The following is a 57,671-nucleotide window of genomic DNA, read 5'->3' on the forward strand; positions in this document are numbered from 1 at the left end:
GGTGCGCGGCCTTGGCCTCATGTCGTCGGGCTACAGCTCGAAGAGCGGTCACGACCTGCCCTCGCACCGGCGGCTGGCGTCGTTGCTCGACGAGCGGGGACTGCCGGTGGGCCCGTCGTACTTCTCCATCGGCGGCAGGGTCAGCGCCGAACAGATCCGCCACCGCGGCATGAAGGAGGACGCGGTGCACATGAAGGGTCCCACCGAGCTGATCCGCGACGACCTGCGCTCGTTCCTGCCGGACTACATGATGCCGAACAAGGTGGTCGTGCTCGACCGCCTGCCGCACACGGCGAACGGCAAGATCGACACGCGGTCGCTGGCCGAGTCTGACCTCGCCGAGGTGGATTCGTCCGACCAGGTGGTGGTCGAACCGCGCACCGAGACCGAACGCCGGATCGGGGAGATCTGGGGCCGGCTGATGAAGGTCGAGGTCGTCTCGGTGCAGGCCGACTTCTTCGCCTCCGGCGGCAACTCGCTGCTGGCGGTGGGCCTGGTGAACCGGATCAACAAGGACTTCGGCCTGTCCCTGCCGTTGCAGGTGCTGTTCGACGCGCCGACGGTCGAGGCCCTGGCCAAGGTGGTGGAAGGCGACACCGCGGACGCGGCGTCCCGGCTCATCCGGCTGAACGCCGCGGGCACGCTCGAACCCGTGTACTGCTGGCCGGGTCTGGGCGGCTATCCGATGAACCTGCGTCAGCTCGCCGCGCGCGCCGGCCGCCCGTTCTACGGCGTGCAGGCGCACGGCGTGAACGCCGGCGAGACCGCGTATCCGTCGATCGGCGAGATGGCGGCACGTGACCTGGAACTGATCCGCCGCAAGCAACCGCGGGGCCCGTACACGCTGTGGGGCTACTCCTTCGGCGCGCGCGTCGCGTTCGAGGCGACCCACCAGCTGGAGCGCGACGGGGAGCGGGTGGAACAGCTCTTCCTGATCGCGCCGGGCAACCCGAGGGCCGGCGGCACCGACCGCACGCCGAGCTGGCGCAGCCGCGGTTACGTCACGATCCTGTTCTCGGTCTTCGCCGGCTTGGTTTCCGGTGACCTGCTGGAGGAATGCCTGCGCGCGACGCGGGACGAGGCCACGTTCACGGCGTTCGTGAGCGCCCGGCTCGACCTCGACCCCGAGCTGGTCCGCCGAATCGCCCGCGTGGTGCACCGGACGTACCGCTTCGACCACACCGACCGAGAGCTCGCGACCCGTGCCATCGCGGCCCCCGTGACGGTGTTCCGCGCGGCGGGCGACCAGCCGTCGTTCATCGAACGACCCGCCGTGCGCGCCCAGGTGTCCTTTGTGGACGTACCGGCGGATCACTACGGAATGCTCCGCCTCCCGCTCGTGGATTCCCTCGTCGATCACATCCGTTCCACCCAAGGAGGACCCTCATGCCGCACGTGACCATCAAGCACTTTCCCGCCACGCTCTCGCCGGACCAGGCCGCGGCGCTGTCGGACGCGTTGACCGCGGCCGTCACCGGCGCGTTCGGCTGCCCGGACACCGTCGTGTCGATCGCGCTGCAGCCGGTGCCGGCCGAGGCCTGGGACGAGCAGGTGTACCAGCCCGAGATCGCCGGGCACGAGTCGCTGCTGAAGCAGCCGCAGTACTGACGTTCACACTGACGGCGCCGTGCCGGTTCCCGCGGCCAAGAGGGTTCTCGCAGGTCAGATACTGCGGGGACCCTCTTCGTGATCTTGGGACCCAAGAACTTCTTGACAGTTCAACCAGGTCGGCTCATGCTTTCAATGTCAGGATTCCTGATATTCAAGGTCGTGACGCTGACCGCTCGACGAGGAGCTGAACATGCGTGGTGGCTAGGGCCTGTATCGAAGTCTGGGTTCGATGAGAGTCGCGCCTGAGGTGGTTCCTGGTGGTGCGGACGACCGGTCCGCATACCGGTGTTGTATGTGGGCCGGTCGGCCGTGCCTCCAGGGGCCGCCTCAGGCCCGGCTATCGCGGATCCGGACTTCGATACAGGTCCTAGTGATCGGCGAGAGCCGCACGGCACCGGTTGAGCATGTCGTGCAACGAGGTTCGCTCCTCCTTGCTGAGCCTGCTCACCATCTGCTCCTCGATCGCGGCGAACGCGGCGGCGTGCTCCTCCAGGAACGTCCTTCCCTTGTCCGTCAGGCTGATCAGCAACCGCCTGCCGTGCGCGGGATCCTGGGTGCGCACGATCAGCTCGCGTCGTTCCAGCGCGCCGACCATGTCGGTCATCGTCTGCGCCGTCACGAACGAGTTGCGCGCCAGTTCCGCGGAAGTCAGGCCGTCACGACGGGCCAGCACCGTCAGCGCGGTGTACTGCAGGGCCGTCACCCCGGTGGGACGCAGCACCTCGTCCATGAGCGCACGCACCGCCAGTTCCACCTGCTTGATCTCGTACATCAGCGACGGTCGCACAACGCCTCACCTTCTCCGCCCAGCTCGACGATCATCCGAAGCCTTGCACAGAAAGGCAAACACATCATGACGACAGTCGACGACCGGCCGGCCGCAACGGTGCGCCGTCCCGAGGTCGCGCCCGGCAGGTTGTTCATCGGGGGGCAGTGGCGGGAGTCCACCGAGGACGGCCGGATCGCCGTGGCCGACCCGGCGACCGGTTCCGTCGTGACCACCGTCGCCTGGGGCACGACCGCGGACGTGGACGCCGCAGTCGACGCGGCGAGGGCGGCACTCGATGGCTGGGCGGCGACACCGGGGCGGCAGCGCGGGCGGATCCTGAACCGGGTCGCGGAGGTCGTGCGGGCCAGGGCGGACGAGCTCGTCGCGGTGGAGAGCCTCGACGTCGGCAAGCCGATCTCGTTGTGCCGCGCGGTCGACGTGGAGACGACCGCCGAGCAGTACGAGTACTACGCGGCACTGGCGCAGACCCTCGACGGAGCGACGCGGCAGATCCCGATTCCGTCGCACGCCTACACCCGCCGCGAGCCGATCGGGGTGGTCGCGGCGATCACGCCGTTCAACTTCCCGCTGATCCTGTCGAGCTCGAAGATCGCGCCCGCGCTCGCGGCCGGCAACACGGTCGTGCACAAGCCCGCGGAGGACACGCCGCTGAGCGCGTTGCTGATGGCCGAGATCCTCGCCGAGGCGGGCGTGCCCGCCGGCGTCGTCAACGTGGTGACCGGCTACGGCGCCGAGATCGGTGAGCACCTGATCCGCCACCCCGGCGTGGACAAGGTCGCGTTCACCGGGTCGACCACCGTCGGCAGACAGGCCGCGAGCATCGCGGGCTCCCAGCTCAAGCCCGTGACCATGGAGCTGGGCGGCAACGCGGCGAACATCATCTTCGAGGACGCCGACCTCGAGAAGGCGATCGGCGCGGCGATCAAGGGTTTCGTCTTCAACACGGGTCAGTTCTGCATGGGCGGCCCCCGGTTGCTCGTCGCGTCGCCGTTGTACGACGCGGTCCTGGGCGCACTCGCCGAGGCCGTGCCGCACGTCCCGCTCGGCGACCCGTTCGACCCGGCGACCGTGATCGGCCCGATGGCGGCCGAACGCCATCTGTCCAAAGTGGAACGCTATGTCGCGCAGGCGAAGGCCGACGGCGGCCGGATCGTCACGGGCGGCCACCGGGTCGACAGGAAAGGCTGCTACTTCGAACCGACGGTGATCGCGGACCTGCCGGACAACTCGTCCGTGGTGCGGGAGGAGATCTTCGGCCCGGTGCTGACGGTGCAGCGGTTCGACACCGAGGACGAGGCCGTCGCGATGGCCAACAGCACGCCCTACGGCCTCGCCGCCGGTCTGCAGACCGAGAACCTCGCCCGCGCCCACCGGGTGGCGGCCCGGCTCCAGGCCGGCATCGTCTGGATCAACGACTGGGCGATGCTCGACCCCGCGATCCCGTTCGGCGGTGTGAAGGACTCGGGCTACGGCCGCGAGTACGGCCCCGAGGCGCTCGCCGGCTACACCAGGACCAAGTCCGTCGTCGTTTCCCTGGCCTGAGTTCCCCGGCCTGAGTTCCCCAGCCTGAAGTCCCCAGCCTGAAGTCCACCGGAGGAAGAGCCATGCCCACCACCACGACGGCCGCCGTCGTCGAGTCCGCCGGCGCCGCGTTCGCGCTCTCCGAGGTCGTGCTGGACGACCTGCGGCCCGACGAGGTGCGCGTCCGGGTCACCGCCGCCGGGGTCTGCCACACCGACCTCGGGGTGGCGGCCGGTCACCTGCCCTTCCCCCTGCCCGGTGTGCTCGGCCACGAGGGCGCCGGGATCGTCGAGGAGGTCGGTTCCGGGGTCACCTCGGTCGCGGTCGGTGACCAGGTGCTGCTGAGCTACACCTCGTGCGGCCGGTGCGCGAACTGCCGCGCCGGCCACCCCGCCTACTGCGACACCTGGCTGCCGTCGAACCTGATCGGCGGCGAACGAGCCGACGGGACGTCGCCGATCTCCCGCGACGGCGTCCCGCTCGGCGGTCACTTCTTCGGCCAGTCGAGCTTCGCCCACCACGCCGTCGTCGACGAACGCAGCCTGGTCAAGGTCCCCGCCGACGCGCCGCTCGACCTGCTCGCCCCGCTCGGCTGCGGGATCATGACCGGTGCCGGCGCGGTCTGGAACGTGCTGGCCCCGCGGCCCGGCGCCACGCTGCTCGTCACCGGCGCGGGCGCGGTCGGGCTCTCGGCCGTCATGGCGGCCAGGCTCACCCCGGCGACCCGGATCATCGCGGCCGACCGCGTTCCCCGGCGGCTGGCGCTCGCCGCCGAGCTCGGCGCCACCGACACGATCGACACCACCCGCCAGGACCTCGGCGAGGCGGTCGCCGCGCTCACCTCCGGCCGTGGTGCCGACGGTGTCGTGGAGACCACCGGGAACGCCGGGGTGCTCGGCACCGCGGTGTCCTCACTCGCCGCCCGCGGCACCGCGGTGATCGTCGGCGCGCCCGCGTTCGGCACGCAGGTGCCCGTCGACGTGAACTTCATGCTGCCCGGCCGCCAGGTCGTCGGGCTCACCATGGGCGACGCCGAGACGCAGTCGCTCATCCCGGCGCTCGTCGGGCTCATCACCGCGGGCAGGCTGCCGATCGACCGGCTGGTCACCCACTACAAGTTCGAGGAGATCGGGCAGGCGGTGGACGACGTGCTGGCCGGCGTCACGATCAAACCCGTGCTGCGGCTGACGTGACGCCGGCCGCCTCGGCCTCGATCACCACTCCGGCCGCGACGACCACCCAGCCCACGCCTACGACCACCGGCCAGACCACGGACTCGACCACCGCGATCAGCACGTTGACGACGCCGGACGACAGCAGCGCCGCCACGGCGATCACGAGCACCGCTTGCGCCCGGTGTCCGGTCAGGTCCCGTTCGGCCTTCACGGTCGCTTCCCCCATTCCGCTCGACGTGGAGATGTATCGCCCGGCGTTCCGTCCTGGTTACGGAAGGAGGTAGGTGTGCAACCTTCCCGTCCGCGGTCGCGTGACCGAAGGTCATGTCCGTCCACAGTGGCACCCAGGTGATCCACTTAGGACACCGCGGACGGGTTCTGCTACCGGGGAACTGCACTGGGTGAACAGGGCCAACGACCCCTCGCGGCGTCCGGCGGGCGGTCGTAGCATCCGCTCGACGATGAGCAACCCTTGGGGGTCCCCGAAAGAAGAACCCGATGCGCAAACTGATCATCGTCCTGGTGACGGTCGCCACCGCGCTGTTCCTGGCGACGGCGACCGCGGGGGCGGACGCCCCGAAGTTCCACTCGGCCACCGGCAGCGTCACCAGCACCGGCGGGTTGACCGTCTCGTTCGACGAGAGAGGTCTCGGCAACGAGAACATCGACTACACGCTGACCGCCGACGCCACAGCGGTGTTCGCGTGCATCAACGGCGGCGGCAACCACCCGCAGGCCGCCAACAAGGAGACGATCAACTCCGAGGTGTCGGCCACCGGCTCGTTCGAGGCCAAGAACGGCCGCGTGCGGGCGAGTCTGACCACGGGAACGCCCTCCGCCGGCGGCTTCGCCTGCCCGCGCGGTCAGCGGCTCGTCCTGGCGAGCGTGACCTACACCGACATTCTGCTCACGGACACGACCAACGGCGTGAGCACCTCCGTCCCCGGCACGTCACGGACGTTCTTCGCCGTGTGAGCCGGGCGGATGTGATCGCTAACAGATAGGAGCCGAGTCGAACAATCGACAGATTTGTCGATCTGCGAACACCCTTGCTAAAAATGAATATTCCGCTTCCCCTTGTCTAGCGCCTCACTGTTAGCGCTAACATTGCGCACTGCTCGACCGGGTCCGTTCACGATCCCCGTCGGAGGGTGCAATGACGCTACGCCTCAGGCAACGCACGATCGCAATACTGGCCCTCCTGACCCTGGTGATCACGGCGACCGTCGCGGTCGACGAGCCGAAGACCGCCGCCGCGTGGGACAACGGAACGGCGGACACCCCGCCGATGGGGTGGAACAGCTACGACGCGTTCAACTGGAGCGTCACGGAGTCGGACGTCAAGGCGAACGCCGACTACATGAGGACCAACCTCAAACCGCACGGCTGGCAGTACGTCGTGATCGACTGGGCGTGGTACTACCCGGGCAGGCACAACAGCAGCCCGAACCAGGACGCGAACCTCAACCCCCGGCTGCGCATGGACGCCAACGGACGGCTGCTGCCCGACACCACGCGTTTCCCGTCCGCGGCGGGGAACAACGGCTTCAAGCCGCTGGCCGACTACGTCCACGCCCAGGGCCTGAAGTTCGGCGTGCATCTGATGCGCGGCATCCCGCGCCAGGCCGTGGCCGACAACGTGCCGATCCTCGGCACGAGCTGCCGTGCCAACCAGATCAACAACAACACCACCGCGGCCTGGCTCAACCTCATGTGGGGCCTGAACATGAGCAACGCATGCGCGCAGGCGTACCTCGACTCGATGTTCCAGCTCCTGGCGGGATGGGGCGTGGACTACGTCAAGGTCGACGACATCGCCGCGCCCACCTACCGGCAGGCGGAGGTCGAGGGCTACCGGCTGGCCATCCAGCGCAGCGGACGGCCGATGGTGCTCAGCCTCTCCCCCGGCCCCACCCCGCTGGCCGCCGGTCCGCACGTGCAGGCGAACGCCCACATGTGGCGCATCGTCAACGATTTGTGGGACGACTGGCCCGGCGTCAACAACCTGTTCGACCCGTTGCGGGACTGGACGCGGTACCGGGCGAAGGGCGCCTACCCCGACCCCGACATGATCCCGATCGGAAGGCTGTCCAAGTTCGGCCCCAACGGCCCGTCCCGCTACTCCAACCTCAGCCCGGACGAGCAACGCACCCTCATGACGTTGTGGACGATCAACCGTTCCCCGTTGATGTGGGGCGGCAATCTCGTCGAGAACCGCGCCTCCGACCTGGCGCTGATGACCAACGCCGCAGTGATGTCGGTCGATCAGAACAGCACGAACAACCGTCAGCTCGTCGGCGGCTCGCGCCAGGTGTGGGCGGCCGACATCCCCGGCAGCAACGACAGGTACGTCGCGTTGTTCAACCGCGACAACACATCCGGCACCGTGTCGGCCACCCTCTCCGCGCTCGGCATGGGTTCGGCCACCGTCACGGACCTGTGGTCCGGAGCGGGCCTCGGCACAGTCAGCACGACGTTCACCCGGTCGCTGCCCGCCCACGGCGCCGGTCTGTACCGGCTCTCACCGAGGACGACCGCCACCGTGCACACGTTGACCGCCGGGCACAGCGGCAAACTGCTGGACGTCTTCAACCTCTCCACCGACGACGGCGCGGACATCGTCCAATGGACGGCGAACGGCCAGAACAACCAACGGTGGGAGTTCCGCGACACCGGTGACGGCCACGCCCAGGTCGTGAACGTCAACAGCGGCAAGTGCCTGGACGTCTACGGCGGTGCCGGCGCCATCGGTGACGGCGTCCGGATCACCCAGTGGACCTGCCACAGCGACACCAACCAGCAGTGGCGTCTCCAGGACGCCGGCGGTGGCCGGCTTCAGGTCATCGCCAGGCACAGCAACAAGTGCCTCACCATCAAGGACGCGGCGACCGCGGACGGCGCAACCGCCGTGCAGATGACCTGTGGCAGCGGCACTGAACAACAGTGGCAACGCCAGCCGGCCTGACTTCACTCGATTCATTCGACGACATTCGATTGCCCGAACGACTTGCATTGACCACCAATGGAGATTGGTCTACTTTCCCCTGAGCCTCGCTCACCTATGTGACCGCAGCCCGGGGGAAGCAATGAAGCACAGGTGTCGGAGCATCGTGGTGGCGGCCGCGGTGCTCCTGGCCACGGCGTGCACCGCTGACGACGTGACCACTCCGGACGGTTCCACCCCACCGTCCTCAGCAGCGCCTGTCGCACCGCCGACCCTCTCCGATGCTTTCGTGACCGTGCGGGACGTGCTGGACGGGCGCACCGTGCTGCTGTCCGACGGGGCTCAGGTCCGCGTCGAAGGGCTCGCCGCTCCGGAAGAGTGCTGGGCCGGCGCCGCCACGACCTTCGCCAAGAAGTTCTTGCAGGACAAGGCCGTTCGCATCGACCCGGTCGACCGCGTGGTCGCCGACGCCTCTGCACTGCGACTCAAGGACGGCACCGACTACGCGGTGATGGCCGTGCGCCAGGGGATCATGCGCACCGACTCGCCGGACGATCGCGCGCTGATCGACGCCGAGGCCGAGGCGGCGAAGAGCGAACTCGGCCTGTGGGGTGCGCCCTGCCGGGGTCAGGCGAAGGACTCCCCGCACGGTTGCGACATCCGCTATCGGCTCACCCACCAGACGGCGAACGGTTTCCGGGCGGAGGTGACGATCAGCAACACCGGACTCTCCCCGATCACCGCCTGGACTCTGCGGTGGACGTTCGCCGACGGCCAGGTCGTGGCGGAGGCGCGGAATGCCGTGGTCAGCCAATCAGGTTCGCGGGTGAGCGCCACGAACGTCCCGGAGTCCGCCACGATTCCCGTCGGACGCTCGCAGCTCGTCGTGGTGACCGGTATGCAGCTGTCGGACAATCCCGCGCCGCGTTCCTTCACCTTGAACGACCAGCCTTGCACTGTCAGGTGACGTGCCGTCCTCGATGCTTTGATGGAGATCATGGATCTCTCTCAGCAGTTCCACTGGCGCGGTCGCACGGTCGCCTGGGACGTCCGCGGTCGAGGCCCTGCCGTGGTGTTGTGTCATGGCACGCCGTGGTCGTCGCGCCTGTGGGAACCGTATGCGGACGCCCTGAGCAACGAGTTCACCGTCTACCTGTGGGACATGCCCGGCTACGGCGCTTCCTCGAAACATCCTGACCACGCGGTCGACCTCGCCGTCCAAGGTGAGCTGTTCGCCGACCTGCTCACGTACTGGAAACTGGCCGAGCCGCACGTGGTGGCCCACGACTACGGCGGAGCGGTGTCCTTGCGCGCGCATCTGTTGCACGGCGCCATTTACAGGTCACTCGCGCTGGTGGACGTGGTCGCGCTGCGGCCGTGGGGCTCGGACTTCTTCCGGCTGGTCGCCGCCCACGCCGACACGTTCACGGCGCAGCCGCCGGCGGTGCACCGCGGTGCGCTGGAGGCCTACATCCGCGGCGCCAGCCACCGCGGCCTGACCGACGAGCAGCTGGCGACGCTGACCGGACCGTGGCTGACCGCCGAGGGCCAGGCCGCGTTCTACCGCCAGATCGCGCAGGCCGACGAACGGTTCACCGACGAGTTCCACGACCGGCTTCCGGCGGTCACCGTGCCGACCCACGTCATCTGGGGCGACCAGGACACGTGGATCCCGCCGGACCGGGGCCACCGGCTCGCGGACCTGATCCCGGGCGCCAGTCTGGAGATCATCGAGAACGCCGGGCACCTGGTGCAGTACGACGCACCGGTGCAGCTGGCGATCGCGCTGCACCGATGGCTCAGCACCCGTACGCCCGAATAGGCAAGCGCTATGCGTCCGAATGAGTGACTTGGCGTTACGTCGATCGGCGCTGGACGACTACCTGCGTACAGATGTCGTACGGCTCCGAGGGAACGATCATGAAGGTCTACACAGCCCGCGCCGACGCCAGTCGGGCGCTCGAAATCGCCGCGACCACGTCGCCGTTCGTCATCACCGTCCAGTTCGGAGATGGCCTGACGGCTACTCAGCAAGCTGCTTTCGCTCAAGCGGCCGATCGCTGGGCCAAAGTCATCGTCGGCGACCTGCCGGACGTGATCGTGGACGGCGAAATCATCGACGACGTGCTGATTCTCGCCGAGGGCGCGGATCTGGGCGGGGTGGGCGACGTCCTCGCGGAGGCGGGGTTCACGCACATCCGCGTCGGCGGCTTGCCGTGCAAGGGAATCATGCGGTTCGACACCGCCGATCTCGAGCAGATGGAGGCGGAGGGCACGCTCCACGACGTGATCACCCACGAGATGGGGCACGTGCTCGGCATCGGCTCGCTGTGGGAGGAAGTGGGCCTGGTTCAGGGCATCGGCACCAACGACCCCCAGTTCACCGGGCGGCTGGCGATGATCGAGTACGGCCATCTCCTCGGCGGTCTGGCCGAAACCGTGCCCGTGGAGAACGTCGGTGGCGACGGTTCAGTGGGCAGCCATTGGCGGGAGTCCAAGTTCCGCACCGAACTGATGTCCAGCACCATCGGGGGCAAGGGCAACCCGATCAGCAGGCTCACCGCGGGCAGCCTCATCGACCTCGGCTACGAGGTCGATCTGGACGCCGCCGAGCCCTACGTGCTGCCCACTCCGGTCGGACCCGCCGCCGTCGGCGCTCCAGGCCCGTACAAGTGCCTGGAGCGACCGAAGAAGGTGCACCGGGTCGTGCCCGTCGAACCAGCGGCCTGATCAGGAACTGCTCACCGTGGTTCGCGGTGCGTTCCGGCGGCCGCGCACCACGCCGACCGCCACCACGACCGCCGCGACGAGCAGGCTCAGCAACAACTGGGAACGGGCGTCGGCGTCGAACAGCATGCCCACGAGCAGAGCCACCATGCCGACGATCGTCGCCCACGTCAGGTACGGGTAGCCCCACATGCGCAGCGTGAGCTGGTCGGGGGTCTGCTGTTCCAGCTGCCGCCGCATCCGCAGCTGGGACACCGCGATCGCCAGCCACACGAAGATCGCCACCGCGCCGGAGGAGTTGACCAGGAAGAGGAACACCGTGTCCGGCGAGAGGTAGTTCAACGCCACGGTGGCGAACCCGACGACGGTCGAGGCCAGCACCGCGGCCGTCGGCACTCCTCGCCGGGAGACCTTGCCGAGCACCGCGGGCGCCTCACCGCGCCGGGAGAGCGAGAACACCATGCGGGAGGCGGTGAACAGCCCCGAGTTCAGGCAGGACAACACCGAGGTGAGCACCACGGCGTCCATGACCACCGCGGCCGCGGGCAGGCCGAGCGTGTCCAGCACCGCGACGTACGGGCTCTTCGCGACGTTGGCGTCGTCCCACGGCAGCAACGTGACCACGACGGCGATCGAGCCGATGTAGAAGACGAGAATGCGCCACACCACCGACTTCACCGCGGCACGCACCGCCTGCACGGGGTTGGCCGACTCCCCCGCCGCGACGGTGGCGATCTCCGCGCCGAAGAAGGAGAAGACCACGACGAGCATCGCGGCGAAGACCGGACCGGTGCCCTGCGGGAAGAACCCGCCGTGGCCGGTGAGGTTGTCGAGCCCCGGCGAGGAGAAGCCCGGCAGCAGGCCGCCGATCGCCAGCACGCCCAGCACGAGGAACACGGTGATCGCCGCGACCTTGATGCCGGCGAACCAGAACTCGAACTCGCCGAAGGACTTGACCGAGTACAGGTTCGTCAGCGTCAGCACGACCGTGAGCACGAGAGCCCACGTCCACTGCGGCACGGCCGGAACCCAGCGGTGCACGATGGCGGCGCCCGCGGTGGCCTCGATGCCGACCACGACGACCCAGAACCACCAGTACAGCCACCCGATCGCGAAGCCTGCCCACGGTCCGATCGCACGTTCGGCGTAGGCGGAGAAGCTGCCGGTGTCGGGGTTGGCCGCGGACATCTCCCCCAGCATCCGCATCACCAGCACGACCAGCAGGCCGGCGGCGGCGTAGGAGAGGAGCACGCCGGGTCCCGCCTTGCCGATCGCGGCACCGCTGCCGACGAACAGCCCGGCGCCGATGACGCCGGCGATGGCGATCATGCTGAGGTGCCGCTTGCGCAACGACGGTTGCAGGTCCTGCGACATCGGCCGTCCTTCCCTCGAGGAGAACTCCCGGACTGGGTTCGATCAGTCTGGGAGTGGCACCGCCGCGAGGAACAGTCGACAATTCGTCGAAGTCACGCCGCTGAATTGTCCAAATCCGACAGTTACCTCGACTCCAGACCACGGAGGCCGGGCAGCGGATCGCCCGGCCCGAAGTCGATCTCAAGCCCCAGACACGCCGCGATCACCTGAGCGGCTTCCGTTTTGCCGTAATCATGTGCTTCCACGAGTACCAGACCGAGCCAGCGCCAGAAGGGCTCGCCCAGCGGGGCCGGCACGACGCCCGCGTCGTCGAGCCCGGTCACCACGCACGTTCCCCGGATGACCTTCGCCCAGTCCGTGCTCGCCAGCTGCCGCGCCGCCCTGGCCCGCGAAACGACGTCGAGCTCGTACTTCCCGGCGGCCACGTCCTGCAGCAACAACATCAGCATGAGGCTCGCCCCGCGGTTCACCTCACCGTCGGGCACGCTGTCGCCGACCCAGAACTCCAGGCCGGGCAGGGCGCACCTGCGCGCCACGACAGGATCGCCGAGGAGGCCGGGCAGGACCGCACCGGCCTGGCCCGCGCTGATCTCGACCATCGACAGGCCGCCCTCGGTGGGCAGCACGAGCACCCGCATCGACGAGGTGCTCGTGCTGCCGAACCGGCCGGCGACTCCGCTTGTCATCAGCATCTTCCGCTCCGATCGGGCAGTCAGTCCGGATTGGACAGATCACTCACCACTGGTCGGTCCGCGCCGGCAGGCCGAGCAGGATCCGTCCGGTGAGCTCGAACGTCACGGGGCTCACGAGGAAGTGCGCGGTGGCGGTGTTCGCGTCCCGGAAACGGCGCTGCAACGGCGAAGTCTCGTAGATCGCGGTGCCGCCGCCGAGCTCGTACATCGACGAGGCGACCTCCGCCGCGACCCGTGCCGCGTGCGTCGAAGCCAGCCGCAGCGCCGCCTCGGCACGGGCGAACTTCTCCTGGGTGGCCGACCGCTCGGCCAGCACGCGCGACGATCCGGCGGACTTCTTGGTCGTCGCGAGGACGCTCAGGTCGCGGACCGCCCCGCGCGCGTTGCCCAGCGCCGCCGCGGCGACCGCGGCCGCGAAGAACCCGTTCAACGGAAACCGGTACAGCGGTTCGGCATCCGCCGCCGGTCCGTCCACAATGGAGAACAGCCGGTCGGCGGGCACGAAGACCTGCTCGGCCACGACGTCGTGGCTGCCCGTGCCGCGCAGTCCGCTGGTGTGCCAGGTGTCGACGACGGTCAGTTCGGAGGTGGGCAGTGCCGCGATGCGCAGCACCGGCGGTTCGGAGCCGGAGCCGGAGTCGACCACGACTCCGCCGAAGAACCACTCGGAGTGCTTGACACCGCTGCAGAACGTCCACCGGCCGGAGACCACGAAGCCGTCGTCGGCAGGACGCGCGCGACCCGTGGGCGCCCACACTCTCGCGGCGGACGAACGCGGGTCGCCGAACACCTCTTCCGCGCCGTCCTTCGGCAGGTAGTGCGCGAGCAGGCTGCTGGTCGCGGCGATACCGACGCACCACCCCGCCGAGGCGTCACCGAAGGCAACGGTTTCCGCGGCTTCGAGGGCCGTCCGGGGCGCGGCCTCACTGCCACCCAGCGCACGGGGAACACCGGGGTTCAGCAGGTCCGCGGCCTTGAGGTGCCGGACCACCTCGGGTGCGAGCGACCGCTCCGCCTCGGTGACGTCGGCCCACGCCGCCGCCAGTTCGGCGGCCAGTTCGGCCTGGCGCCGCAGTTCCTCGTCGTTCAAGTCGTGTTCCCCCATCAGCGCATCAGTTCCTGGCCCGCGGACACCAGCCGCTCGCTCCACGGCGCGGGACGCAGCGTGCCCGGATCGAGGCGGATGACGGTGCGCGTGCCGTGGGCGTGGGTGAGGTCTCCGTCGGCGGCGCAGAAGCGGAACCCGTACGTCAGGCTGGTCGTGCCGATCTGCTCGATCCACAGCTCGACCGCGTACCGGCCGTGCCGGGTGACCGGTGCCTCGTAGGTCATCCGCAGCTCCTTGACCACCACGCCCGAGATGTCGGCGGCCAGCCGCGGCTCGCGGTCGACGAGGGCACCCGGTCCGTGCCACAGCTCCATCCAGGCTCGCTCCACCAGCAGCGGGTAGCGCGAGTTGTGCAGCATGCCGAGCGAGTCCAGCTCGTCGAAGTGGACGACGACGGGGATCAGCCGAGCGGTCATCCCGAGTAGCCGTCGGCGATCATCGCCGCCACCAGCGTGTGGCCGCCCCGCCCGCTCGTCGGGTCGCAGCCGGTGATGCCCGCGATCCGCTGCAACCGGTAGTCCAGCGTGCTGCGGTGCACGAACAGGTTGCGCGCGGTCTGGTTGCGCTGAAGATCGGCGTCGACCAGCGCGACCAGCGTCTCCCACAGCACGGGGTGGGCTCGCAGCGGGTCGAGGATCGAGACCAGGCTCCGGGTCACGTGTTCGTGCCGGGTCACCGCGTACTCGACCAGCACGTCGGAGATGTTGTAGACGCCACCGGGACGGCGGCCGGCCACGACGAGGCGCATCACGTCCGCCGCCTCCCGGTAGCCGTCGGCGATGTCGGCCTTCGGCCGCGCCGCGACGGTGAGCCAGCCCTTGCCGTCGAGGTGCCGTGTCAGCTGCCGGGTGATGGCGGGCGTGCGTTCCGGGTCCAGGTCGGGCACGAGGATCACCAGACCGGACTCCTTGCGCGTCATGAACGCGCCGGGGCCCGCCGCCTCGTGCAGCACGGGCTTGGTCCTCGTCACGTCGGACAGGCGGACGACCACGATCAGGTAGCGGGCGGCGAGCGCGTCGTACACGTCCGGCGCGATCGGGTGGCCGTCGACGAGGTCACCCGCGACGTCACCGCGGCGGGCCGACGCGATCCCCTCGTTCCTGCGGCGGTAGCCGTCCAGGAACTCCGTCAGAACGGGCCCGCTCGCCCGCACGAACTCGGCGAACGCCGGATGTCCCTCGGCGGCTTCCTCGAGCACGCCGAGCAGGTCGTCGTAGCGGCCACCGGCCCAGTTCTCGCCCGCCGCGCGGATCTTCGCCCTGAACTCGGCGAGCCGCACGTCGTCCTCGCCGGCCAGCCGCGGCGCCCGGCGGACGCGGCCGGGCGTCGAACTCCAGTTGACGGCGACTTCCGTCATGTCGCCCCCTTGTGAGAATTGCGGAAGATCAGAAACCGAATATTTTTTCGCCCTTTTCAGCGATATTCGGAGGTTATTGAGTCAGCCACGCACGCGTCAACAAAACTCACTTAAGACTGTGGTGCTCAGCGCCGTGGTTCGGGTGGTCGGCGCGTTCGGTCGCGAACGGTACGGTCAGCCGTCGAGCTGCAGCACAACGGCGTACCGGAGGGCGTCGCCGAGTTCGGTCCGGCCGCCCACGCCGAGCTTGCGGTAGGCGTTGGTCAGATGTTTCTCCACCGCCCGGGACGTGACCGAAAGCTTTTCAGCGATTTCTTGATTGGCTCGGCCGGCGGCGGCGAGCATGGCCACCCGTCGTTCCGACGGGGTCAGCGAGGCGAAAACAGGGGAAGTGCCGTCGAGTGCGGCATATGCACGTTTCGCAATGTTGGTGGCGCCGATCTCGACGGCCAGGTCGAGGCAGCGGCGCCACACCGCGGTGTCATCGGCCATCCGCGCCCACTGCTGCAACGCGCGCGCGAGTTCCAGCCGGTGTCCCGACCCCTCCAGCACCTCCACGGCACGCCGGGTCAGAGCGATGCCATGCGTCCCCTCGGTCACGGCGCCGAGCACCCGCCACGCTCGGCCGATGCCCGACGCGGCACCCCACTCCTCCGCGATCAGCCGTTCGGTCTCGGCGAGCCGCAGCGCGTCCTCCCGATCACCGAGCCGGTGTTCGAGCAACGCGAGCGAACTGCGCCACGGCACCATCACCGGGTTGCGCCACCCGGACCGGTCCAACCGCGTTCCGCAGTCCAGCAACAGCTCCACGGCACCAGGCAGGTCCCCGCGCAGCACCGCCGCCGACCCGCGCAACAGGCCGACGATCGCGGCGAGGCAGGCGTTGACCGGTTCGCCGGCCGCGGCGAGCACCCGTTCGGTGAGCACGGGGTCGCGCAGCTGCAACGCCACCGCACCCGACACGAACGCCGCGGCGCTGCCGGTCGTCTGCCAGTCCCAGCCGCCGAGCTCGAACGCGTCCGCCGCGGCCTGCCCGGCCTCCGCCAGCTGCCCGGACAGCAGGTGCACGAGCGACTGCTCGGTGCGGATCATCGCCTGTTCGACCAGATCGCCCCGGTGCCGGGCGACCTCCAGTGCCTGGTCGAGCCACCCTGCCGCGGCGCCGGGCGCGTCGGCGGCCGCGAGCGTGGACACCAGCAACGGCGCCATCCCCGCGGAGTGCGGCGACGTCGCCGCCTCGTTCGCGAGCACCCGGTTCGCCAGCGCGACCACCTCGGCCGACGGCAGCCGCACGCCGAGCATCACGTTGTGCAGCAGCACCGCCACGAGTTCCCGATCGGCGGCGCTGTGCAGCGGCGGTTCGGCGCCCAGTCCCAGCAGCCGCGTGCGACAGCTGTCCAGTTCGATCGCGCTGGACGCGGTGGCGTACCTCAGCCTCGCCTCGACGCGCAGGGTCAGGTCGCGCTCGACCCCGGTCAGGCCCTCGGCCTGACCGCCGGACATCCGCAGCAACGGCACCAGGCCGGGCGGCGCGTCGCCCATCACCACCGGAGCCAGCCTGATCACGGCGGCCGCGCGGTCCAGCGGATCGGCGAACAACGTCATGGCGGACACCATCGTGCGGACCGCGGCGGCCAGGTCGAAAGTCCGTTCCGCGGCCGCGAGGTCGACGAGCGTCCGGGCCCGGTCCTGACCGTCGCGACTGCAGTCCAGCAGGGCCCGGCGCAGGTAGCGCGCGGCGGTGTGCGGTGCACTGCGGCTCATCGCCACGTCGGCGGCGGTGCGCAACACCGTCACGGCCCACGTGCCCTGCTGCGTGGTGATGCTGAGCAACTGGCGCGCGATCTCCTCCGCAGGCCTGCCGCGGTCGTGCAGCAGACGCACCGCGCGTTCCTGGAGCAGGGTGCGTTCGGCGGACGCCATCGTCTCCTCGACCGCCTCGCACACGGCGGGGTGGGCGAACCCGTCACCGCGGAGGAGACCGAGCTTGCGGGCCGGCCTGACCGCCTCGGCGGCGGTGAGCTCGTCGAGCCCGGCCAGTTCGGCCGCGAGCCGCGGTTCGTCCGGCAGCACCACCATCGCCTTGAGCAACGCCTGGACGTGCGCCGGTTGCGCGCGGACGCACGCGGCCACCCGGTCGCGGGCTTGAGAGGTGCGCGAGGAGCGGACCGCTTCGGCGGTCACCGGCCGTCCGCCGACCGCCAGCGCGAGCACCAGCGCGGAGAGCAGCATCGGGTTGCCGCCGGTCGCCTCGTGGCACGCGGAGGTGAACTCGTCGTCCCCGTCCCGTGCGAGCCGTTCGCGGACCACCGCCGCCGTTCCCGTCACCGTCAACGGTTTCGGCCGCAGCGTGCACGTCGCGTTCGAGAGGACGGACGCCGCCGCGGGCCGGTCCGCACCCGCCTCGCCTTCACGGACCGTCATCACCACGACGGTGCGCAGGTCGTGCACGCGCCGCACCAACCGGTCCAGTTCGGACAGTGACCTGTCGTCCGTCCACTGCAGATCGTCGACGAGCACGAGCAGCCGGTCGTCCCGACTGAACGGCAGCGCGAGCGTCCCGTCGCCCCAGTCGAGCAGCTGGCGGACGACCCCGAGGTCGAAGTCCTGTTCCAGCGGCGAAGCGGACGCGCGCAGGACCGTGACGCCCTCCGCCTGTCCCGCGAAGGCTTGCACCAGCGCGGTTTTGCCGATGCCGAGCGGGCCGGCGACGACGATCGCACAGCCTGATCCGTCGGCGGCCTCGCGCAGTGCGCGGGCGACCAGGTCCAGTTCGGCGTCCCGTTCCACCAGAGTCGTCATGTGCCCGGCACCCACCCGAGCGCTCTCGCCCGGTCGACCAGCTCGACCGCACCCGCCCTCGACGAGAGGTGCGCCGCCTCCCGCACGAGCGTTTCCGCCTGCGACGGATCGACGGTCTCGGCGAGATCCAGCAACGCCGTCGCCCGCAGCGTGGTCACCGGGGAGTCCCGCAGCAGTTCGACCGCCTCGGTGAGATGTCGCCGATCTCCCAGCACTTTCGCGCACACCAGCTGCGTTCGGGCGATCGGGGAGGGCGCGCCCCAGCGGCGGACGAGCGCGAGTTCCTCGTGGCACAACTCGGCCGCCCGTTCGGCGTTGCCACGGGCACTCCAGGCGACGGCGGCGAACGTGCGCCACGGCAGCACCGCCGGGTTCGGCGTCTGGCCCGGCCGCCACCGGCGTCCGGCTTCCTCCAGCCGTTCGATCGCCCGGTCGAGATCTCCGGCCCGCAACGCCACCACGCCGCTCGCGTACAGGAAGCCGGTCCAGGTGAAGCCGGGTCCCCACTCGGAGTCGGGCACGCTCGCGTCGAGTTCCCGTGCCTGGTCGAGCAAGCCGAGGCCGAGGCTCACCAGCATCTCGGTCGCGATGACCATCGGCCGGTGCTGCGGATGCCAGTTGGGCCGTTGCGCGGCGGCCAGCGCCAGGTCCGCCGCCGCTTCGCGGTAGTGGCCTCGGCGGAGGTTGACCCTGGCGCGCAACACCAGCGCGTAGGCCGCCACCGCAGGAAGGCCGCAGTCACGAGCCGCGGCGAGCGCCGCGTCCAGACCGGCGATCCCCCCGGCCAGGTCGTCGGTGAACGACAACGCGACGCTCGCGACGATCCGGCAGAGGATCGACACCGCCGGGCTGCCGAGCGCGAACCGGGCCAGCGAACCCGCGAGTCCGACGTCCATCCCGCGCGACACGGCCTCCCAGGCCGCCACGCCCGCGCGCTCCGGGTCGTCCGGCCAGCGCGGCAACGCCTCGACGTCGAGCACGCTCAGCTCGGGCATCTCCCGCTGCACGTCGCCGGTGAACCAGAACAGCGCCGTGATCCCATCCCGTTCCACCCCGGTCGCCCGCATCGCGGCGAACGTCCGGCGCGCCAGCATCCCGTCCCCACGAGCCAGCAACTGGTCCGCCGCCGCGAGCCGCACCTCCGCGCACCCCTCGGGCTGCGGTTCCAGCAGCATCCTCGCCAGTCTCTGATCCCCGGCCTCCGGCGCGCACCGGCTCTCGGCCACCGCGAGCTCCAGCGTCAACTCGACCCGCGTGCGCGCGTCGACGGGTTCGCGCAACGCCCGCTCGCAATGACGCGCCGCGGCCGCCGAGTCACCACCCTCGTCCGCGCGCCGGGCAACGGTGCGCAGCAACGGCACCACCCACGGCTCACCGAGCGGCGGCGCCATCGCCACGATCCTGGCCAGCTCCACCTCGTCGACCGCACACCGATGCCCCAACCGTGCGGCGCGCGCGTACAACTCCTGCCGCGCCTGCGGTGCCATGCCGTCCAACACCCGGTCGACCGGGTGCACCGGCTTCCCGTCAGCGGTGACCAGCCCGGCCCCGACCAGCACGTCCACCGCCCGCGCGGCCGACCAGTCCCCCAACTCGACCAACGAACAAACGAGATCGAGGTCGAACGCGGGCCCGCACACCGCAATCGCCCGCGCCAGCCCCGCCACCTCCACGGGCAACGAACGCACGGCCCGCGCCACCGCGTCGCCGACCACCTCGCCCGCCGCGTCCCCGCGCCGCTCCAACACCTCGCGCACCAGCCGCGGCCTGCCCCCGGTCAGCTCAACGAGCTCCGCCAACGCCCCGGCCTCAAGCCGATCACCGCACACCGCCTCCGCGAGCACCGCGACATCGCCGCGCTCCAACGGCCGCGGCGTCAACACCACCGCGTCATCAAGGACCGGCCGCACACCATCGCTCACCACGACGATCATCAGAGACGTGCCGGCGGCCCGCCTGCCGAGCGCCGCGAGCCACGCGCGCGCCTCGTGGTCGAGCCGGTCGCCGTCGTCGACCGCGACCAGCACCGGCCGGGTGCGGGCGAGGGCGAGCACTGCGGAGGAGGCGGCGGAACCGGTGACCTCGGTCCCGCCCGTCGTCTCAGCCGACACCAGCCGCGCCTGCTCCGGCAACGTCCCGACCGCAGCAGCGGCGGCGGAACCGAAGTGGTCACCACCAGACACAGAACCAGAGGCTTCTCTCGCCACCACCCGCGCTCGTTCCGGCAACCGCCCAGCCGCGACCACGGCGGCAGAGGCAGCCGACCCCAGGCCAGCACCACCAGGCACGGAAGCGGAGACCTCGGCCTCTCCCGTCGCCTCAGCCGCCGCCACCCGCACCTGCGCCAGCAACTCCCCCACCACAACCGCACCCCCGGCGCCAGCCGCGTACAGCACCACCGCCCCAGCCCGCCGAGCAGCCGCCACCGCGTACCGCACCAGCGCGCTGCGTCCGACCCCGGCCAGCCCTGCGATCTCCACCAGCGCCGACGTGCCGGAAGCGAGCGACGCGGCCGCGCGGTCCAGCGCCGCCAGCTCAACGGATCGGCCCAGCAGCGGAGTTCTCACCCGGCCGCCGAGGCGACCTGGACGGCGAGTTCCGCGCGGGTGCGCACGCCCAGTTTGCGGTAGGCGTTGGACAGGTGGCTCTCCACCGCGCGCACGGTCACGAACAGCGCCTCGGCGATCTCCCGGTTCGTCAGGCCCTGGGCGACCAGCTCGGCTACCCGGCGTTGGCCGCCGGTGAGCGTTTGCAGCGGGGTTGCCGACACCGCGCTCATGCGGCCGCCGGCGAGGGTCAGCGCGTCGCGGGCGGCTTCGGCGGCGGCGGTGTCGCCGCAGCGGACGGCCAGGTCCACGGCGGCGCGAAAGTGGGTGCGGGCGGTCTGGTCGTCACCTCGGCGCAGCAGGCCGGTGCCCAGTGCCAGGAGTGCCTGGACCTGCTGCAGGCGCGCGCCCGCGGCCGACAGCTCGGTGACGGCCCGCTCCAGCACGTCGATCTCGCCGGTGGTCAGGCCGGCGGCCAGCAGGGCGTAGCCGCGCGCCCGTGCGGTGTCCCACGTCGGCGACCGGAAGCGGTCGACGAGCGCCTCGGCCGAGCGGCCCAGTTCGACCAGGAGCGTGACGGCGTCGAGCCACCACGGCACGAACACCGGGTTGCGCACGCCCCAGTCGTCGAACTCGCGGCCGCAGTGCAGCAGCTCGGTGAGCGCGGCCTCGCGGTCGCCGCGGTTGCGCAGCCAGCGGGCCCGTGCAACCAGAGCCACGCCGCGTTCCAGCGGGTCCTGGCCGTCGAGGCCGACCAGCAACGGCTCGGCGCGGTCGTCCTCGCCTCGGCACACCAGCGCGTACGCGAGCACCGCGCGGTTGCGGGGGTGGTCCGCGATCAGGATCGCCTTCTCCGCGTCCACGACGGCGTCGACGAGTTCGCCGCAGTCGATCCGCACGAGCGCACGCGTGGCCATCGCCGCGCCGCCGGGGTCGGGTACGCGGTTCAGCACCGCCACCGCTTCCTCCGACGCGCCGCAGTGGTGCAACACCTGCCCCGTGAAGAGGTCCGAGTAGGAACACGCGCCGCTCGGCACCGCGGACCGGGCGAGCTCCAGCGCTCGGTCGGCCCGCTCACCCGCGTGCGCATCGGCTCTGGCCAGCTGACCCACGAGCCGCCGGCCCGGCGCGCTGAGGGAAGCGGGCGGTGAGATGTCCCGCGCCAGCTCCACCGCACGGACCGCGGTGCTCCGGTCGATCAGGCCGAGGGTGAGCAGCGTGGCCTCGACCGGTACGCGGTCGGTCACCTGCGGCAGCAAGCCGGACAGCACCTCGAACCCCTCGCGCGACCGGTTCGCCCGCATCGCGGCGAGGCCGTACCGGAGCAGGGCGGCGTCCAGCAGTTCCTCGTCCTCGACGTGGGGAAGCGCCTCGGCGTACATGTCGCAGGCGGCGTGGCAGTCGGTGTCCGTCAGGACGTTCGCGAGTTCGAGCCGGGTCTCCACGCAGGCGGGCGCGGCCAGCATGGCCCGCCGCAGGTACGTGGCGGCGACGTCGGCCGGCGACTCCTCCGCCGCCCTGCGCAGCGTCACGATCATGCACATGTCGCTCAGCTCGCGAATCGGCACGATCACGTCGGCGATCTCCGGGCACGACCGGCCCTCGTCCCACATCATCTGCGCCCCGCGGTAGCGCAGGTCGTCCAGCTCCTCCGGCGTGCACAGCCCGAGCACGGCGTCACGCAGCGCATGCGTGCGGTACCGGCCGTCCTCGTCGAGGATGCGGGCGTGGCCCAACATCGCCCTCGCCGGCTCCACCACGTGCGGAGGCAGCCCGCACAACGAGGCGACGGACCGCGGTTCGGCGCTCCCGATCACCGCCACCGCCGTGGCGTACCGAAGGAGGTCGGTCTCCTCCGCCAGCCACGCCATCGTCAGCGCCGTGGCCTCCGCCGTCGCCTCGGCGCGCAACAGCGCGGCGGTCGCGGCGTCGGGCAGCCTGCCCTCCTCCCGCAACCGGGGGAACCACCGGCTCACGATCTGGGGATGGCCCGCGCAGACCTCGCCCCAGACGCGCAGGAAGTCCTCGTGCGGTGCCACGCCGAAGCACCGGCGCACGTGTTCCCGCATGTCGGCCTCCGACAACGGGCCCAGCTCCAGTTGAGACGTGTCGAGCACCCCGGTGAGCTCGGCGAACAGCGACTCGATCACCGCCCGCGCGGTGAACGGGTACGCCAGCACCACGCACACCGGCTGCCCGGCCGCGCGGCGCGCGAGCAGGCCCAGCCAGCGCGCCGTGGCGGGGTCGCAGTGCTGCGCGTCGTCGAGCACGACCACCAGCGGCCGGGTGGTGGCGAGGTCTCCCACGAGGCACTGGAGGGCTCGAGGAATCGTCCCTGCGTCCGGTGCGGTGGTGAGCAGGTGATCCGCGCCCGGACCGAACAACCCGCGCATGCCGTCGTAGTCCGCGCCGCCCTCCGCGCAGGCGGTGACGAGCATCGTCGCCTCGTCGCCCAGCGCCTGCCGCAGCAGCGCGAGCAACGACGACTTCCCGATGCCGGGTAGGCTGCCGACCAGGTGCACGAGCCCCGGCCTGCCCGACGCCGCGTCGCGCACGCGCGCCACCAATGCCGCCACTTCGGTCGCTCGTCCGATGAGGTTGTCCGGTGCCGCCTGCGACATTGTGTCCCGCCCCGAAGCGTTCAGCATTTGGTACGACGTACGACTGTTGGTCCGCCGTGACCTGATGGTAACGCAGGGATGAGCCGATCAGAGTAGGGCCGTTCGCCGGTGCCGGGCCGCGCTGGAACTCAGCCGACCCGGAGGCCGCGCAGCTTCTCCGCGACAGCGCCCAACCGGGGATCGCCCGGCGGCACGTCGATCTGGAAGTGCGACTCCTTCACCGGCCGCAGGTCGCCGCCCCACCGGACCACGCCCTCGCACTCGGCCAGCACGTCCCGGATCACCGCGAGCTCGTGGCCGAAGAACCCGCCGCCGATCCCGAGCGGGTAGCACGACGGCCGGATCGCGATCGCGGTCCCGGACAGGTGGTTGCTCTCGTACTCCGCGGCCACGGCGCGGTCGGTGGTGTGCCCGCGCAGATCACCGTCGTGCCAGCGGCCACCGGCCCGGTAGCAGTACCGGCGCACGCAGTGCAGCAGCACCGCGGCCACGTCGCCGGGCAGCACGGACACGGCGAGACCGCTGCCCTGCACCCAGATCGGCGCGACCTCGGGCACGACCGGCCAGCCGTTCTGGGTGTGCGCCGCGGTCCACTCCCGTGCCGCCGGCGCACCCTTCACCGCGGGCGCGCTCTGTGCCGCGGCACCGCGGGTCCCGAGCAGCGCGCCGCCGAAGACGCCCGCTCCCCCGGCCAGTGCCCGTCGCCTGCTCACTTCACGCCCCACGTGCGGGCCTCCCGTCCGTTTCGTCCACAGAGGACACAGCCGCGTCCGTGCCGGGGCGGCAGGTGTTCGCGTCGATCTCGATCTTTCCGTCGCCGTCGCCGGTGGTCAGCGTCCGCACCTGGTTGAACGCCCAGTTCTCCGGCAGCCCGAACCCGAGGTTGCCCGAGTAGCCGATGGACATGCCGGCGACGAACGACCACCGCGCCTTCGTCTGCTTCGTGACCTGGGTGCAGACGTTGCGCGAGCCGTAGACCCCGTGCCGGTACCTGCCGCCGGCGGCGTCCAGACCGGCGACGACACCGCGGAAGTACGGCACGACGTGGGAGTCGACCTCGTCCTGGGTGGCGTCGTAGTCGACCGCGAAGAAGATGACCGTGCCGGGCCGGAACCCGTTGCGCAGCGCGGCTGTGTGGGCGTCCCGCGCGTCCTGCCGGCCCTGCGCCTCGGTGAAGTAGTCGCGGTCACCGCCGTAGTACTGGGAGATCGGGAAGACCTGAAGGCCGTGCTCGAAGATCGTCTTCAGCTCGCCGGGCTTGATCTCCTTGTCGAGCGTCCCGTTCGGACGCTCGTCCAGGTAACGCCCGACCACCCGGTAACCGGCGGCGTGCAACGCCTTGGCCCGCGCGGGCGTGATCGTGGTGGCGGTGTCGCACGCGGCCGCGGGCTGGTCCGGGTCACCGTTCGAGGCGAGCAGCAGCGCCCACGTCGGGTAGTCGCCGCGACCGGTGCGCGGCAGGGCGGCGAAGTCCTGGAACTCCTCGGTGGCGCGGACGAGCGAGCGGTCGAAGAAGTCGGTGAACGTACCGAGGCCGTTGACGATCAGACTCGCGCTGTAGAGCCGCACCCACCGGCTCGTGTCGCCCTCGCCGACCGCGTGCTCCTTCAACCCGGCGCGGGTGCCCGGACCGAAGTTGCCGGTGGCCTGCTCGTCCGACAGCCCCAGCTCGAACTGGACCGCCAGGTACAGCGCGAAGTACACGTCCCGGGACGGCACGCCGTCGCAGGCGATGACGAGGAAGTTCTTCCGCTCGGCGTAGGTTCCGTTGAGCCAGCGCTGCACGGCGCGCACCCGGCGGTCGCCGCCCGGCACCAGCACGTGGGAGTCGGGCGACAGCAACGCCTTGAGCAGCTTGGGTTCCATCGCACCGTTCGGCGCGGGACTCAGCCCGGCGTCGAACCGCAGTGCCGCCGCGGCCGCCTGCGCGCGCGGCCCGAACGTCCCGTCGATCTCACCGGCGGCGTAACCGTGGCAGAGCAGGCCGGCCTGCACGACGCCGACGATGCCGCGGTTCTGCTCACTCGGCCGGACCCCGCCCCGTTCCTCGAGCTTGCCCAGCGTGCCGGGGCCGAAGTTGTCCGAGAGCGCTGTGATGCCGAGTTCGTGCTGCAGCGCGCGGATCAGGGCGTACCAGGTGGACGGACCGGCCTCGCCGTCCTCCGGGCACCTGGTGTAGCCGGGCACGGCGCCGTAAGCAGCGTTTACCCAGCGTTGGGCGAGCACGACCTTGTTGTCCATCACACCTTCACCAGTTGCTCTACAAAGGACATGGTGTCCCGGCTCCAGACCTTCGCACGGCACAAGGAGTAACGCATGCCGACCCCGGGCGCTTCACCGGGTCCGCGTTATCCGAAGAACGAGGAATTTGCTCCGCGTCCTCCAAGAACGTGATCGGGCCGCTCTTCCCCATCGCACACTCGAACCGCCGCCGTCAACGAGCAGGAGTGTCGTCTTGTCCAACACGATCACGCGGGCCGGGGTCGCGGTGGTGCTCGCCGCCGCGCTGAGCGCCTGCGCCGCCGCGGCCCAGTCACCAGCCCCTCAGGTTCCCGACCAGAAAATCGTCGGCGATCTGCTCGTCGCGTGGAAGAACGCGCTGGCCAGCGGTTCGGCCGAGAAGGTGGCTGACCTGTACGCACCGGACGCCGTGCTGCTTCCGTTCAACACCAACGACATCCGCACCGGTCGTCCGGACGTCGTCGACTACTACGAGCGGTTCCTGCTGAACTACCCCGTCGCCAGTGTCGAGCAGCAGCGCGTCGACATCCCCGACACCCACACCGCCACCGACACCGGCGTGCTGTCCTTCGTCCTGCACCAGGAGGGGAAGGAACCCGTCGTCCGCGCCCGCTACACCGTCATGTACGCGAAGGCCGGCGACAAGTGGCTGATCATCAACCACCACCTGTCTCAGCTGGTCACTTCGCAGTAGCGCCCGGCACGGGCGATCACCCCACGACGAGATTTCCGCACTCTGCGGATACCTTTCCTCAGTCTGTCCACTCGGGCAGGCCGACGGCCATGCTGGGGCCATGAGTGGCCGTGGTCTCATGGACGTCTATGCGGAAGTTCTCCTCGAGTCGGTGCGCAAGGCGCTCGCCAGAACGTCCACCGACATGCCGGTCCTCACCGGGCGGGCGGCAACCAGGCTGAGGTGGGGCCAGAGTCCGGACCTCCCCCGCGACCGGTTGTTCGCCGTGGTGGTGGCCGGCGCCATGTGCGGCCGGCCCGCCCAGGCACTGCCCGTGAGCACGCTTTCAACGCTGTGGTGGACCGGCATCGGCAGCGAGCTCAGCGACAGCACCATCCTCGCGCTGGGGCACATCGGCCGGATCCGTGCCCCGAAGGAACGCAAACTGGCGTGGGTGGACGACCTGACCTCGTCCACCGCGTCCGTCGCGGAAACCAGGCACGTGGCCAGCGCCCGCCGCTTCGCCCTGCCCCGCCGGGAGGACGTGCTGTCCGACCACCTCGGTGTCGACGGCGCCGCCTACGCCCGCGACGCGGTGATGGCCGCGCGGATCTGCGCGCCGCGCTCCATCGAGGCATGGCGCAGGTTCGGCGCCTTGTACGGACTTCTCCGCAGGCTCAACCAGGACCAACAGCAGTCCACAGTGGAACAGACCGCGAATCCCCAGCTGCGCGTGCCCGGCCTGCTGATGGCCCACGCCGGTGCCCTGGCCACGAGTGGCGTCCGCGCCGTTCTCGGCGACCTTCTCCGCGCCGCACCGCAGGACGTGCGGACGCGGGCCACTGCGCGCGCCGTGCTGCGTTCTCCCGAGGTGGTCGCCGCGTATCGGACGGACCTGCTCGCGCTGCACCGCCGCGCCTGCAAGCGACTCGACGAGCTGGCCCCCGAACCGGTGTACGGGGAGCTGCTGCGGTCGGCGTTGGACGAGGTGCTCGACGAGAGCTCACCGAAGCCGCGCGAACTGGTCGCGCTCTGACACTGCTCGGCCGGAGCGGTGAACGTCCGGCCGAGCAGCGACAACCGGCTCAGCGCACCGGCGTGATCACCTCTGGCTTCTCCACCGGCCCGGCCGATCGCTTCCGCGCACCGCTTTCGAGCGCAGCGGCGATTTGATCAAGAGTTGGTAGTACTTGCACACGACCCACCAGCAGAAACGATTTTGCTGGGGCCCTGCGGCGGGCGCCGGCTCAGCAAACGCTTGCGTCGGCGCGTTGCCCGCAACCACCCCGCGGTCAGCGCCGCAGGAGCCGCCAGTAGCGCCCCCACGGCACCATCGCGACCCCACCCGCGATCAGCAGGCCGAGCCGCACCTTCACCGTGCCCGGCAGCCGCGGCCAGAGCCGTCTCGCCCGCACCGCGGTGGCGGCCGTGGCGGCCACCGTCGCCGCCGCCGTCCCCTGCAGGGCCAGCCAGGGCAGGGTCCGGCCACCTAACGTCGGTCCCAGCGCGGGCTCTTCCGAAGCGGTGACGCGGTACAGGTACCCGAGCCAGCCCCCGACGGTGACCGAGCCGAGCACGGCGGCCCAGCGGCCGTGCCGCCCCAGACCGCCGGGGAACGCGGCGAGGAACAACACCACGGCGGCGCACTGGACGCCGGTCGACTCCCACCACGCCAGCGGCTCGATCGCCCTGCTGCGCACGGCCTGCCGCGGTGGCGGAGCGTTCACGCCGGACCGCGCGGTCGCCGGCAGGCCGGTGATCCACGACGTCACGAGCTCGACGTAACCAGCCGCGAGGGTCGACGAGCCCCGTGCGCGCACCCCGTGATCCGCCCCCGGGATCACCTGGAGGGTCAGCAGACCGTTGTCCGCCAACGCCTCGCGGAAGATCAGCAGGCTCTCCGCCGGCGGCACGACCCGGTCGTGCTCGCCCCAGATCGCCAGCACCGGCAGGCGCAACGCCCGGAGCACCGGCAGGCCGTCGTAGTCCGCCTCAGGAAACACGCCGGCCGCGCGAAGCTGCCGGATCCCCACGTCCGCCAGCGCGTCCACCATCGAGCCTCGCACCCCGTTGCGGCGCAGGTAGGACTCCAGCGCCCACGCCTGCTGGCGGACCGGTGGCAGCCCGCTGGCCCCTACCAGCACCAGGAACGCGATCTCGTCCGAACGGGACGCGGCAAGTGGCGCCACCCAGCCACCTTCGGAGAACCCCCAGAGCCCGACCCGCGCCGGGTCGGTCTCCGGTTGCGCGGCGAGCAGCCGGACCGCGGCGAGCGCGTCCCCGGCGAGCAGGCCGTAGTCGCGGCGGGTGGCGCTGTACCCCTCGGTGCGCTTGTCGTAGGTCAGCACGACGATGCCCGCACGGGCGAAGGCCTCAGCGTGTGCGGCGAGCGAAGACCGGCGGCCCGGCCCCGAACCGTGCACCAGCACGACACCGGGTCTGCCGGTGCCGCGGGCCGGTAAGTGCAGCGTGCCGTGCAGGGTCGATCCCGCGTTCGCGAAGGACACCTCCCTGGTGAGGATCACCTGGCGCCCTCCGCCACGGGCAGCGTTCCGGCCGGCCGGAACGCGAGCATGACGCGCTCCAGCGACAACACGACCTCTCCCCCGACCGTGGTCTCGCCCGAGACGATCACGGTGCCGGGCACCACCCGCACGATCCGGACGTCGTGGTGCAGCACGTCACCCGGAACCACCCGGCGGCCGAACGTCAGCCCCGACAGCTTTCCCGCGAGCATGACGTGACCGGCGGGCACGTCGACCTCGCCGGTGAGGCAGAGCACCACCCCGGCGGCCTGCATCCACGACTCGACGAGCAACGTCCCGGGATAGCCGTGGTCATCGTCGTCACCGATGTCGTCGTACCAGGGTTCGTTGCAGGTGATTGCCTTGACCACCACCAAAGCGCCATCGTCCGTCCACATGGCACGGTCGACCAGCAGCATCGGATACCTGTGCGGCAGCAACCTCTTGATCTCCGCGACACCGATCACGCCGTGCTCCTCTCCCCGATCCCGAGCCGGACCACCGCGGCCGTCCCCCGGACCGTGTCGACCTGAGCCGCACAACCGCGCCCATCCCACCGCAGCGAGACGGTGATCACGTCGTGCGGGAACACCGGCGCGTGGAACCTGATCGAGTCCACGACGCCGAGCGTGGCCGGACTGTCCGGCACGACCTGGCGGACCGCCAGGTGGACGCATTCGACCAGGCAGACGCCCGGAAAGATGGGCAGGTCCGGGTAGTGCCCGGCGAAGACCGGCTCGAGCGGTGAGATCTCGAACTCCGCCTCCGCCGTCCAGACACCGTCCACTTCGGACGGCGGCCGGGTGAGCCGGGGCCGCACGCGCACCGGGCCCGTCACCCGGCGACCCGTTCGACGTGGACCGACCGGTCCGACAAGGCGTTCGCCACCTTCATCCGCGTGTCCGCCGGATCGATCACCTCGTCCACCGCGTCGGCCTCCACCCCGGACGACGACCAGGCGTACACCGTCGTCACGCCGGCAGAGCAGGCCTTCGCCACGAAGTACGCGCCCTTGTAGCACTCACGGGTGATCAGCACCGTCCGCGGGACGGACGTGGCCGCGAACGCGTCGAGAAGTTCCGCGCCGGTGCGCAAAACGTCTCCCCACCGTTCGTCGATCCCTGGCAGGACAGCGGGTACGTCCACGATGACGAGCAACGGCACGGAGAACGCGTCGCACATCCGCACGAACTGCGAGGCCTTCCGCGCCGCAGCCGCGTCGAGCATGCCCCAGCGGCGGCTCGGGTTGTTCGCCACGACGCCGATCGGGCGGCCACCCAGCCTGCCGAGACCGACCACGATGCTCGGCGCCGTCCCGCTCTTGAACTCCTCGAACACGCCGTCGTCCAGCAGAGCGCACACCAGCGGTTTGACGTCGTAAGGCACTTCCTCACTGGCCGGCAACAACTTCCGCAGGTCCTGGTGAGATCCGGCGCCGTCGCCATCGCCCGGTGACGTCAGCAACCGCAGAACGCGTGCGGTGGCAGCACATGCGTCCCGTTCGTTCGCCACGTCCAGGTGCGCCCCGCGCCCACCGACGGAGATCGCCACGTCGGCGAGTTCCACGCAGGCGGCCATTCCGCCGGCCGACGGTCCGGCGACGGTCAGGATCTGGGGAATCCGGCCGGACACGCTGATCATCGCCGCGTACACGTGCACCAGTCCGCCGGACAGCTCGTCCGTGGTGACGGCCGCGGGGTCGATCCGCCACAGGCCGATCACCGGAAGGTCCTCCCGGTCGGCGAGGTCGATCGCGGCGACGACGTGCCGGGATCGCACCTTCTCGAACGTGGCGTTCTCCCGGTCGAGTTCGACGACGTACAGGACAACGGGAACGCCGCCCAGCACGCCTCGCGCGGTGTACACACCCGCGCGGTCGTCGTCGACGAGCACAACGGCACTGCCGGGATCAAGCCAGCTGGTGGCGTCGCCGCGAGGCGTCCCGCCAAAAGTGAGCTCACCGACGACGTGGCGAGCCACGCCACTGGCGCGAAGTGTTGACCTCATGACCGTCCTCCGTATCGGTCGAGCTCGTCGAAGAAGCCGGGCACCGTGCGCAGTTCGCCCCCGGCGTCGAGCTGCTCGTGGACGTGCCTGGCCAGCGCCAGGTCCAGCACCCCGAGGCCGAACGGGGAGAACACCACGGGCCTGTCGGCCGGCAGGACCGCGTCGCCGGTCAGCAGTTCGGGCAGCGTCGCGTGCACGAAGTCGCGATGGCCCGCCTGCTGCTCGGCCAGGTGCGGTGAGGTGTTCGCCCGCAGGCAGTGATCGACGTCGTCCACCACGTTGATCGACGACAGGATGATCTCGGGGGCGAGATCGCGCAGCGACAGGTGCAGCACCAAAGGGTTGTGCCGCAACCACGACGGGTCGTGCACGTGCGGCGTCGAGGCCACCGTCGCGAACACCACCACGTCGCTCGCGCGGACCAGCTCGCCCAGATCGGTGTGGACGCGGGCCTGGCCACCGGACCGTGCGACGTACGAGGAGAACCCGTCGGCGTGCGCCGGCGCCGTGTCGTACACGCCGATCTCGTCCAGGTCCCAGCCCGCGGCCTGGAGATACGTGTGCACGTACCTGGCGATGAGACCGGTACCGACGAACCCGACTCGGGGCGCGTCCGGTCCCGCGCGCAGCAGCACTCCCGCCGCCACCGCGGCGGAGGCGGCTGTGCGAGCGGCGCTGATGACCGACGTCTCCAGGCACGCGAACGGATAGCCGTTGACCGGGTCGTTCAGCACGATCACGCCGGACGCCCTCGGCAGGCCGGCCGCCACGTTGCCGGGAAAGCTGGAGATCCACTTGATTCCGTCCACAGTGGAGTCACCGCCCAGCGAGGCCGGCAGCGCGATGATGCGGTCGGCGGGCCGGTCCGGGAACCTGAGGAAGTACGACGGCGGGTTGACCGTGTGCCCGGCGCCGTGCAGCCGGTAGGTGTCCGCCACGATGCGCATCACCTGTTGTTCCTGCCCGTGCAGTACCTTGCTCACCTGTTCGCCGGTGATGACGGCGAAGGACGGCGCCGCGGACTCGGTCATGCTGTCTCCTCCGGGATGCGGAAAAGCCCACACCCGACGTGACCATCGGGGTCGGCGGAGGTCACGAGGGCGATGGAGCCGGACGCGCCACCGCGGGCGATCGCCATCGCCAGCTGGAAGGCCGCCGAGGCCCCGTCCGTGTCACCGATCAGGCTCGCGGGTTCGCTCACCCGCCGGTCGGCACCGAAAACGTCCGCGACCGCGAGGAGTTCCGTCCGGGCGGAGCCGCGCGACACCACGACGGACGACACGTCGGCCACCGACGTACCGGCGGCGGTGAGCGCACGGCGGATCCGGGTGGCGAGCACCTCGGCGGCCGCGTCCGGGTTCGGGGCGACGCCGAGCTCCAGCGCGAGCGGTTCCGCCAGCGGCACGCGTCCGTGCTCGGCGGCCGCCTCGGCCGACTCGACGAGGAAGACGCAGCACCCCTCGCCCAGCGGGTCCGTCGCTCCGGCACCGTGCCCGTGCCAGGTGAGCCACGAACGCTGTGGTGTCAGGTCCTCGACCGCGGCGGCCAGCACGACCGGTGCCCGGCCCTGCCGATGCAGCCGCCGTGCGTAGGCGAGCACGGACAGGCCCGTCATCCGGCCCGTCGTCACCGTGGTGTTCGGGCCGCGCAGGCCGAACCGGATCGCGCACTGCGCCGCCGAGTTGTTCATGACACTGCTCGGGAACGCCTTCGTGTCCACTTGGAACGGTTGCGAGCTGGTCATCGACTGGCGGGTCAGCATCATCGCCCGGTCCGTCCCGATGAGGTCGCCCCCGAGCACCACGGCCTTGGCGATCGCGGGGTGTTCGGCGAGATCGTGGCGCCGCAACAGCAACCCGGCGGTCCCGACCGCGAGACCGGCCGCGCGGCCCGGCGCGGTGAGGTTCTTGGAGTCACCGATGATCGCTCCGAGGTCGAACTCCTCGACCACCCCCGCCGCGGTGTACGGCAACCCGCCGGACGGATCCACAGTGGACAAAGCCGTCCGACCGGCGAGCACACCGCTGGTGAAGGCGTCGGCACCGAGCCCGAACGGGGAGATCACCGACATCGCCGTGATGACCGGGTTCATCCGCTGATGCCACCGTCGATCTCGAACACCGCGCCGGTGACGTAGGAAGCCCGGCCCGAGCTGAGGTAGGCGACCAGGTCGGCGACCTCCTCGCCGGTTCCCGCGCGGCGCAACGCGATCCGCTCGACCATGCGCGCGCGGACCTGGTCGGACAGACCGGCCGTCATGTCGGTCGCGATGAGACCGGGCGCGACGACGTTCGCCCGCACGCCGTACCTGCCGACCTCCTTGGCCAGCGCCTTGGTCATCCCGATGATGCCCGCCTTGGCCGCCGAGTAGTTGGCCTGGCCGGGGTTGCCGTGCACACCGGACACCGACGACAACGTGACGATGCTGCCGCACTTGCGCTTCATCATCTTGAACGTCGCCGCCCGGCAGACGTGGAACGTGCCGTCCAGGTTCGTGCGCAGCACGTCGTCCCACCGCTCGTCGGACATCGTGGCGAACCCGCCGTCCGCGGTGACACCGGCCGACGTGACGACCGCGTGGATCGGGCCGAAATCCCGTTCCACCTCGGCGACCCACGCCGTCACCGCGGCCGCGTCGGTCACGTCGACCTGGGTCGCGGACACCCTCGCCCCGTCCAGTTCCTTCACCAGCAGCCGCGCAGCCTCGGCGTCGGACCGGTAGGAGAACGCCACGTCGAACCCGTCGGCCACCAGCCGCGCGACGCACGCCCTGCCGATGCCGCGCGAACCTCCGCTCACCAACGCGACCCGCGTGCCTTCCGCCATCACGCACCTCCCAAACGCAGCAACGCGCCACTCACGGCGCCGTTCGGATCCGTTGCCATCACGAGCACGTGCCGTCCCGCCGCCTCCGGCCACCTGGTCGCGATCCCCAGTGCGGTGGCGACGGCGAAAGCGGCCGACGCGGCACCGGTGTCCCCGATGCCGTCCGCAGCGGGGATCCTGGTCAGCGCGTCCGGTCCGACGAGCCCGGCGACGGCCGCGCGTTCCCGCAGCGAGCCGCCCGCGTCGAGCACCGCCCAGACGTCACCGGGAGCGACTCCGGCGCGGTCCAGCAGGTCCTGGGTGCACGCCACCACGGCGGCGGGCAGATCGCAGCCGAGCGCGACCCGTCCGCTCACCGCGAGCACGTGCGCCAGCGGCTCCCGCGCTCCGGGCGGTTCCAGGCGGAACAGCACGCCGCCCTCGCCGAGCCGTTCCAGCCTGCGGCTGCAGGCGTGGTGGGTCAGCCAGGCCCTGGCCGGCGTGTACTCCTCGACCGCACCGGCGATCACCCGACCGGCGCGGCCCGCGGCGAGCAGCCGGCCCGCGTAGTCCAGCGCGTGCAGTCCCGCGGCGCGGCCACCGGCGATCGTGGTGTTCGGGCCGGTGATGCCGAAGCGGATCGCACACTGGGCGGCCGCACAGTTCATCGTGCCGCTGGCCAGCGTTTTCGGGTCGAGCAGATGCGGCCGGCGGCCCTTCAACGAGGCGCGCATGTGGTCCATCTCGGTCTGCACGCTGCCCAGCGCCGTGCCCAGCACCAGCCCGGCGCGTTCACCGGTGTCCAGGTCGTGGTCCACCAGGTCGCTCAGCGTCGCGAGCGCGAGCTGGCTCGCGCGGTCGAGGTGCCGGACCCCCTTGCCGTCGAGGATCGCCGCCGGGTCGAGACCGGGCACCGTGCACGCCCGCGCGTCGGGCAGCGCGGACCCGTCGCCGCCGACCGGCCTGGCCGTGTCGCCGCCACTCAACAATCCGTCCACATAGGACTCACTGCCGAAGCCGTACGGTGACACCACCGACCAGCCGGTGATCACCGTCGCCGTGTCGTTCATCGTTCCTCCCGGCCGTACCTGCCGAGCACGACGACGGCGTTGTCGCCGCCGAAGGCGAACCCGTTGTTCTGCACCACGTCCACCCGAGCGGGGCGAGCCACGTTCGGCACGCAGTCGACGTCGCAGGCCGGATCGGTCTGCCGGTGGTTGATCGTCGGCGGGATGAACTCCTCGGTCATCGCCAGCGCGCACGCGATGGCCGCGAGGGCACTCGCGGCGCCCATCGTGTGGCCCAGCATCGACTTGAGCGAGACCACCGGAGGCGTGCGATCGCCGTAGACGTCCCGGATCGCGTCGCACTCGGTGATGTCGTTGAGCTGGGTGCCGGTGCCGTGGGCGGAGATGAACCCGACCTCTTCCGGTTTCACCCCGGCGTCCTCCAGCGCGAGCCGCATGCAGCGCCCGACGCTCGCCCGGGAGGGTGCGACGGGATGTTCGCCGTCGCAGTTCAACCCGTAGCCGAGCACCTCGGCGTGGACGCGGGCCCCGCGGGCGGCCGCGTGCTCGGCGCTTTCGAGCAGCAGCACACCGGCTCCCTCGCCGGTGACGATGCCGCGCCGTTCCGCGTCGAACGGACGGCACGCGTCCGGGGCGACCAACCCGAGCCGGTGGAACGCGGCGAACGTCTTGCGGCTCACCGCGTCCGAACCGCCGCACAGCACGTAGTCGGCGAGGCCCAGCCGGATCGCGTCCAGCCCTTCACCGATGGCGTAGTTGCCCGCCGAACACGCGGTTCCGATCACCCGTGCGTCGACATCGGACAGTCCGAGCTCCCGCGCGACCGAGGTCGCGATGGTCTGCGGCGGCACCCGGCGAGCCAGTTCCGGACGCATGCGGTCCGGCCCCTCCCGCACGTCCGCCGCGGTCAGCTCGTCGACGTCCTGCGACTCGCCGTTCGTCGTGCCGATGGTGACGAGTCCCCTGCACCGCGCCAGCGTCTCCGGTTCGAGCCCGGCGTCCTGCACGGCCATCCTCGCCGCGGCGGCGGCGAACTGCGCGGCCCGTCCCAGCCGGGCTGGATCCAGCGTGCGGATCCAGTCGCCCGGGACGAAGCCGCGCACCTCGCACACGATCTCCGAGGGAAACCCCGTGGTGTCGAACGAGGTCGCCGGAGCGGCCGCACTGCGGCCGGCCCGCAACGCGTCCGCGAACTCGCGCAGTCCGACACCGATGCCGGACACGGCACCCATGCCGGTCACCACCACGCGGCGCCCGGCGACCGGGGCCGTCACCGGCTCGCCGCGTTCTCGTCAACAGGCCAGCCGGCGACCTCCGCCACGAGCTCGTAGACGGCTCCGACGCTGGTCATGCGGCGGATCGACTCCGGCTCGATCTCGATCTCGAACTCGGTCTCCAGCGCGGCCAGCAGGTCGATCGCGTTGAGCGAGTCGACGCCGAGGTCCTCGACGAAGTCCGTCTCGTCGTTCATCTGGTCCGGTGCGACCTCGAACGAGGCACAGGCCAGCTGCTTGATCCTGCTCTTGCGGTCACTGATCAACGTGCTCATCTCATGTCCAATCCGTTGCGTAGTTGGTGTGCAACCAGTTCTCGTCGTAGACGGAACCGAGGTAGCGCTCCCCCAGATCAGGTGCGATCAACACCGCGGTCGGGTGTTCACGCCGGTCGTGCCCGGCCAGCCAGCGCAGTGCACCGGCGACGACCGTGCCGGTGGAACCACCGAAGAGGAAGCCGTGCGCGGCGAGCCGGTGGCAGGCCCGGATCGCGTCCGGCTCGGCCACGTGCACGACGTCGTCCACAAAGGACGGATCGAGGATCTCCGGACGCCGGCTGGTGCCGAGGCCCGGGATCAACCGGCGTGCGGGTTCCTGGCCGAACGTCACCGATCCCACCGCGTCGACCGCGACCACGGTGACCGGCAGGCCCTCGTCGCGGAAGAACCGGGCGCAGCCCATCAGGGTCCCGGTGGTCCCCGCTCCGACGAACAACAGGCCCAGATCGGGGAACTGCTTGAGGATCTGCGGCGCGGTGGTCGTGTAGTGCGCCCTCCAGTTGCCCTCGTTCGCGTACTGGTTCAGCCACACGTACGAGTCGTCGCCGGCACACAGCTCCCGCACCCGTTCCAGCCTGGCGCCGAGCAGGCCACCCTCCGCGTCCGGGCGGGAGACCACCTCCACCCGCGCCCCCAACGCCCGCATCATGCGCACGGCGGGTTCGGTGCACCTGGTGTCGGTGACGCACACGAACCGGTAGCCGCGATGGGCGGCGATCATGCTCAGGGCCACGCCGAGGTTGCCCGACGACGACTCCACGAGCGTGTTTCCCGGCCGGAGCAGCCCCGTGGCCTCGGCGGCCTCGACCATGCCGGCCGCGGCCTTGAGCTTGATCGAACCCGCGAGGTTGAGCCCCTCGCACTTGAGGTGGAGGTGGTGCCCCACAACGCCGTGCAGGTCGACGTACAGATCATCGACCGTGAAGGCGTCGGGGGCGGAGATCACCGGCACGCCCGGCCACCGGCCTCGACCGCGACGGGCACTTCGGCCACGGCGCGGCCGGCCAACCGCGGCACGTCCTTCATCAGCGCGGCCAGTTCCGGCATGTCCTCGGGTCCCAGCGCCTGCGGGCCGTCGCACAGCGCCACCTCGGGCACGGGGTGGCACTCGATGATCAGCCCGTCGGCGCCGACCGCGACGGCCGCCCTGCTCAGCGGCAGCACGAGATCGCGCCGTCCACCGGAGTGCGACGGGTCGACGATGACCGGCAGGTGGGTCATCTTCTGCACCACCGGCACCGCGCTGATGTCGAGCGTGTTCCTGGTCGCGTTCTCGAACGTGCGGATGCCGCGTTCGCACAACACGATGTTCTCGTTGCCGGCGGCCGCGATGTACTCGGCGGCCAGCAGCCACTCGTCGATGGTGGCGCTCAGTCCACGCTTGAGCAGCACCGGGCGCCTGGTCGTGCCCACCGCGCGCAGCAGCGCGAAGTTCTGCATGTTCCTGGCCCCGATCTGGAGCATGTCGGCGTGGTCCGCGACGAGGTCCACGTCGCGCGTGTCGAGCACCTCCGTGACGAACGGCACCCCGGTCGCGGCCCGCACGTCGGAGAGGATCCGCAGCCCGGCCGGGCCCAGTCCGTGGAAGGCGTAGGGCGAGGTGCGCGGTTTGAACGCGCCGCCCCGCAACAGGGAGGCGCCCGCCGAGACCGCCATCTGGGCGGCCTGCAGCGTCTGCTCCGCCGACTCCACCGCACAGGGTCCCGCGATCAGGGTGAACGTTCCGGGCCCGATCTCCGCCCCTCCCACCTCGACCGTGGACCGCCCGGCCCGTCCGTGCGCGCCCACCAGCTCAATTGGATCGGCCATCACCAGCTCCTTGACATGTGTCGACGTAGAGCGATCTGTGTGCGGCCGGTCTCGCCCGGCCCTCCGCGTCACGCGGAATCTGACTTCGGTTCCTGGCGAAAGGAGCGCGTTCCTGGGCTGATCGCGGCGAACAGGACCAGCAGGAACATCACGCCCATGGCGGCGATCACGGTCTGCCGGACGCCGAGGAGGTCGAGCGCGGCACCTCCGAGTGCCGAACCGACCGCGAGCGGCCCGTAGGCGAGCAGCGTCACGGCACCGGCGATCCGGCCGCGCATGTCCTCCGGCGCCACCCCGAAGAGGTAGGCGCTGATGGCCACCGCCCACACCCCGGCGGCACCGGCGGACAGGGCGAAGGCGACTCCCAGCACGACTGGCGCGGTCGCGAACGCCACGACGAGCAAAGCGCACGCCCACAGCAGGTTCGTCGTGATCATGAGGCGCGGCAGCGTGGTCCTGCGCAGCCACCAGGGCGTGCTCAACGCACCGATCACCCCGCCGACTCCGGCGGAACCGGTGACGAGTGCCGCGACGAACTCCGAGCCACCGTTGCCGCGCACCACGACGAGCACCGCGAGCTGCATGATCGGGAACAGCAGGTTGGTCACCGCGATCAGGCCGATCGCGATCCCCGCGAACCGCTGCCCGCGCAACCACCGCAGCGACTCGGCCACCTCCCGCCACACGTTGCCGTGGGGCGTCTGCCGTTGCGACTGCAGCGGCACCCGGATCCTCAGCAGCATCAGCAACGACAGGACGTGGGTGATCGCGGTGAACAGGAACGGCGCCCAGGCGGACAGCGCGGCGAACAACCCGGCACCCGGTTGTCCCAGCAGGCCGGCCGCGCGTTCCCTGGCCTCGTTGCGCGCCGTCGCCGCGCCGATGAACTCCGTTGCGACGACACTCGGCAGCGCGGCGCGCTCGGCAACCCGGTACACGACCGTGAAGCTGCTTTCGACGAAGCCGAGCACCGCGAGAGGCACCGGGTGCACGCCCTTCATCAGGACGTACGCAACCACGAGACCGACGACGACAACCCGGCCCACGTCGCAGATGACCATCAGCTTCCTGCGGTCGACGCGGTCCGCGAGCACCCCGGCCGGCAGCTGCACCACCAGGTACGGCAGCTGCGCGGCCGCGGCCACCAGACCGGACGCCGTCGCCGACCCGGTGGCCCACAACACGATGAGCGGATAGGCGTAGGCGCTGACCCTGGACCCGAGGAAGGACAACCCGGCGCCTGCCCAGAGCAGCAGGAAGTCCGTGTTCCCCTTCAGTCCCGGCGTGGGCGGCCGGGTCGCCGTCGCGGTCATGGAAGGATCACCGTCCACTGTCTTCTGTGGACAGTTGCCCGATCACCTCGCGCAGCACCGCCGCGAGCTCCGGCACCCGTGCCGCCGCCAGCACGTCCTCGTGCCCGCCGGACACCCGCCGCACGTCGAGACCGCCGACGGCGAGCTCGGTCCAGTGCTGCACGTACTCGGGGTAGAGGCGGCCGCGCAGCACGCCGTGCCCGCGCTCCGCGCAGTCGTCCGTCGCCAGCAGGAGAACCGGCGTCTCGATGACCGGGTAGTGGTAGGAGTACATGGCTTTGGTGAGCATCCGCATCCGGTTCAGCTGCAACCGCACGGTCTCCCGATCGGACTCGGCGCCGGACAGCCGCGCGAGCCCGAGCAGCACGGCGACCTCGTCGTCCGTCACCGCAGCACCGTTCGTCATCAGCTCGACGAGCCGCTCGACGACGGGATCGGTGGTCACGACGCCGGACAGGCCGGCCGGATCACCGGTCGGGTCGACCAGGACCACCGCCGCCGCAGGGGTGCCCGCCGCGGCCAGTTGCGCGGCCATCTCCCAGGCGAGGGTCGCGGCCGAGGACCAGCCGAGCAGGATCCGCGGACCGTCCGCCATCTCACCGATGTAGCGGCCGGCGAGCTCGCGGAGATCGATCGTCCTCTCGCCGAGCGACACCGGTGCCTCGAACGCCGCCACCGCGCAGTCGTCCCCGACGGCGTCGGCGAGCGGGACGAACCAGTGGGCGCTGCCGCCCTGCGGGTGCACGCAGTACACGGCGGGCTTGCCCTCGCCCGGACGCAGCCACACCAACGCCTTCTCCTCGTCGGACGCCCCGTCCTGAGCGGCGAGGCCCGCGATCGTCCGATGCGCGAAGACGTCCCGCACGGTCAGCCGGAAACCGTTGGCCCGCATCGCGGACACCAGTGTCAGCGTGCGGATGGAGTCACCGCCCACGGCGAAGAAGTCGTCCTCGACACCGATCTCGTCGACCCCGAGCACGGTCCGCCACACCTCGACGAGACGTGCCTCGGCGGGCGTGCGGGGTGCGACGATCTCCCCCGCCCCCAACGCGCTGCGGTCCGGTGCGGGCAGCGCCTTGCGATCGACCTTCCCGTTGGCCGTCAACGGCAGCACGGGCAGTTCGACAAGCGCGGACGGCACCAGGTGCTCCGGCAGTGCCGCCGTCAGCAGTCGCCGGATCTCCGCGGGATCGGCCGGCCCGGCGAAGTAGCCGACGAGACTGCCGGCGTGGACCTTCGCGGCGGCGTCCGTCACGCCGGGGCACGCCCGCAGCGCCGACTCGACCTCACCGAGCTCCACCCGCTGGCCGCGGATCTTGACCTGGTTGTCGCGCCTGCCGATGAACTCGAGCTGCCCGTCCGTCCGGTACCGCACGCGGTCACCGGTGCGGTACATCAGCCCGCCGCCGAAAGGGTCCTCGACGAACGCCTGCGCGGTGCGCTCCGGGTCGTTGAGGTAGCCCCGGCCCACGCCCGCGCCCGCCACGTGCAGCTCGCCGGGAATGCCGACGGGCACGGGCATGCGGTTGGGGTCGAGCACGTACAACTTGGTGTTGCGAATGGCCTTGCCGATGGGCACGATCGGCCCCTCGATCGGTGTTGCCGCGTCGAGGAACGCGTGCGTGACGTCGTCGGAGCACTCCGTCGGCCCGTAGGCGTTGACCATCGGCACGTGTGGGAAGAGCGCGAACCACCGCGTGCACAACTCCGGCGGCAGCGCTTCACCGGTGACCATGAGCCAGCGCAGGGACGTGAGGTCCGGCAGCGGCGCGCCCGCCTCCCAGTCGTCCAATGCCGCGCGCAGCAACGAGGGAACCACTTCCAGCACCGTCGCGGCCTCGAAGGTCACCGCGCCGAACAGCGCGGCCGGGTCCGCCGCGGCCGACCGGTCCACCACGTGCACCGTGCCGCCGACGACGAGCGGGGCGAGCATCTGCCACACCGACACGTCGAAGGTGAGCGGAGCGTTCTGCACCACGATGTCGTCCGCGGTCAGCGCGAGGTCCTCCACCTTGGCCAGCAGGTGGTTGGCCATGCCGCGCCGGTGCACCATGGCGCCCTTCGGCATGCCGGTCGACCCGGAGGTGTAGATGACGTACGCAAGATCGTTCTCGTCCCCGATCGGGGTGGACCACTCCGCCCGCGTGTGCCCCGCCGGCACCATCACCAGCACGTCGACGGGCAGGCCGGCGACCGCGGCCCTGGCGTGCTCGACGTGCTGCGGAGCCGCCAGCACCACCCGTGCACCGCTGTCGGCCAGAAGCTTGGCCGTCCGCGGCACCGGCGCCGCGGTGTCGAGCGGGATGTAGGCGCACCCAGCGCCGATCACGCCCAGCACGGCGGAGACGAAACCCACGCCGGAGTCGGCGAGGACCGGCACCACCGAACCGCGCGGCAGACCGGCGAGCCGGGCGCTGACGACGCTGGCCCGGCCGGCGAGCGTCCGATAGGTCACCCACTCGTCGCGGTCCACCACGGCGATCTTCTCCGGCGTGCGCTCGGCGAAGTCGCGCACCCGCTCGACCACGCCCCGCGCGCTGAGCTCGCGCTCGGTCCGGTTCCACTGCGCCAGCACCAGAGCGCGCTCGCCGGGCGGCAGGTAGGTGGCCTGCGCGTCACCGTCGAGATCGGCGATCATCGCTTCGAGCACCGCGCGGAACATCGCCATGAGGCGTTCACCGTTGGCCTTGCTGAGCACGCTCGTGTTGGTGTGCAACAACAACACGTCGCGCATGTTCGCGATGGTCAACGCGAACTCGTTGGGGCTGTCGTCCATCACGGTGTCGGGCTCGACGAGGTCGGCGTCGACCACGTGGAAGTCGAGGTAGATGAAGAACGTGTCGATCAGCCGGCCGGTCGCGCCCGCCTCGCGGTGGATCTCCGGCAGCGGGAACCGGCGGTGCGGCCACAGTTCGACGTGCTTGGCGAAGGTCTGCTTCACCAGATCACGCCACGTCTTCGCGGACCTGTCGTAAGAGAACGGCAGGGTGTTGAGGTACATGCCCGCGACCCGGTCGGCGCCGAGCACCTCGGGCCGGGTGTCGCACACCAGTCCGGTGAAGAACTCCTCCGAGTCGGTGAGCGTGCTCATCACCTTCAGGTAGGCGCTGTGCAGCACGGCCTTGACGGACACGTCCGCGCGCCGGGCGATGTCGCGCAACGAGTCCATGATGTCGCGGCAGGACAGGTCGAGGCGGTAGCGCTCGGCCGGTTCCTCACCGCGCCACGCCGACGGCAGCTCGAACGCCGGGAACCGGGTGACGACGTCTCGCCAGTACCCTCTGTCCTCAACGGAGGCGACGGACTTCTGTTCCGCGGCCACGAAATCGGCGTAACGAACGGCGGGCGTCGGTGGCTCGACCGGCGCCGGGCGGCCGGCGCTCAGTTCGAAGTAGGCCCCGAGCAGCTGCATCAGCAACGAGTGGTAGCTCCAGCCCTCCAGGATCGGGTGGCATTCGGTGATGGACACCCACCAGCCGTCGTCGACGACGTGGGCGAAGTACCGCAGCAGCGCGGGACGTCCGACGTCGAACCGGCGTTCCCGTTCCTCCAGCGTCCACTGCCGGATGGCCGCCTCCGCCGAGGCCCGGTCCATCCCGCGCAGATCACGGGTGCCGATCTCCATCTCGGCGTGCGCGTGCACCACCTGCATCGGCACGGAGAACGCCTCGGGGTGCAACGAGGTGCGCAGGATCTCGTGCCTGGCCACCAGCAACCGTCCGGCTTCGAGCAGCGCGTCGTAGTCGAAGGTGTTGGGATCCTTGACCTTGAACGAGCTCACGTTGTGGTAGAGGTTGGTGTCACCGCTGGCCATCATCTCGATCAGCATGATCATCTGCAGCTGCGACATCGGGTAGGCGTCGGTGACGCCCGGCCCCAGCAGCGCCCGGTCCTCCGGGGAGATCAGCGCGAACCGTTCGACCGGCGGCTCCTCCGGCGCGGGCGCGGTCTGCTGTTCGAGGTGATCGGCGAGCCGCGCGACCGTGCGGTGTTCGAAGACGTCGCGCACCGAGACCGCGAAACCCTCCGCCCGCAGCGAACCGACGAGCGACACCGCGCGGATCGAGTCCCCGCCGAGGTCGAAGAACCCGTCGTGCACGCTGACCGTCTCGACGTCCAGCACGTCCCGCCACACCGCGGCCAGCCGCGCCTCGGTGACGGTGCGCGGCGCGACGATCTCGCCACGGGCCCGCATCGCGCTCTCGTCCGGTGCCGGCAGTGCCCGCTGGTCCAGCTTTCCGTTGGGCGTCAGCGGGATGGCGCCGATCGTCACGAACGCGGACGGCACCATGTAGTCGGGCAGCCGGCCGCCGGCCACCGCCCGCAGTTCACCGGGGTCGGGCGCCTCCTCGCCGGCGGGCACGACATACGCCACGAGCCTGCGGTCGCCAGGAGAGTCCTCGCGCAGCACCACGACCGCCTCACGGACGCCGGGGTGCTCGGCGAGCGCCGCGGTGATCTCACCGAGCTCGATCCGGAACCCGCGCAGCTTCACCTGGTGGTCGATGCGGCCGAGGAACTGCAGGCTCCCGTCGGGGAGCCTGCGGGCCAGGTCGCCACTGCGGTACAGCTTCGCGCCGGGGGCGTACGGGTCGTCGAGGAACCGTTGCGCGGTCAGCTCCGGCCGCTTGAGGTAGCCGCGGGTGACACCGGGACCGCCCACGTGGATCTCGCCGGGCACCCCGATCGGCACCAGTTCGCCGTGCTGGTCGAGCAAGTGGATGCGCAGGTCGTCGAGCGGGTAGCCGATCGGGTTGCCCGCGTTCGGCGCGAGATCGGTCTCAGTGACGCGGTGGAACGTCGAGTGCACTGTGGTCTCGGTGATGCCGTACATGTTGACCAGCGCGGGTTCGGCCAGACCGAACCGTGTGATCCACGGCGCGAGATCGGCGAGTTCGAGCTTCTCGCCCGCGAAGACGACCGCGCGCAACCGGAGACCGGCGAGCCGGCCGGGGTCGTTCTCCGCCAGCGTGACGAGCCCGCGGAACGCCGACGGCGTTTGCGAGAGGATGGTGACTCCGTTGTCCACCAACAGAGCGCAGAAGTCCTCCGGAGAGCGGGACACGTCGAACGAGACGACGACGAGCTTTCCGCCGTGCAGCAACGCCCCCCAGAGTTCCCACACCGACACGTCGAACGAGTACGAGTGGAACATCGACCACGCGTCGTGCTCGTCGAACCCGAAGTACCGGTCACTTGAGGTGAACAGGCGCAACACGTTGGCGTGCGTGACGCAGACACCCTTGGGACGCCCGGTGGAGCCCGACGTGTAGATCACGTAGGCCAGGTCGTCCGGGGTGCTCACCACCTCGGGATCGGTGTCCGGCCGCGCGGCCAGCGCGTCGGCGTCGGTGTCGACCACCACCACGAGTCCGGAGTGGACGGCGGCGAGCGCGGGCAGGTGCCGCGAGGTCGTCACGACGACCTCGACCTCCGCGTCGGCGAGCATGAACCCGAGCCGGTCGGCCGGGTAGGCAGGGTCGAGCGGCAGGTAACCGGCACCCGACTTGGTCACGCCGAGCAGCGCGGGCACCAGCTCACCGTCGCGATCGAGGCAGACACCGACGAGCTTGCCGGGACCGGCGCCCAGCTCCAGGAGGTGGTGGGCGAGCCGGTTCGCCCGCGCGTTCAGCTCCGCGTACGACAGCACCTCGCCCTCGAACGCGACGGCCGGCGCGTCAGGGGTCCTCGCGACCTGCTCGGCGAACACCTCGTGCAGACAACGGTCCGGCAGCGGCACCTGCACACCGGAGCCGCTCGTCAACAGCTCGCGTTCCGCCTCGCCGAGCAGGTCGAGCGAACGCACCGACGCCTCCGGTGCGGCGGCGATCGCGTCCAGCAGGCGGACGAAGTGGTCCGCCATGCGCGTGATCGTCTCCGCGGTGAAGAGATCGGTCGCGTACTCGAACACCGCGCCGATCGAGCCGTCGGGCAGCTCGGCGAGCCTCAGCCCGAGGTCGACCTTCGCGACGTTCCAGGCCAGGTCGGCGTGCTCGATCCGCAGCCCGGCCACCTCCACCTCGCCGGGCGGGAGGTCGTGCATGGTGATCGCAGCCTGGAACAGCGGCGTCACCGACATGTCGCGTTCGGGCTGCAGGTCGTCCACGAGCCGCGCGAACGGCACGTCCTGGTGGTCGAACGCGTCGAGCACGGTGTTGCGCACGGTGGTGAGCAGGTCTGTGAAGCTCGGCGCGCCGTCGATCCTGGTGCGCAGCACCAGGTTGTTGATGAGGTAGCCGACGGTGCCCGCGAGGCGCGGGTCGGTGCGCCCGGACACCACGGTGCCCACGGTGATGTCGTCCTGGCCGCTGTAGCGGGCCAGCAGCACCTGGAACGCGGTCAGCAGCGCCATGAACGGCGTCGCGCGGCCGGCGATGGCGAGCTCGCGCAACGACTTGGCGGTCGCGGCGGGCACGACGATCTCGACCGCCGCACCGTGCCAGCCCCGCACGGCCGGACGCGGGAGGTCGGTCGGCAGCTCCAGCCTGGGCACCCCGGCGAGCTGGGCGCGCCAGTACCGCAGGTCGCGTTCTACCCGGTCGTCGGAGAGCCGCTTCTGCTGCCACACCGCGAAGTCCGCGTACTGGACCTCCGGTTCGGGCAGCGGCGAGGGCAGGCCCGCGCTGAAGGCGTGGTACAGGGCGCCCAGTTCGCCGAGCAGCACCTGTTGCGACACCTGGTCGGACGCGACGTGGTGGAAAGTCGCGACCAGCAGGTGGTCGTCGGCGGCGAGGCGCACCAGGGTGAGCCGGAGCGGGTGGTCGTGCTCCAGGTCGAACGGAAGCCGAGTCTCGTGGGCGGCGAGCGCCAGGGCGGCGTCCTCGCGTTCCGCCGCGGCCACGTGCGTGAGGTCCGCGACGGCCCACCGGGGCGCGGCGGGCGGGTCGATCACCTGGATCGGCTGGTCGCCGTGCAGCTCGTACCGGGTGCGCAGGATCTCGTGCCGCGCCACCAGTTCTGTCCACACGCGGCGCAACGCGTCCTCGTTCAGCACACCGCGCAACCGCAGCACCAGCGGGACGAGGTACTCGGCGCTGTCGGGCGCGAGCCGGTTGAGGAACCAGAGCTGTCGCTGCCCCTCCGACAACGGCAGGGGGCCGGTGCGGTCCGCTGTCCACTGTGGATCCCGCTCGGACCGGACGAAGCCGATCTCCTGCATGGTCATGGCAGTTGCCTTTCGTCGGCCCTGGTCTCGTCTTCCAGCACGGCGGCCAGCTCGGCCACTGTCGGTTTGTCGAACAACGTGCGGACGCCGATGTCGGCGTCGAACTCCTGCCGGAGCAGGGCCGTCAGCTTCGCGGCGCTGAGCGAGTGCCCGCCGAGCGCGAAGAAGTCGTCGTGCAGACCGGTTTCGGCGCCCAGCACCGCGGTCCAGATCTCGGCCACCCGCCGTTGCACGGCCGTCCAGTCCGCCCGGTCGCCGGGCTCGCCGGCGGAACCGGACTCCGGCACCGGCAGCGCCTTGCGGTCGACCTTGCCGTTGGCGGTCAACGGCAGTTCCTCCAGCCAGACGAGCAGGTCCGGCACCTGGTGCGCCGGCAGGCGTTCGGCGAGGAACTCCCGCACCTCACCGGAACCTTCGCCCACGCAGTAGGCGACGAGCCGCTGCCCACGTCCGCCGTTGTCGTCCAGCACGAGCACCACTTCGCGCACGGCCGGATGCCGCAGCAGCGCGGCTTCGACCTCCCCCAGCTCGACCCGGTAACCGCGGATCTTGACCTGGTTGTCGGCCCGGCCGCGGAACTCCACGTCCCCGGTGGCGGTCAGCCGGCCGAGGTCGCCGGTGCGGTAGAGCCGCGAGCCCGGCGGTCCGAACGGATCGGGCACGAACCGGTCCGCGGTGAGTTCGGCGTTGCCGTGATAGCCCCGCGCCACCCCGGTTCCGCCGACGCAGATCTCGCCGAGCACACCGCGCGGCACCGGCTGCAGGAACTCGTCGAGCACGTACATCGTGGTGCCGGGGATCGCACGGCCGATGGACAGGTGCTCGCCTTCCCACGGCTGGTCCGCGTCGAACGCCGAGTTGCCGACGGTGATCTCGGTCGGGCCGTACTCGCCCATGAACCTGGTGTCCGGCTGACCGGTCACCTCACGCCAGCGGTCGCGCATCGTGGCCGGCACCCAGTCGCCGGCGGCGCTCACCACCGCGGCGAGCGGCACCGGCGGACGGTCCGCCAGCTGTCCGATGATCAGTTCCAGCTGCGCGGGCGCGAGCTTGATGAACGAGAAGGGCCCGGCGTCGGCAAGTGCGGCCCCGAGCTTGGCCAGGTCGAGGTCCTGCGCGAACACGTGCACGGGCTGCCCGGTGAGCAGCGGGGTGTACAGGTTCGGCACGCCGAGGTCGAAGGCGATGGAGGACACCACGGGCGCGCCTCCGGTGCCGTGCGCGGCGTAGGTGTCGACCGTCCACATCAGATAGTTGGCGAGGCCGCGGTGCGAGACCGCGACGCCCTTCGGCCGTCCGGTGGACCCGGAGGTGTAGATGACGTAGGCGAGCCGGTCGAGGTCGTCGGCGACCTCCGGCGCGGCCGCGGACTCGGCGGCGATCTCGCGGCGGTCGACGTCGAGCAGCACGCGGTCACCGGTGAACCCGTCGGCGAGCTTCACCAGGCGGGAGTCGCTGATCAACGCCTCGGCGCGGGAGTCGGCGAGCACGACCCGGACCCGTTCGGCCGGGAACGTGGGATCCATCGGCACGTAGGCCGCCCCCGCCTTCCAGATGCCCAGCAGGCACGGCAGGAGGTCGGTGTCGCGGTCGAGCAGCACGCCGACCACGGACTCCACCCCGACACCACGGGCGCGCAGCACGTTCGCGATCCGGTTCGCCCGCGCGTCCAGCTCGGCGAACGTGAGCGTGCCACCGGGACCGGTCACGGCCGTCGCGTCCGGCCAGTCGGCCGTCCGTGCGGTGATCATGGCGTGCGTGGGCGCGAGCGGACCGGTGGCCGCGATGTCGTTGGGGCGGCGCACCACGAGGTCGTACTCGGCCGCACCGATCATCGGCAACAGCCCGACCGGCGTCTCCGGTGCGGTCACGAGTGCCGTGACGAGCCGGGTGTAGTTCTCCGCGAGCCCGCGGATCGTCGCCTCGTCGAACAACGCCGTGGCGTACTCGAGAACGCCCTGCAGGCTGCCGTCGGCGTGCCGGCGCATGATCAGCGTCAGGTCGGTCTTCGCCGTCCGCCAGATCTCGCCCATCGCCGCGTCGTCGGCCGCGGTCGTGGCCGCCAGGTCGCCCTCGTGCAGGTCGAAGATGACCTGGAACAACGGGGTCCTGGACAGGTCGCGGTCCGGCTGGACCTCCTCCAGCACCCGCTCGAACGGGATGTCCGAGTGGGCGAACGCCGCGGTGCTGACCTCACGGGTCCGCGCCAGGGCGTCGGCGAAGGTGTGGTGCGGCCGGATCCTGTTGCGCAGCACCAGGGAGTTGAGGAAGAAACCGACGGTCGCCCTGGTCTCCTCACCGGTCCGGCCCGCGACCGGGGTGCCGACCGCGAAGTCCCAGCCGCGCTGGTAGCGGCCGAGCAGCACGTCGAACACGGTCAGCAGCGTCATGAACGCCGTGGCCCCGTGCCGGCGTCCGGCGTCGAGCAACGGACCGGCGACCTCGGGTGGCAGCACGAAGTCCAGCGCCGCGCCGTCCGATCGGCGTTCGGCCGCGCGCGGCCGGTCGGCCGGCAGCTCCAGCGGCGGCAGACCGGCGAGCTCGTCCCGCCAGTGCGCCAGCTGGGCCGACGCCACGTCACCGGTGAGCGCGGCGCGTTGCCGTGCGGCGTGATCGGCGTACTGGACCGCCACCGCGGGGAGTTTCTCCCCAGCGCACAACCTCGCGAACTCGTCGGACAGCACGGCGACGGAATGGCCGTCGACCGCGATGTGGTGGACGGTCAGCAACAACCGGGCGTCTTCGCGTTCCGGCCGGATCAGCAACGCGCGCAGCACCGGGCCGTGTTCGAGATCGAAGCCCCGCGCCAGTTCCGCGCGGAACTCCTCGACGTCCTCGTGCGCGGGACCGTCGGTGGTCCTCAGCTCGACGGGTGCCGGTGGATCGACGACCTGGCGGGGTTCGCCGTGCCGGGCGGGATCGTTCTGGGCGGGATAACGGGTCCGCAGCACCTCGTGCCGGGCGACGAGCTCGTCGAGTGCCCGGCGGATCGTGGCGGTGCTCGCCGCGGGCGGCACTCGCAGGAACACCGGGACGACGTACTCCTTCGTCCCCGGCGTCAGCTTGTCCAGCACCCACAACCGCTGCTGGCCGAACGACAACAGCGATCGGTCGGCCGGTTCCGGCACGGCCGGGGCGTCCTCGTCCGCGTCCGACAACAGCAAAGCCTGTGCCCGCACGGTGGTCGCGGCGAACAGCCGCCGGACCTCGATCTGCCGCCCGGACGCGGCGCGCAGACCCTCGGCGAGCCTGGTGATGAGCAACGAGTGACCGCCGAGCTGGAAGAAGTCGTCGGTGGCGCCGACGCCGTCCACGCCGAGCAGTTCCCGCCACAGACCCGCCACCAGCCGTTCGGCGTCGGTTTCGAGCGGCACGTCCCCCGCGGCCGTCGTGTGGGGCGCGAGGTCGATGCCCCGCAAGGCACTCCGGTCGATCTTGGCGCCGACCGTCAGCGGCATGGCGGCGAGCGGCACGAAAACGGTGGGGATGAAGTAGTCCGGCAGCCGGTCGCGCAGATACGCGCGCAGCTCGGCGGGACCGGGCACGTCCTTTCCGGCGACTGCCGCGACGTAGGCGACGAGTCGTTTCTCGCCGTCGATCTCGATCGCGAGCACCGCGCAGGACGCCACGTCGGGATGACCGAGCACCGCCGACTCGACCTCGGCGGGTTCGACGCGGACGCCGCTGATCTTGACCTGGCCGTCCATCCGGCCCAGCCACTCCAGCCGGCCGTCCTCCCGCCAGCGAACCCGGTCACCGGTGCGGTACACGCGCGATCCCGGTGGTCCCAACGGATCGGGCAGGAACCGGTCGGCTGTGAGATCCGGGCGTCCGATGTACCCGCGCCCGACCTGCACACCGCCGACCCACAGCTCACCGGGCACGCCGACGGGAAGCAGCTCGCCGCGGTCGTCGACGACGATCAGCCGACAGCCTTCGATCGGGCGGCCGATCGGCACCGGTCCCTCGGTCTGCGCCCGGTCGCAGAGGTGCTCGGACTGTTCGACCGCGCACTCGGACGGGCCGCAGGTGTTCCAGATCTCGACGTCCGGCAGCCGGTCCCACACCTGGTGGCAGAGCTCGGCGTGCAGCAGTTCCCCGCCCGTGGTCAGGAAACGCAGGCTCGTGCACTCGCCGAGCAACGGGTCGGCGACGAGCATCCGCAACACCGACGGCACGAGCTGCAACACCGTGGCTTGGTGCCGGACGACGGCGGCGAGCATCGTGGCCGAGTCGCGTTCGGCGCCGTCCGGGGCCATGACGACCACACCGCCGGAGATCGGCGGGGAAAACAGTTCCGTGACCGAGGCGTCGAAGCTCAGCGCCGACTTCTGCAGCCAGCGGTCGGCCGGCCCGAGGTCACGGCCCTCGACCGTCGTCACGATGCGGTTCGCCACGTTTCCGTGCGTCACCACGGCGGCCTTGGGACGTCCGGTCGAGCCGGACGTGTAGGTGACGTACGCGGCGTCGTCGTCGGTGACGGCGACCGCGGCCACGGGCTCCCTGCCGTGGGCGAGCGCGCCGACGCTCTGCTCGGTGAGCACGAACCGGCAACCGGTGTCGGCGATGATGCCCTCGATGCGCTCGGCCGGGTGGTTGGGGTCGAGCGGCACGTAGGCCCCGCCCGCCTTCCAGATGCCCCACACGGCAACGGCGAGCGCGGTGCACCGGCGCATCCGCACGCCGACCATGGCGCCCAGGCCGTGCCCGGCCTCGATCAGTGCGGCGGCCAGCCGGCCGGACTCGCGGTCGAGCTCGGCGTAGGTCAGCTCGCCCTCGTCGTCGACGACGGCCACCGCGTCCGGCGTCCGTTCGACCTGGCGCGCGAAGAGTTCCGGCAGCAGCGCGGTCACGCCGGCTCCCCGGCCAGTCGCCTGCGCACGCTCAACGGCGTGATGTCGTGCCACACCTGGCCGATGTGCTCCAGGCACTCCTCGCGGGTGCCCTCCACGCCCTCGGCCCGCCAGCCGTCCGGCAGTTCCCGGTCGAGCCACCAGACCGAGTACTGCTCCTCGTCGTTGACGACCACCCGATGGGTGAGACCGCTCTCACGTTGCGCTGTCATCAGCTCGCTCCTTCGGCGAGGTGGGACCGGCCGGTGGCGAAGGCCAGCAGCCGCTCACGTTCTGTCTGATCGACCAGCCCGACCGCGGACACCCTCCGGCCGGGGTTGTCCGCGGCGGCGCGCAGGAGCCGCACGAAGTGCTCCCCCAGCCGCCGGATGGTGCCGGGCAGGAACAGGTCCGCGTCGTACTTGACCGCGCAGTGCACCGAGGTCCTGCTCCTGATCACCTCGAGGGTCAGGTCGGACTGACCCGCCTGCTGCGGCATGTCCAGTGCGGTGAGGGAAAGACCGGCGTGGTCCACCGCGGAACCGTTCGACCGGGTCGCCAGTGCCACCAGCGGATCGGCCGGGTTGACCGTGATCATGCTGACCGCGGCCTGCGCCAGCGCGGCACCGGAGCGGCTCGACAGGCCGAGCGCGCGGTGCAGCATCGAGAACGGGAAGTCCGTGTGCGGCGCGCCTTCCGTCAGCTGCCGGTGCACCCCGGTGACGAGGTCCGCGAAGGTGGTGAACTCGTCGCACCGGGCGCGCAGCACCACGCGGTTCGCGTAGTAACCGGCAACTCCCTTGTGGGACAAGGACATCCCCGACGCGGTGTCGCAGCCGACCAGGAGGTCGTCCTGACCGGTGTAGCGCTGCACCAGTGCCTGGAACACACCGATGAGGTGCCGCACCGGCGTCACCCGCATCACACGGGCGGCGGGCTGGAGACCCGCCACGACGTCGGCGGGGAGCTGGAACGTGTGCACCGCACCGCGGTAGCGGCGCTCGGCCGGGCGTGGCCGGTCGAGCGGGAGTGCCAGCTCGGTGGGAGCACCCGCCAGCGCGGAGCGCCAGTAAGCAGCCATCTCCTCGCCTCGCGGCGAGTCGAGCAACCGCCGTTCCGCGGTGACGAAGTCGTCGTAGGTGTGCCGCAACGGCCGCCAGTCCGGGTCGGTGCCGGCCAGCACCGCTTGGTAGGCCTCGAAAAGCTCACGCACGACCAGGGAGAGCGACGCGAAGTCGGTGGCGATGTGGTGCGTGACGAGCACCAGTGCCGCGTCCTCGGGCCCCACCGGGATGAGCACCAGCCGGGCCGCACCACCGGTCTCCAGCTCGAACGGCCTGGCGATCTCGTCGTGCACGAGCTCCCGCAGCCGCTCGTCGCCGGCGCCTGACCCGTCCCTGATCTCCAGCGCCGTCAGCGGCTCGGCGCACACGATTCGCCGCGGCACTCCCCCGCGTTCGACGAACCGCGAGCGCAACAGGTCCTGGCGTGCTGCCACCAGACCGAAGGCCCGGCGCAACGCGGCGACGTCGAACGGGCCGCGCACCCTCATCGCCCACGCGACGTTGTAGGCCGCGGAGCGCGGAGCCATGCGGTACAGGAGCCACAACGCTTCCTGCCCCACGGACAACATGCGTTCCATAGCGATCCGATCTCCCAGCCGGCCTGCCGACAACCTGCGAGCAGGGAGAACCATCGCCGCGCGCCATCGAGGTCACATCACCCATGTGGCTACGAGGATCCGCAATTCCCCGAGCTCTGGTCCTTTTCGGATCGAGCGGTTGCGCGGTGTGTCCACATGGGTGATGTGACCGCACCGGGCGCCTCACCAGGCTGATCCCAACCCCGGCGAGGAAGGAGCTGCTCCATGACGACGCGGCTCGGCAACAACGACCCGGCGCTCGACGAAGGCCCGGATCCCGCAGCGGTGTTCGTGCTCGACGAGTCGGACGGACTACTGCTCGGTGACCTGGTCACCGAGCTGACCGCCGATCCGGACGCCCGCATCGACGCGGACGGCTGGGCCGACACCGCCCGCACGCTGTCCAACCAGCTGCCCGTACGGCTGCGCCAGGCCGTCCGGCGGTTCCGCCGCGACCCCGGTGTGGACGGCGTGCTGCTGATCCGCGGCCTGCCCGTCGCTGCGGAGACCCTGCCCGAGACGCCGAGGGATTCCGGCTCGGTGGAACGCCGTGCCACGACGTCCGCGGCGGCGCTCATGCTGGTCAGCGCGCAGTTCGGCGAGATGGGCGCGTTCCGGCAGGAGAAGAGCGGCGCGCTGGTGCAGAACATCGTGCCGATCGCGGGCAACGAGTCCTTCCAGGGCAACGAGGGCTCCGCGAACCTGAAGATGCACATCGAGGACGGCTTCCACCAGCACCGGCCGGACTACGTCGGCCTGCTCTGCCTGCGCAACGACCACGACAACGTGGCAGGGCTGCGCACCGCGAGCATCCGCCGCGCGCTACCGCTGCTGCCGGAGAAGACCCTTGCGATCCTGCGCGAACCCCGCTTCGTCACGCACGCGCCGGCGTCGTTCGGCGCCGGGCTTCCGCCCGCCTCTCCCCGTCCGCTGCTCGAAGGCGATCCAGCGGACCCCGACATCCAGGTCGACTTCGCCTGCACCGAACCGCAGGGCGCCGAAGCCGAGGCGGCGATGGCCGAGCTGTCCCGCGCGCTCGACGAGGTCGCCCTCACGTTCGTGCTGGAGCCCGGTGATCTGGCCGTGCTCGACAACCGCCTGGCGCTGCACGGCCGCACATCCTTCCGCCCCCGCTACGACGGCGCGGACCGATGGCTGCAGCGCTCTTTCATGCACCTCGACGCGCGCCGCACCCGGCCGGTCCGCGAAGCCGACGGCAACGTCCTGGCCTGACCGGCCTTCGACCACCAAACGGAAGTCATCATGCACCTTCTGCTCGAACGCAGCCGGCGCCCGCTGACAGGCGAAATCGTCGTTCCCCCGTCGAAGTACCACGCGCACCGGGCGCTCATCCTCGCCTCGCTCGCCGAGGGCACCAGCCGGATCAACGGCCTGTGCGACGCCCGGCACGTGCGCTACACCGAGAAACTGCTGCGCGACCTCGGCACCGTCATCCGGCGCGACGAGTCGGGCTACACCGTCCGCGGCGGCCCGTACCGGCCCCTGCGCGACACCGTCTCGGTTGGTTCTTCCGGCACCACGCTGTACTTCATGCTCGGCCTCGCCGCGCTCGCCGACCGGCCGGTGACGATCAAGGGCCAGAAGTACTTCCAGCGCAGGCCGGTCGGCCCGTTGCTCACAGCGTTGCGCGACCTCGGCCTCGACGTGAGCAGCACCGGCGACCGACCTCCCGTACTGGTACAGCCCGGCAGGCCGGCGGGCGGGCACGTCCAGATCCCCGGCACGTTGTCCCAGTGGATCTCCGGACTGGTGCTGCTCGCGCCGTTCGCCACCGGCCGCACCGTCGTCGAGGTCGACGGCGAGCTCAACGAACGCCCGTACGTCGAACTGACGGTGGAGATGATGCGCCGCTTCGGTCTCGAGGTCGAGGTGTCGCCCGACTGGCAGCGCTTCGAGATCGAACCGAACCAGCGCGCGACCGCCACCGAACTGACACTGCCGCCCGACCTCGGCTCGGCCGCGTTCGGTGTCGTCGCCGCCGCCATCCAGCCCGCCGACGTCCTGTTGCGCGGCATCACGGCGTTGGACGGCGACGCGGCGGACCACCCGGAGTCGGCGTTCCTGCGCATCATCCGCGACATGGGCGTGCCACTCGCGCTCGAACCCGACGGACTGCGCATCCGCCACGACGGCGTGCCGCTGCGGCCGACGACGATCGACTGCCGCGAGGTGCCCGACATGCTGCCGGTCCTGAGCACCCTGGCCTGTCACGCCGAGGGCGAGACCGTCTTCGAGAACGTGAGCCACGTGCGGCTGAAGGAGTCCGACCGCGTGGCCGCGATGACGCAGCTCAACCAGATGGGCGGAGACCTCCGCGAGGACGGCGCCGACCGGCTGGTCGTGCGCGGCGTCCCCCGGCTGACCGGCGCCGCGCTGTCCTCGTTCAACGACCACCGCGTGCTGATGTCGTTGGCACTGGCGGGATCCGTGGCCGACGGGCAGACCAGGCTCAGCTACCCCAACGCCTACCGGATCTCGTACCCGGACTTCCTGCGCGACATGACCGGCATCGGCATGCGGGTCTTCCCGCGTGACGGCGGCTTCCGCGCCCCCGCGGCGTCGCTGCCGGAGCTGCTGCGGAGGTGGGCCGTCGAACGGCCCGACGACACCGCCGTCGTGGACGTCCGGCCCGAAGGCACCCGGCGCACGACCTGGCGGGAGCTCGACGCCGGCGTGGACCGGGCCGCGGCGGCGTTGCTGGCGCTGGGCGTGCGTCCCGGCGAACCCGTCGCGTGCCAGCTGCCCAACTGGACGGAGTTCGTCCAGGTCGCGCTGGCCACGCTGCGGATCGGCGCGGTGTGCTGCCCGCTCATGCCCATCTTCCGCAACCGGGAGATCGGTTTCATGCTCCGCAAGGCGGGCGCCAGGGTGCTGGTGACCACGGACGAGTTCCGCGGCCGGGCCCACGCGACCGAGATCGCGGCGGCGCTGGTGGAGAACGGCGAGGAGCTCGCCTGCCTGGACCACGTGATCGTCGTCGGCGCCGGCCGGGGGCCGACCTCGGTTCCGCTGCGCCTGGGCCACGTGCGCTGGCACGACTGGCGAACCCTGCTCGACAAGTCCACTGTGGACAGTGACGCAATCGAGGCCCGCCGCCCGGCACCGGACGCCACCGCGCAGCTGCTGTTCACCTCCGGCACCACCGGCGAGCCCAAAGGCGTGCGGCACCGGCACGACACGCTGGGCCGCGCGGTGCTGGCCCAGACCGAACGGCTGAAGCTCACCGGCACCGACGTCGTCTACATCCCCTCACCGCTGGCCCACCAGACCGGTTTCCTCTACGGCATGTGGCTGGCCCTGACCCTGGGCACCACGTCACTGCTGCAGGCGGTCTGGGACGCGGCAACGGGATTGCGCGCGTTGAACGAGCACGGCGGCACGTTCGTCCAGGCGGCGACACCGTTCCTGGCGGACCTCACCAAGGCGGTCGAGGAGGGCGAGCCGCCCGCACCGTCCCTGCGGATCTTCGTCGCGACCGGCACGACCGTGCCGCGCACACTGGCGGCCCGTGCGGTGAACCGGCTCGGCGTCGCGGTGTGCGGTGCGTTCGGCACCACGGAGACGTGCCTCGGCTCGCTCTCCGGCCCGCACGACCCGCCCGGCAAAGTGTGGTCCACCGACGGGCGGGCGATGGACGGCACCCGCCTGCGGGTCACCGACGACGACGGCAAGCTGCTGCCACCCGGCACGGAGGGCAACTTCGAGCTGCGGTCGCAGACCTGCTTCGAGGGCTACCACGACAGTCCGGACCTCACCGCGGACGCCTACACGCCCGACGGCTGGTACCGCACCGGCGACCTGGCCGTCATCGACGCCGACGGCTACGTCCAGATCACCGGACGGGTGCGCGACGTCATCAACCGCGGCGGGGAGAAGGTGCCGGCGGCCGAGATCGAGGACCTCCTGCACGGCCATCCGGCCGTGGCGGACGTCGCGATCGTCGGGATGCCCGACGAACGGCTCGGCGAGCGGGCGTGCGCGTTCGTCGTGCTCGCGCCGGACACCCGCCTCGACCTGGAGGACGTGCGCAAGCACCTCGACCGGCACGCCGTGTCCAAGTACTACTGGCCGGAACGGCTCGAGATCGTCGCGCGGCTTCCCCGCAACCCCAGCGGCAAGGTGCAGAAGTTCCTCCTCCGCGAGCAGGCCAAGTCCCTGCGTCCGCAACCACTGATTCCCGAGGTGCAGAGCGCATGAGTGTCGACATGATCGAGCGGACGGCGCGGTCCGCGGGCATCGCCGCGGCCGAGCTGGACGAACTGCTGACCGACGTCGCGGCCTACGTCGCGGGTCCGGGCGAACGCTGGGCCGAACGGATCGAGCGCACCGGCGAGGTGCCGGAGGAGCTCTGGACGGAGCTGCGCGACCGGGGCTACCTGTCGCTCGCCGCTCCCGTCGAGTACGGCGGCCGCGGCGTCTCGTTCCCGCAGTGGATGCGGCTCATGGAGGTGTTCGCGCGGTCGCACGGGTCGTTGCGGATGATCGTGCACGTCGTGAACGGCACCTGGCGGGCGATGGACGAGTTCGCCACCCCCGAGCAGCGGGCCAAATTCGTGCTGCCCTCGATCGCGAGCCGGATCAAGGTCGCGTTCACCCTCACCGAGCCCGGCGCGGGTTCCGGCGCGGACATCAGGGCGACCGTCGAACGGTCCGGCGACCACTACCTGCTCTCCGGCGTCAAACACCTGATCACCTTCGGCGTGCGGTGCGACTACTGGCTCGTGACGGCGCGGCTGGACGGGAGCAGCGGTCACAACGGCACGGTGGCGCTGATGGTGCCCCGCGACAGC

43 protein-coding genes (2 of these 43 cut by a window edge) are annotated in these 57,671 nt (G+C 71.0%); 14 read left to right on the forward strand and 29 right to left on the reverse strand.

Features of this window, described 5'->3' with window-relative positions:
- Together G7043_RS30470 and G7043_RS30475 are read left to right on the forward strand one after the other, a co-directional pair.
- A protein-coding gene (locus G7043_RS30470; protein ID WP_166051451.1) for a non-ribosomal peptide synthetase family protein crosses the window boundary here: on the forward strand, window positions 1-1,399 show its 3' portion. Its footprint begins 2,438 nt before the window's first position; only the last 1,399 of its 3,837 coding nucleotides appear in the window; the start codon falls outside the window, past its left edge; it ends in the stop codon at window positions 1,397-1,399.
- Window positions 1,387-1,608, forward strand: coding sequence for a tautomerase family protein (locus G7043_RS30475; RefSeq protein WP_166051453.1), 222 nt, complete (start codon window positions 1,387-1,389; stop codon window positions 1,606-1,608). Before G7043_RS30470 ends, G7043_RS30475 begins: the two co-directional genes overlap by 13 nt.
- Before the next feature lie 370 nt (window positions 1,609-1,978).
- Here G7043_RS30475 and G7043_RS30480 read toward each other — a convergent pair whose 3' ends face one another.
- Entirely contained in the window at window positions 1,979-2,398 is a 420-nt protein-coding gene (locus G7043_RS30480; RefSeq protein ID WP_313888155.1) for a MarR family winged helix-turn-helix transcriptional regulator, read from the reverse strand.
- A 66-nt stretch (window positions 2,399-2,464) separates the two neighbouring features.
- Between G7043_RS30480 and G7043_RS30485 the strand changes: the two genes are divergently transcribed.
- Together G7043_RS30485 and G7043_RS30490 are read left to right on the forward strand one after the other, a co-directional pair.
- Window positions 2,465-3,943 carry an aldehyde dehydrogenase family protein gene (locus G7043_RS30485; protein ID WP_207311936.1) on the forward strand — a complete coding sequence of 493 codons (1,479 nt, stop codon included), beginning with the start codon at window positions 2,465-2,467 and terminating at the stop codon, window positions 3,941-3,943.
- Between the two features lie 62 nt (window positions 3,944-4,005).
- Window positions 4,006-5,115, forward strand: a complete 1,110-nt coding sequence (locus G7043_RS30490) for an NAD(P)-dependent alcohol dehydrogenase (RefSeq protein ID WP_166051454.1) — start codon at window positions 4,006-4,008, stop codon at window positions 5,113-5,115.
- Here the strand turns inward: G7043_RS30490 and G7043_RS30495 are convergent.
- Window positions 5,090-5,308: a hypothetical protein gene (locus G7043_RS30495; protein WP_166051457.1), complete on the reverse strand. Its 219-nt coding sequence runs from the start codon at window positions 5,306-5,308 to the stop codon at window positions 5,090-5,092. The two genes, G7043_RS30490 and G7043_RS30495, sit on opposite strands and share 26 nt — an antisense overlap.
- A 287-nt stretch (window positions 5,309-5,595) precedes the next feature.
- On the opposite strand from G7043_RS30495, the gene G7043_RS30500 reads away from it, so the two are divergent.
- From G7043_RS30500 to G7043_RS30520, 5 genes are all read left to right on the forward strand, one after another.
- Window positions 5,596-6,072 carry a hypothetical protein gene (locus G7043_RS30500; protein ID WP_207311937.1) on the forward strand — a complete coding sequence of 159 codons (477 nt, stop codon included), beginning with the start codon at window positions 5,596-5,598 and terminating at the stop codon, window positions 6,070-6,072.
- A 181-nt stretch (window positions 6,073-6,253) separates the two neighbouring features.
- Window positions 6,254-8,062, forward strand: a complete 1,809-nt coding sequence (locus G7043_RS30505; protein WP_166051459.1) for an alpha-galactosidase — start codon at window positions 6,254-6,256, stop codon at window positions 8,060-8,062.
- Window positions 8,063-8,183: 121 nt separating this feature from the next.
- Window positions 8,184-9,008: a cellulose binding domain-containing protein gene (locus G7043_RS30510; RefSeq protein WP_166051461.1), complete on the forward strand. Its 825-nt coding sequence runs from the start codon at window positions 8,184-8,186 to the stop codon at window positions 9,006-9,008.
- A 30-nt stretch (window positions 9,009-9,038) separates the two neighbouring features.
- Window positions 9,039-9,863, forward strand: coding sequence for an alpha/beta fold hydrolase (locus G7043_RS30515; RefSeq protein WP_166051463.1), 825 nt, complete (start codon window positions 9,039-9,041; stop codon window positions 9,861-9,863).
- Between the two features lie 98 nt (window positions 9,864-9,961).
- Entirely contained in the window at window positions 9,962-10,771 is an 810-nt protein-coding gene (locus tag G7043_RS30520) for a leishmanolysin-related zinc metalloendopeptidase (protein ID WP_166051465.1), read from the forward strand.
- Here G7043_RS30520 and G7043_RS30525 read toward each other — a convergent pair whose 3' ends face one another.
- The 10 genes from G7043_RS30525 to G7043_RS30570 form a co-directional block, all read right to left on the reverse strand.
- Window positions 10,772-12,142 carry an amino acid permease gene (locus tag G7043_RS30525; RefSeq protein WP_166051467.1) on the reverse strand — a complete coding sequence of 457 codons (1,371 nt, stop codon included), beginning with the start codon at window positions 12,140-12,142 and terminating at the stop codon, window positions 10,772-10,774.
- A gap of 122 nt (window positions 12,143-12,264) precedes the next feature.
- The gene (locus G7043_RS30530; RefSeq protein WP_166051469.1) at window positions 12,265-12,834 is read right to left on the reverse strand and encodes a hypothetical protein; all 570 of its coding nucleotides are present in this window, start codon (window positions 12,832-12,834) and stop codon (window positions 12,265-12,267) included.
- Window positions 12,835-12,877: 43 nt separating this feature from the next.
- A complete protein-coding gene (locus G7043_RS30535) occupies window positions 12,878-13,939 on the reverse strand; it encodes an acyl-CoA dehydrogenase family protein (protein ID WP_166051471.1) in 1,062 nt (353 codons plus the stop codon).
- Window positions 13,939-14,358: an acyl-CoA thioesterase gene (locus tag G7043_RS30540; RefSeq protein WP_166051473.1), complete on the reverse strand. Its 420-nt coding sequence runs from the start codon at window positions 14,356-14,358 to the stop codon at window positions 13,939-13,941. Before G7043_RS30540 ends, G7043_RS30535 begins: the two co-directional genes overlap by 1 nt.
- Window positions 14,355-15,299: a PucR family transcriptional regulator gene (locus G7043_RS30545; protein WP_166051475.1), complete on the reverse strand. Its 945-nt coding sequence runs from the start codon at window positions 15,297-15,299 to the stop codon at window positions 14,355-14,357. The genes G7043_RS30540 and G7043_RS30545 overlap by 4 nt, the downstream gene beginning before the upstream one ends.
- 174 nt (window positions 15,300-15,473) lie before the next feature.
- On the reverse strand, window positions 15,474-18,101 hold the full coding sequence (locus G7043_RS30550; protein ID WP_166051477.1) for a LuxR C-terminal-related transcriptional regulator: 2,628 nt from the start codon (window positions 18,099-18,101) through the stop codon (window positions 15,474-15,476).
- Window positions 18,098-20,668 carry an AAA family ATPase gene (locus G7043_RS30555; protein WP_166051479.1) on the reverse strand — a complete coding sequence of 857 codons (2,571 nt, stop codon included), beginning with the start codon at window positions 20,666-20,668 and terminating at the stop codon, window positions 18,098-18,100. Before G7043_RS30555 ends, G7043_RS30550 begins: the two co-directional genes overlap by 4 nt.
- The gene (locus G7043_RS30560) at window positions 20,665-23,295 is read right to left on the reverse strand and encodes a helix-turn-helix transcriptional regulator (protein ID WP_166051481.1); all 2,631 of its coding nucleotides are present in this window, start codon (window positions 23,293-23,295) and stop codon (window positions 20,665-20,667) included. The genes G7043_RS30555 and G7043_RS30560 overlap by 4 nt, the downstream gene beginning before the upstream one ends.
- Before the next feature lie 101 nt (window positions 23,296-23,396).
- Window positions 23,397-23,981 (reverse strand): M15 family metallopeptidase, encoded by a 585-nt coding sequence (locus G7043_RS30565; protein ID WP_166051484.1) that lies wholly within the window; start codon window positions 23,979-23,981, stop codon window positions 23,397-23,399.
- Window position 23,982: 1 nt separating this feature from the next.
- Entirely contained in the window at window positions 23,983-25,509 is a 1,527-nt protein-coding gene (locus G7043_RS30570; protein ID WP_166051486.1) for a glycoside hydrolase domain-containing protein, read from the reverse strand.
- Between the two features lie 214 nt (window positions 25,510-25,723).
- On the opposite strand from G7043_RS30570, the gene G7043_RS30575 reads away from it, so the two are divergent.
- Window positions 25,724-26,203, forward strand: a complete 480-nt coding sequence (locus G7043_RS30575) for an SgcJ/EcaC family oxidoreductase (protein ID WP_166051488.1) — start codon at window positions 25,724-25,726, stop codon at window positions 26,201-26,203.
- 100 nt (window positions 26,204-26,303) lie between these two features.
- A complete protein-coding gene (locus tag G7043_RS30580) occupies window positions 26,304-27,218 on the forward strand; it encodes a hypothetical protein (RefSeq protein WP_166051490.1) in 915 nt (304 codons plus the stop codon).
- 256 nt (window positions 27,219-27,474) lie between these two features.
- Here G7043_RS30580 and G7043_RS30585 read toward each other — a convergent pair whose 3' ends face one another.
- The 17 genes from G7043_RS30585 to G7043_RS30665 are packed head-to-tail and all read right to left on the reverse strand — an operon-like array spanning window position 27,475 to window position 52,860.
- Entirely contained in the window at window positions 27,475-28,707 is a 1,233-nt protein-coding gene (locus G7043_RS30585) for an alpha/beta hydrolase family protein (protein ID WP_166051492.1), read from the reverse strand.
- Window positions 28,704-29,174: a 3-hydroxyacyl-ACP dehydratase FabZ family protein gene (locus G7043_RS30590; protein ID WP_166051494.1), complete on the reverse strand. Its 471-nt coding sequence runs from the start codon at window positions 29,172-29,174 to the stop codon at window positions 28,704-28,706. Before G7043_RS30590 ends, G7043_RS30585 begins: the two co-directional genes overlap by 4 nt.
- Window positions 29,171-29,545, reverse strand: a complete 375-nt coding sequence (locus tag G7043_RS30595; protein WP_166051496.1) for a hypothetical protein — start codon at window positions 29,543-29,545, stop codon at window positions 29,171-29,173. The genes G7043_RS30590 and G7043_RS30595 overlap by 4 nt, the downstream gene beginning before the upstream one ends.
- A complete protein-coding gene (locus G7043_RS30600; RefSeq protein ID WP_166051498.1) occupies window positions 29,542-30,714 on the reverse strand; it encodes a carboxyl transferase domain-containing protein in 1,173 nt (390 codons plus the stop codon). Before G7043_RS30600 ends, G7043_RS30595 begins: the two co-directional genes overlap by 4 nt.
- On the reverse strand, window positions 30,711-31,745 hold the full coding sequence (gene sbnB, locus G7043_RS30605) for a 2,3-diaminopropionate biosynthesis protein SbnB (protein WP_166051500.1): 1,035 nt from the start codon (window positions 31,743-31,745) through the stop codon (window positions 30,711-30,713). The genes G7043_RS30600 and sbnB overlap by 4 nt, the downstream gene beginning before the upstream one ends.
- Window positions 31,742-32,806 (reverse strand): beta-ketoacyl synthase N-terminal-like domain-containing protein, encoded by a 1,065-nt coding sequence (locus G7043_RS30610; RefSeq protein WP_166051502.1) that lies wholly within the window; start codon window positions 32,804-32,806, stop codon window positions 31,742-31,744. The genes sbnB and G7043_RS30610 overlap by 4 nt, the downstream gene beginning before the upstream one ends.
- Window positions 32,803-33,540 (reverse strand): 3-oxoacyl-ACP reductase FabG, encoded by a 738-nt coding sequence (gene fabG / locus G7043_RS30615; protein ID WP_166051504.1) that lies wholly within the window; start codon window positions 33,538-33,540, stop codon window positions 32,803-32,805. The genes G7043_RS30610 and fabG overlap by 4 nt, the downstream gene beginning before the upstream one ends.
- Entirely contained in the window at window positions 33,540-34,589 is a 1,050-nt protein-coding gene (locus G7043_RS30620) for a beta-ketoacyl synthase N-terminal-like domain-containing protein (RefSeq protein WP_166051506.1), read from the reverse strand. The genes fabG and G7043_RS30620 overlap by 1 nt, the downstream gene beginning before the upstream one ends.
- Complete coding sequence (locus G7043_RS30625; RefSeq protein ID WP_313888156.1) at window positions 34,586-35,821, reverse strand: beta-ketoacyl-[acyl-carrier-protein] synthase family protein; 1,236 nt, start codon at window positions 35,819-35,821, stop codon at window positions 34,586-34,588. Before G7043_RS30625 ends, G7043_RS30620 begins: the two co-directional genes overlap by 4 nt.
- The gene (locus tag G7043_RS30630; RefSeq protein WP_166051508.1) at window positions 35,818-36,096 is read right to left on the reverse strand and encodes an acyl carrier protein; all 279 of its coding nucleotides are present in this window, start codon (window positions 36,094-36,096) and stop codon (window positions 35,818-35,820) included. The genes G7043_RS30625 and G7043_RS30630 overlap by 4 nt, the downstream gene beginning before the upstream one ends.
- Before the next feature lies 1 nt (window position 36,097).
- A complete protein-coding gene (gene sbnA / locus G7043_RS30635; RefSeq protein WP_166051510.1) occupies window positions 36,098-37,051 on the reverse strand; it encodes a 2,3-diaminopropionate biosynthesis protein SbnA in 954 nt (317 codons plus the stop codon).
- Window positions 37,042-37,980, reverse strand: a complete 939-nt coding sequence (aroF, locus tag G7043_RS30640) for a 3-deoxy-7-phosphoheptulonate synthase (protein WP_313888157.1) — start codon at window positions 37,978-37,980, stop codon at window positions 37,042-37,044. The genes sbnA and aroF overlap by 10 nt, the downstream gene beginning before the upstream one ends.
- The gene (locus G7043_RS30645; protein WP_166051514.1) at window positions 37,977-39,221 is read right to left on the reverse strand and encodes an MFS transporter; all 1,245 of its coding nucleotides are present in this window, start codon (window positions 39,219-39,221) and stop codon (window positions 37,977-37,979) included. Before G7043_RS30645 ends, aroF begins: the two co-directional genes overlap by 4 nt.
- Before the next feature lie 7 nt (window positions 39,222-39,228).
- Window positions 39,229-46,386 (reverse strand): non-ribosomal peptide synthetase, encoded by a 7,158-nt coding sequence (locus G7043_RS30650; protein ID WP_166051516.1) that lies wholly within the window; start codon window positions 46,384-46,386, stop codon window positions 39,229-39,231.
- Complete coding sequence (locus G7043_RS30655; protein ID WP_166051518.1) at window positions 46,383-51,239, reverse strand: non-ribosomal peptide synthetase; 4,857 nt, start codon at window positions 51,237-51,239, stop codon at window positions 46,383-46,385. Before G7043_RS30655 ends, G7043_RS30650 begins: the two co-directional genes overlap by 4 nt.
- Window positions 51,236-51,451 carry an MbtH family protein gene (locus tag G7043_RS30660; RefSeq protein ID WP_166051521.1) on the reverse strand — a complete coding sequence of 72 codons (216 nt, stop codon included), beginning with the start codon at window positions 51,449-51,451 and terminating at the stop codon, window positions 51,236-51,238. Before G7043_RS30660 ends, G7043_RS30655 begins: the two co-directional genes overlap by 4 nt.
- Window positions 51,451-52,860 (reverse strand): condensation domain-containing protein, encoded by a 1,410-nt coding sequence (locus G7043_RS30665; RefSeq protein ID WP_166051523.1) that lies wholly within the window; start codon window positions 52,858-52,860, stop codon window positions 51,451-51,453. Before G7043_RS30665 ends, G7043_RS30660 begins: the two co-directional genes overlap by 1 nt.
- Before the next feature lie 225 nt (window positions 52,861-53,085).
- Here G7043_RS30665 and G7043_RS30670 point away from each other — a divergent pair, with 225 nt between their 5' ends.
- The 3 genes in view from G7043_RS30670 to G7043_RS30680 are tightly spaced (at most 30 nt apart) and all read left to right on the forward strand, a layout consistent with a single transcriptional unit that may run on beyond the window.
- Entirely contained in the window at window positions 53,086-54,093 is a 1,008-nt protein-coding gene (locus G7043_RS30670) for a TauD/TfdA family dioxygenase (protein ID WP_166051525.1), read from the forward strand.
- Window positions 54,094-54,123: 30 nt separating this feature from the next.
- Window positions 54,124-57,078 carry a 3-phosphoshikimate 1-carboxyvinyltransferase gene (gene aroA, locus G7043_RS30675; RefSeq protein ID WP_166051527.1) on the forward strand — a complete coding sequence of 985 codons (2,955 nt, stop codon included), beginning with the start codon at window positions 54,124-54,126 and terminating at the stop codon, window positions 57,076-57,078.
- On the forward strand, window positions 57,075-57,671 hold the 5' portion of the coding sequence (locus G7043_RS30680) for an acyl-CoA dehydrogenase family protein (protein WP_242642828.1). It continues 594 nt past the right edge of the window; the window shows 597 of its 1,191 coding nt (coding positions 1-597); it begins with the start codon at window positions 57,075-57,077; its stop codon lies beyond the right edge, outside the window. Before aroA ends, G7043_RS30680 begins: the two co-directional genes overlap by 4 nt.

It is taken from the genome of Lentzea alba (assembly GCF_011067745.1).
GTDB classification, from domain to species: Bacteria; Actinomycetota; Actinomycetes; order Mycobacteriales; family Pseudonocardiaceae; genus Lentzea; species Lentzea alba.

Coding starts and splice junctions, on each gene's coding strand:
- G7043_RS30505 (WP_166051459.1), top strand. CDS start 6,254: ATGACGCTACGCCTCAGGCAACGCACGATCGCAATACTGGCCCTCCTG.
- G7043_RS30560 (WP_166051481.1), bottom strand. CDS start 23,295: ATGCTGAACGCTTCGGGGCGGGACACAATGTCGCAGGCGGCACCGGAC.
- G7043_RS30500 (WP_207311937.1), top strand. CDS start 5,596: ATGCGCAAACTGATCATCGTCCTGGTGACGGTCGCCACCGCGCTGTTC.
- G7043_RS30525 (WP_166051467.1), bottom strand. CDS start 12,142: ATGTCGCAGGACCTGCAACCGTCGTTGCGCAAGCGGCACCTCAGCATG.
- G7043_RS30620 (WP_166051506.1), bottom strand. CDS start 34,589: ATGAACGACACGGCGACGGTGATCACCGGCTGGTCGGTGGTGTCACCG.
- aroA (WP_166051527.1), top strand. CDS start 54,124: ATGCACCTTCTGCTCGAACGCAGCCGGCGCCCGCTGACAGGCGAAATC.
- G7043_RS30630 (WP_166051508.1), bottom strand. CDS start 36,096: ATGAGCACGTTGATCAGTGACCGCAAGAGCAGGATCAAGCAGCTGGCC.
- fabG (WP_166051504.1), bottom strand. CDS start 33,540: ATGGCGGAAGGCACGCGGGTCGCGTTGGTGAGCGGAGGTTCGCGCGGC.
- G7043_RS30490 (WP_166051454.1), top strand. CDS start 4,006: ATGCCCACCACCACGACGGCCGCCGTCGTCGAGTCCGCCGGCGCCGCG.
- G7043_RS30545 (WP_166051475.1), bottom strand. CDS start 15,299: ATGACGGAAGTCGCCGTCAACTGGAGTTCGACGCCCGGCCGCGTCCGC.
- G7043_RS30520 (WP_166051465.1), top strand. CDS start 9,962: ATGAAGGTCTACACAGCCCGCGCCGACGCCAGTCGGGCGCTCGAAATC.
- G7043_RS30570 (WP_166051486.1), bottom strand. CDS start 25,509: ATGGACAACAAGGTCGTGCTCGCCCAACGCTGGGTAAACGCTGCTTAC.
- G7043_RS30535 (WP_166051471.1), bottom strand. CDS start 13,939: ATGGGGGAACACGACTTGAACGACGAGGAACTGCGGCGCCAGGCCGAA.
- G7043_RS30475 (WP_166051453.1), top strand. CDS start 1,387: ATGCCGCACGTGACCATCAAGCACTTTCCCGCCACGCTCTCGCCGGAC.
- G7043_RS30645 (WP_166051514.1), bottom strand. CDS start 39,221: ATGACCGCGACGGCGACCCGGCCGCCCACGCCGGGACTGAAGGGGAAC.
- G7043_RS30670 (WP_166051525.1), top strand. CDS start 53,086: ATGACGACGCGGCTCGGCAACAACGACCCGGCGCTCGACGAAGGCCCG.
- G7043_RS30610 (WP_166051502.1), bottom strand. CDS start 32,806: ATGAACCCGGTCATCACGGCGATGTCGGTGATCTCCCCGTTCGGGCTC.
- G7043_RS30580 (WP_166051490.1), top strand. CDS start 26,304: ATGAGTGGCCGTGGTCTCATGGACGTCTATGCGGAAGTTCTCCTCGAG.
- G7043_RS30530 (WP_166051469.1), bottom strand. CDS start 12,834: ATGCTGATGACAAGCGGAGTCGCCGGCCGGTTCGGCAGCACGAGCACC.
- G7043_RS30550 (WP_166051477.1), bottom strand. CDS start 18,101: ATGACGACTCTGGTGGAACGGGACGCCGAACTGGACCTGGTCGCCCGC.
- G7043_RS30485 (WP_207311936.1), top strand. CDS start 2,465: ATGACGACAGTCGACGACCGGCCGGCCGCAACGGTGCGCCGTCCCGAG.
- G7043_RS30665 (WP_166051523.1), bottom strand. CDS start 52,860: ATGGAACGCATGTTGTCCGTGGGGCAGGAAGCGTTGTGGCTCCTGTAC.
- G7043_RS30515 (WP_166051463.1), top strand. CDS start 9,039: ATGGATCTCTCTCAGCAGTTCCACTGGCGCGGTCGCACGGTCGCCTGG.
- G7043_RS30540 (WP_166051473.1), bottom strand. CDS start 14,358: ATGACCGCTCGGCTGATCCCCGTCGTCGTCCACTTCGACGAGCTGGAC.
- sbnB (WP_166051500.1), bottom strand. CDS start 31,745: ATGACCGAGTCCGCGGCGCCGTCCTTCGCCGTCATCACCGGCGAACAG.
- G7043_RS30600 (WP_166051498.1), bottom strand. CDS start 30,714: ATGAGGTCAACACTTCGCGCCAGTGGCGTGGCTCGCCACGTCGTCGGT.
- G7043_RS30660 (WP_166051521.1), bottom strand. CDS start 51,451: ATGACAGCGCAACGTGAGAGCGGTCTCACCCATCGGGTGGTCGTCAAC.
- G7043_RS30510 (WP_166051461.1), top strand. CDS start 8,184: ATGAAGCACAGGTGTCGGAGCATCGTGGTGGCGGCCGCGGTGCTCCTG.
- G7043_RS30650 (WP_166051516.1), bottom strand. CDS start 46,386: ATGACCATGCAGGAGATCGGCTTCGTCCGGTCCGAGCGGGATCCACAG.